The sequence below is a fragment of the Streptomyces lichenis genome (genome assembly GCF_023218175.1).
GTDB classification, from domain to species: domain Bacteria; phylum Actinomycetota; class Actinomycetes; order Streptomycetales; family Streptomycetaceae; genus Streptomyces; species Streptomyces lichenis.
This window is the reverse complement of record NZ_JALPTH010000002.1, coordinates 340,639-396,519: the sequence shown is the minus strand read 5'-3', so window position 1 is coordinate 396,519 and position 55,881 is coordinate 340,639. Positions and strand designations below refer to the sequence as shown.

Annotated in this window: 47 protein-coding genes, 9 tRNA genes, 1 other RNA gene and 2 pseudogenes (2 of these 59 cut by a window edge); 24 read left to right on the top strand and 35 right to left on the bottom strand. The window is 72.4% G+C overall.

Going from position 1 to position 55,881, the window contains the following annotated elements; genetic code table 11:
• Both M1O15_RS03545 and M1O15_RS03540 read right to left on the bottom strand, forming a co-directional pair.
• Window positions 1–426, bottom strand: the 5' portion of a protein-coding gene (locus M1O15_RS03545; RefSeq protein ID WP_248631662.1) for an ATP-binding protein. The gene continues 285 nt to the left of window position 1, outside the view; only the first 426 of its 711 coding nucleotides appear in the window; the start codon lies at window positions 424–426; its stop codon lies off the left edge, out of view.
• Window positions 419–838 carry a hypothetical protein gene (locus tag M1O15_RS03540; RefSeq protein WP_248631661.1) on the bottom strand — a complete coding sequence of 140 codons (420 nt, stop codon included), beginning with the start codon at window positions 836–838 and terminating at the stop codon, window positions 419–421. Before M1O15_RS03540 ends, M1O15_RS03545 begins: the two co-directional genes overlap by 8 nt.
• An 860-nt stretch (window positions 839–1,698) precedes the next feature.
• On the opposite strand from M1O15_RS03540, the gene M1O15_RS03535 reads away from it, so the two are divergent.
• Together M1O15_RS03535 and M1O15_RS03530 are read left to right on the top strand one after the other, a co-directional pair.
• Entirely contained in the window at window positions 1,699–2,007 is a 309-nt protein-coding gene (locus tag M1O15_RS03535; protein WP_248631660.1) for a hypothetical protein, read from the top strand.
• Window positions 2,004–2,543 carry a flavoprotein gene (locus M1O15_RS03530; protein WP_248631659.1) on the top strand — a complete coding sequence of 180 codons (540 nt, stop codon included), beginning with the start codon at window positions 2,004–2,006 and terminating at the stop codon, window positions 2,541–2,543. Before M1O15_RS03535 ends, M1O15_RS03530 begins: the two co-directional genes overlap by 4 nt.
• A gap of 143 nt (window positions 2,544–2,686) precedes the next feature.
• Here the strand turns inward: M1O15_RS03530 and M1O15_RS03525 are convergent, their stop codons facing one another.
• The 4 genes from M1O15_RS03525 to M1O15_RS03505 all read right to left on the bottom strand — a co-directional run bounded on the left by M1O15_RS03525 (window position 2,687) and on the right by M1O15_RS03505 (window position 6,505).
• Complete coding sequence (locus M1O15_RS03525) at window positions 2,687–2,947, bottom strand: hypothetical protein (RefSeq protein WP_248631658.1); 261 nt, start codon at window positions 2,945–2,947, stop codon at window positions 2,687–2,689.
• Between the two features lie 95 nt (window positions 2,948–3,042).
• Window positions 3,043–4,788, bottom strand: coding sequence for a SpoIIE family protein phosphatase (locus tag M1O15_RS03520; protein WP_248631657.1), 1,746 nt, complete (start codon window positions 4,786–4,788; stop codon window positions 3,043–3,045).
• Window positions 4,789–5,379: 591 nt separating this feature from the next.
• Window positions 5,380–5,781 (bottom strand): ATP-binding protein, encoded by a 402-nt coding sequence (locus tag M1O15_RS03510; protein ID WP_248631656.1) that lies wholly within the window; start codon window positions 5,779–5,781, stop codon window positions 5,380–5,382.
• A gap of 244 nt (window positions 5,782–6,025) precedes the next feature.
• A complete protein-coding gene (locus tag M1O15_RS03505) occupies window positions 6,026–6,505 on the bottom strand; it encodes an ATP-binding protein (RefSeq protein WP_248631655.1) in 480 nt (159 codons plus the stop codon).
• 177 nt (window positions 6,506–6,682) lie between these two features.
• On the opposite strand from M1O15_RS03505, the gene M1O15_RS03500 reads away from it, so the two are divergent.
• On the top strand, window positions 6,683–7,048 hold the full coding sequence (locus M1O15_RS03500) for an STAS domain-containing protein (RefSeq protein ID WP_248631654.1): 366 nt from the start codon (window positions 6,683–6,685) through the stop codon (window positions 7,046–7,048).
• A 59-nt stretch (window positions 7,049–7,107) separates the two neighbouring features.
• Here the strand turns inward: M1O15_RS03500 and M1O15_RS03495 are convergent, their stop codons facing one another.
• The 3 genes and pseudogenes from M1O15_RS03495 to mobC form a co-directional block, all read right to left on the bottom strand.
• The gene (locus tag M1O15_RS03495; protein WP_248631653.1) at window positions 7,108–8,409 is read right to left on the bottom strand and encodes a PP2C family protein-serine/threonine phosphatase; all 1,302 of its coding nucleotides are present in this window, start codon (window positions 8,407–8,409) and stop codon (window positions 7,108–7,110) included.
• Between the two features lie 150 nt (window positions 8,410–8,559).
• Window positions 8,560–10,270, bottom strand: a pseudogene (locus M1O15_RS03490) (relaxase/mobilization nuclease domain-containing protein).
• Window positions 10,267–10,778, bottom strand: a pseudogene (gene mobC / locus M1O15_RS03485) (plasmid mobilization relaxosome protein MobC). The pseudogenes M1O15_RS03490 and mobC overlap by 4 nt, the downstream one beginning before the upstream one ends.
• On the opposite strand from mobC, the gene M1O15_RS03480 reads away from it, so the two are divergent.
• The 3 genes from M1O15_RS03480 (at window position 10,686) to M1O15_RS03470 (ending at window position 11,932) form a co-directional block, all read left to right on the top strand.
• Complete coding sequence (locus M1O15_RS03480) at window positions 10,686–10,934, top strand: hypothetical protein (RefSeq protein ID WP_248631652.1); 249 nt, start codon at window positions 10,686–10,688, stop codon at window positions 10,932–10,934. The pseudogene mobC and the gene M1O15_RS03480 sit on opposite strands and share 93 nt — an antisense overlap.
• Window positions 10,935–11,138: 204 nt before the next feature.
• Window positions 11,139–11,498, top strand: a complete 360-nt coding sequence (locus M1O15_RS03475) for a hypothetical protein (protein ID WP_248631651.1) — start codon at window positions 11,139–11,141, stop codon at window positions 11,496–11,498.
• Between the two features lie 35 nt (window positions 11,499–11,533).
• On the top strand, window positions 11,534–11,932 hold the full coding sequence (locus M1O15_RS03470) for a hypothetical protein (RefSeq protein ID WP_248631650.1): 399 nt from the start codon (window positions 11,534–11,536) through the stop codon (window positions 11,930–11,932).
• 220 nt (window positions 11,933–12,152) lie between these two features.
• Here the strand turns inward: M1O15_RS03470 and M1O15_RS03465 are convergent.
• The 4 genes from M1O15_RS03465 to M1O15_RS03450 all read right to left on the bottom strand — a co-directional run bounded on the left by M1O15_RS03465 (window position 12,153) and on the right by M1O15_RS03450 (window position 16,123).
• Window positions 12,153–12,225: transfer RNA gene (locus M1O15_RS03465), tRNA-Lys, on the bottom strand.
• Between the two features lie 207 nt (window positions 12,226–12,432).
• On the bottom strand, window positions 12,433–14,682 hold the full coding sequence (locus M1O15_RS03460; protein ID WP_248631649.1) for a DEAD/DEAH box helicase: 2,250 nt from the start codon (window positions 14,680–14,682) through the stop codon (window positions 12,433–12,435).
• Between the two features lie 298 nt (window positions 14,683–14,980).
• Window positions 14,981–15,616 carry a hypothetical protein gene (locus M1O15_RS03455; protein WP_248631648.1) on the bottom strand — a complete coding sequence of 212 codons (636 nt, stop codon included), beginning with the start codon at window positions 15,614–15,616 and terminating at the stop codon, window positions 14,981–14,983.
• A gap of 156 nt (window positions 15,617–15,772) precedes the next feature.
• Window positions 15,773–16,123, bottom strand: a complete 351-nt coding sequence (locus M1O15_RS03450) for a metallopeptidase family protein (RefSeq protein WP_248631647.1) — start codon at window positions 16,121–16,123, stop codon at window positions 15,773–15,775.
• 59 nt (window positions 16,124–16,182) lie between these two features.
• On the opposite strand from M1O15_RS03450, the gene M1O15_RS03445 reads away from it, so the two are divergent.
• From M1O15_RS03445 to M1O15_RS03430, 4 genes are all read left to right on the top strand, one after another.
• Window positions 16,183–17,835 carry a metallophosphoesterase family protein gene (locus M1O15_RS03445; protein WP_248631646.1) on the top strand — a complete coding sequence of 551 codons (1,653 nt, stop codon included), beginning with the start codon at window positions 16,183–16,185 and terminating at the stop codon, window positions 17,833–17,835.
• 80 nt (window positions 17,836–17,915) lie between these two features.
• Window positions 17,916–17,988 (top strand) — tRNA-Glu (locus M1O15_RS03440).
• Window positions 17,989–18,028: 40 nt separating this feature from the next.
• Window positions 18,029–18,103: transfer RNA gene (locus M1O15_RS03435), tRNA-Asp, on the top strand.
• Window positions 18,104–18,127: 24 nt separating this feature from the next.
• Window positions 18,128–18,204: transfer RNA gene (locus tag M1O15_RS03430), tRNA-Phe, on the top strand.
• Between the two features lie 71 nt (window positions 18,205–18,275).
• Here the strand turns inward: M1O15_RS03430 and M1O15_RS03425 are convergent.
• From M1O15_RS03425 to M1O15_RS03410, 4 genes are all read right to left on the bottom strand, one after another.
• The gene (locus tag M1O15_RS03425; RefSeq protein WP_248631645.1) at window positions 18,276–19,118 is read right to left on the bottom strand and encodes an SDR family oxidoreductase; all 843 of its coding nucleotides are present in this window, start codon (window positions 19,116–19,118) and stop codon (window positions 18,276–18,278) included.
• Between the two features lie 105 nt (window positions 19,119–19,223).
• The gene (locus M1O15_RS03420; protein ID WP_248631644.1) at window positions 19,224–20,054 is read right to left on the bottom strand and encodes a cytochrome c biogenesis CcdA family protein; all 831 of its coding nucleotides are present in this window, start codon (window positions 20,052–20,054) and stop codon (window positions 19,224–19,226) included.
• Window positions 20,051–20,881, bottom strand: a complete 831-nt coding sequence (locus M1O15_RS03415; protein WP_248631643.1) for a DsbA family protein — start codon at window positions 20,879–20,881, stop codon at window positions 20,051–20,053. The genes M1O15_RS03420 and M1O15_RS03415 overlap by 4 nt, the downstream gene beginning before the upstream one ends.
• 84 nt (window positions 20,882–20,965) lie before the next feature.
• Window positions 20,966–21,397, bottom strand: a complete 432-nt coding sequence (locus tag M1O15_RS03410; protein WP_248631642.1) for a hypothetical protein — start codon at window positions 21,395–21,397, stop codon at window positions 20,966–20,968.
• A 119-nt stretch (window positions 21,398–21,516) separates the two neighbouring features.
• On the opposite strand from M1O15_RS03410, the gene hrpA reads away from it, so the two are divergent.
• The 3 genes from hrpA (at window position 21,517) to M1O15_RS03395 (ending at window position 26,376) form a co-directional block, all read left to right on the top strand.
• On the top strand, window positions 21,517–25,488 hold the full coding sequence (gene hrpA, locus M1O15_RS03405) for an ATP-dependent RNA helicase HrpA (protein ID WP_248631641.1): 3,972 nt from the start codon (window positions 21,517–21,519) through the stop codon (window positions 25,486–25,488).
• A 120-nt stretch (window positions 25,489–25,608) separates the two neighbouring features.
• Window positions 25,609–25,682 (top strand) — tRNA-Asp (locus tag M1O15_RS03400).
• Between the two features lie 139 nt (window positions 25,683–25,821).
• Window positions 25,822–26,376, top strand: coding sequence for a DUF6274 family protein (locus M1O15_RS03395; protein WP_248631640.1), 555 nt, complete (start codon window positions 25,822–25,824; stop codon window positions 26,374–26,376).
• 244 nt (window positions 26,377–26,620) lie between these two features.
• Here the strand turns inward: M1O15_RS03395 and bldC are convergent, their stop codons facing one another.
• Together bldC and M1O15_RS03385 are read right to left on the bottom strand one after the other, a co-directional pair.
• Window positions 26,621–26,827 (bottom strand): developmental transcriptional regulator BldC, encoded by a 207-nt coding sequence (gene bldC / locus M1O15_RS03390; protein ID WP_003949541.1) that lies wholly within the window; start codon window positions 26,825–26,827, stop codon window positions 26,621–26,623.
• Window positions 26,828–27,313: 486 nt separating this feature from the next.
• A complete protein-coding gene (locus M1O15_RS03385; RefSeq protein WP_248631639.1) occupies window positions 27,314–28,171 on the bottom strand; it encodes a DUF8083 family protein in 858 nt (285 codons plus the stop codon).
• Window positions 28,172–28,380: 209 nt separating this feature from the next.
• Here M1O15_RS03385 and M1O15_RS03380 point away from each other — a divergent pair, with 209 nt between their 5' ends.
• Window positions 28,381–29,496 carry a Leu/Phe/Val dehydrogenase gene (locus tag M1O15_RS03380; protein WP_248631638.1) on the top strand — a complete coding sequence of 372 codons (1,116 nt, stop codon included), beginning with the start codon at window positions 28,381–28,383 and terminating at the stop codon, window positions 29,494–29,496.
• 405 nt (window positions 29,497–29,901) lie between these two features.
• Entirely contained in the window at window positions 29,902–30,159 is a 258-nt protein-coding gene (locus M1O15_RS03375; protein ID WP_248631637.1) for a DUF3073 domain-containing protein, read from the top strand.
• Window positions 30,160–30,234: 75 nt separating this feature from the next.
• Here the strand turns inward: M1O15_RS03375 and purM are convergent, their stop codons facing one another.
• From purM to purS, 8 genes are all read right to left on the bottom strand, one after another.
• Window positions 30,235–31,317, bottom strand: coding sequence for a phosphoribosylformylglycinamidine cyclo-ligase (gene purM / locus M1O15_RS03370; protein WP_248631636.1), 1,083 nt, complete (start codon window positions 31,315–31,317; stop codon window positions 30,235–30,237).
• A gap of 68 nt (window positions 31,318–31,385) precedes the next feature.
• Window positions 31,386–32,912, bottom strand: coding sequence for an amidophosphoribosyltransferase (gene purF, locus M1O15_RS03365; RefSeq protein ID WP_248631635.1), 1,527 nt, complete (start codon window positions 32,910–32,912; stop codon window positions 31,386–31,388).
• Window positions 32,913–33,236: 324 nt separating this feature from the next.
• Window positions 33,237–34,088, bottom strand: a complete 852-nt coding sequence (locus M1O15_RS03360; protein ID WP_248631634.1) for an META domain-containing protein — start codon at window positions 34,086–34,088, stop codon at window positions 33,237–33,239.
• A 56-nt stretch (window positions 34,089–34,144) separates the two neighbouring features.
• A complete protein-coding gene (locus M1O15_RS03355; RefSeq protein ID WP_248631633.1) occupies window positions 34,145–34,954 on the bottom strand; it encodes a maleylpyruvate isomerase family mycothiol-dependent enzyme in 810 nt (269 codons plus the stop codon).
• Between the two features lie 98 nt (window positions 34,955–35,052).
• Window positions 35,053–35,934: a M23 family metallopeptidase gene (locus tag M1O15_RS03350; RefSeq protein WP_248631632.1), complete on the bottom strand. Its 882-nt coding sequence runs from the start codon at window positions 35,932–35,934 to the stop codon at window positions 35,053–35,055.
• A gap of 110 nt (window positions 35,935–36,044) precedes the next feature.
• Complete coding sequence (gene purL, locus M1O15_RS03345) at window positions 36,045–38,294, bottom strand: phosphoribosylformylglycinamidine synthase subunit PurL (protein WP_248631631.1); 2,250 nt, start codon at window positions 38,292–38,294, stop codon at window positions 36,045–36,047.
• Window positions 38,294–38,974 (bottom strand): phosphoribosylformylglycinamidine synthase subunit PurQ, encoded by a 681-nt coding sequence (gene purQ / locus M1O15_RS03340; RefSeq protein ID WP_248631630.1) that lies wholly within the window; start codon window positions 38,972–38,974, stop codon window positions 38,294–38,296. The genes purL and purQ overlap by 1 nt, the downstream gene beginning before the upstream one ends.
• Window positions 38,971–39,216, bottom strand: coding sequence for a phosphoribosylformylglycinamidine synthase subunit PurS (purS, locus tag M1O15_RS03335; protein WP_248631629.1), 246 nt, complete (start codon window positions 39,214–39,216; stop codon window positions 38,971–38,973). Before purS ends, purQ begins: the two co-directional genes overlap by 4 nt.
• Before the next feature lie 336 nt (window positions 39,217–39,552).
• On the opposite strand from purS, the gene M1O15_RS03330 reads away from it, so the two are divergent.
• From M1O15_RS03330 to M1O15_RS03295, 8 genes are all read left to right on the top strand, one after another.
• Window positions 39,553–39,909, top strand: coding sequence for a histone-like nucleoid-structuring protein Lsr2 (locus M1O15_RS03330; RefSeq protein WP_248631628.1), 357 nt, complete (start codon window positions 39,553–39,555; stop codon window positions 39,907–39,909).
• Between the two features lie 129 nt (window positions 39,910–40,038).
• Window positions 40,039–40,110 (top strand) — tRNA-Gly (locus M1O15_RS03325).
• 79 nt (window positions 40,111–40,189) lie between these two features.
• Window positions 40,190–40,262 (top strand) — tRNA-Gly (locus tag M1O15_RS03320).
• A gap of 140 nt (window positions 40,263–40,402) precedes the next feature.
• Window positions 40,403–41,386 (top strand): ABC transporter ATP-binding protein, encoded by a 984-nt coding sequence (locus tag M1O15_RS03315; RefSeq protein ID WP_248631627.1) that lies wholly within the window; start codon window positions 40,403–40,405, stop codon window positions 41,384–41,386.
• Between the two features lies 1 nt (window position 41,387).
• Window positions 41,388–42,188, top strand: coding sequence for an ABC transporter permease (locus M1O15_RS03310; protein WP_248631626.1), 801 nt, complete (start codon window positions 41,388–41,390; stop codon window positions 42,186–42,188).
• Window positions 42,189–42,248: 60 nt separating this feature from the next.
• A complete protein-coding gene (locus tag M1O15_RS03305; RefSeq protein WP_248631625.1) occupies window positions 42,249–43,547 on the top strand; it encodes a sensor histidine kinase in 1,299 nt (432 codons plus the stop codon).
• Window positions 43,544–44,155: a response regulator gene (locus M1O15_RS03300; protein WP_248631624.1), complete on the top strand. Its 612-nt coding sequence runs from the start codon at window positions 43,544–43,546 to the stop codon at window positions 44,153–44,155. The genes M1O15_RS03305 and M1O15_RS03300 overlap by 4 nt, the downstream gene beginning before the upstream one ends.
• 22 nt (window positions 44,156–44,177) lie before the next feature.
• Window positions 44,178–44,250: transfer RNA gene (locus tag M1O15_RS03295), tRNA-Gly, on the top strand.
• Window positions 44,251–44,404: 154 nt separating this feature from the next.
• Here the strand turns inward: M1O15_RS03295 and M1O15_RS03290 are convergent.
• The 6 genes from M1O15_RS03290 to ffs all read right to left on the bottom strand — a co-directional run bounded on the left by M1O15_RS03290 (window position 44,405) and on the right by ffs (window position 53,982).
• Window positions 44,405–45,304, bottom strand: a complete 900-nt coding sequence (locus tag M1O15_RS03290; protein ID WP_248631623.1) for a phosphoribosylaminoimidazolesuccinocarboxamide synthase — start codon at window positions 45,302–45,304, stop codon at window positions 44,405–44,407.
• 95 nt (window positions 45,305–45,399) lie between these two features.
• Entirely contained in the window at window positions 45,400–46,863 is a 1,464-nt protein-coding gene (locus M1O15_RS03285) for a N,N-dimethylformamidase beta subunit family domain-containing protein (RefSeq protein ID WP_248631622.1), read from the bottom strand.
• A gap of 274 nt (window positions 46,864–47,137) precedes the next feature.
• On the bottom strand, window positions 47,138–49,882 hold the full coding sequence (locus tag M1O15_RS03280; protein ID WP_248631705.1) for a hypothetical protein: 2,745 nt from the start codon (window positions 49,880–49,882) through the stop codon (window positions 47,138–47,140).
• A gap of 309 nt (window positions 49,883–50,191) precedes the next feature.
• Window positions 50,192–51,442: a phosphoribosylamine--glycine ligase gene (gene purD / locus M1O15_RS03275; RefSeq protein WP_248631621.1), complete on the bottom strand. Its 1,251-nt coding sequence runs from the start codon at window positions 51,440–51,442 to the stop codon at window positions 50,192–50,194.
• Between the two features lie 111 nt (window positions 51,443–51,553).
• Window positions 51,554–53,788, bottom strand: coding sequence for a DNA polymerase III subunit gamma and tau (locus tag M1O15_RS03270; RefSeq protein ID WP_248631620.1), 2,235 nt, complete (start codon window positions 53,786–53,788; stop codon window positions 51,554–51,556).
• A 97-nt stretch (window positions 53,789–53,885) separates the two neighbouring features.
• An RNA gene (gene ffs, locus M1O15_RS03265) (signal recognition particle sRNA small type) lies at window positions 53,886–53,982 on the bottom strand.
• Between the two features lie 130 nt (window positions 53,983–54,112).
• On the opposite strand from ffs, the gene M1O15_RS03260 reads away from it, so the two are divergent.
• A tRNA-Ser gene (locus M1O15_RS03260) sits at window positions 54,113–54,200 on the top strand.
• Window positions 54,201–54,303: 103 nt separating this feature from the next.
• On the opposite strand, the gene M1O15_RS03255 is transcribed toward M1O15_RS03260, so the two are convergent.
• Both M1O15_RS03255 and M1O15_RS03250 read right to left on the bottom strand, forming a co-directional pair.
• Entirely contained in the window at window positions 54,304–55,161 is an 858-nt protein-coding gene (locus tag M1O15_RS03255) for a hypothetical protein (RefSeq protein WP_248631619.1), read from the bottom strand.
• A gap of 576 nt (window positions 55,162–55,737) precedes the next feature.
• On the bottom strand, window positions 55,738–55,881 hold the end of the coding sequence (locus M1O15_RS03250) for a class I SAM-dependent methyltransferase (RefSeq protein ID WP_248631618.1). 543 nt of this gene lie beyond the right edge of the window; only the last 144 of its 687 coding nucleotides appear in the window; its start codon lies off the right edge, out of view; the stop codon is at window positions 55,738–55,740.

Sequence of the window (55,881 nt, the reverse complement as noted above, 5' to 3'; positions counted from 1 at the left end):
GGCGCCGAGCAGGGTGCCGAGGATGGTCGCCGTCTCGACGGGGGTGTGGCCAAGAGCGATGGTGAGACCCTGCACGCTCGGAGTGGGGAAGCCATCCAGCCCATGCAGACGCACGGCCGATTTCAGGTTCGCAACGCCGTCCACCACGCTGATGCGGATGCAGGTCGCCCCGGTAAGGGTCACGGTGACGCGGACCGTGCGGCCCTTGGCGTGATCGACGGCGTTCGCCACGAACTCGGTCACCACCACGGCCGCGTCGTCGGCCGGCTGGGGCAGGCACCAGCGGTCCAAGGCCGCACGGACCAGCTCCCGCGCGATGCCCGCCGTCTCCCGCTCACGGGGCAGGGTCTCCGAGTACCCCGGTTCGATCGACGCCGCGCGAGCCGGCAGCCGGGGCCGACGCCCGCCTTGCCGGCCGTCACCCATCGCCCTCGGCCTCCCCCCGGGCCGCCGCCTCGCGGCCGTAGGCGGCCAAGCCCGCGGGGGCGTCCACCCCGCACAGCACGCCGGGCTCGGTGAGGGGGACCGACCAGTACGGGTTCTGACCCCGGCCCGGCTTTGTGCGGACAGGGGCGAGAACACCGAGGAAGGCATCCGTCCCCAGGCATTCCGTGGCTCCGGGCAGGGCCCATTGCGTCACCATCCCGGCGAAGGTCAGCGCGTAGAACTGCCGGGCGCCCGGGTGGAAGAAGACCGGGCTGCCCTCCAGGGCGGTGTCGAGGAAGCGGCCGACCGCAGCCGGGTCCTCATCGCGGGCCAGGGCATGGATGTACCTGGCAGGGATGCGGACGGCGGTGAAGCTCCCGCCGCAGCGCAGCAGCGCCACCCCGTACGTCACCCACTCTCGCCGCGCTCGGCCGGCGTCCTGCGCGGCGGCCAGAAGCCAGTCCTCGACACCGCGTCGCGACCGAGCGCCCTGTGAGGCCGATGGTCCGCTTCGTACCCTGCTGACCGTCGCACCCGTTGCGGCGTTGACGAGCGGGTGCTCACTCCCGGCGCGGCAGGCGGGTGCGTCGCCGTTCCTTCCTCCGCCCGAGAGCTCATGAACGCGTGGAACCCCGATGGTTGGCCTCATGGGCGCCTTTCGTCACCGACTGCTGTCGCATGCATGAGGAACGTAAGGCGCGGTAGGTATCGGCCACCTTGTACCGGTGGAGCATCTTCAACGGCGGTTGCACTGCTGCTTCCAGGCGTGGGGGGCATGCCGCTACGCGGCTGTCGCCCGGGACTTGCCGGGAGTCCTGGCCGACGCACACCGCGCTGCCGAGACCGGCCCGGCCGGGGCCGTAGTCCTCTCGCGCACTTACCAGCTCACCGCTAGCCTGCTGTTCAAGTACGGGGCCCAAACCCGTACCCCGGCGGTGCTCGCCGCTGATCGTGCCCTTGCCGCCGCCGAACAGTCCGGGGACCCCGTCGTCATCGGCTCAGCGGCTCGGCGGGTCGCTCGCGGTCTGATGCACCAGCAGCGGCATACCGTTGCGACCGAGTACGCCCTCACCACCGTGGCTGCTCTCCGACCGGATCTGGAGTCCGGCGGCACTGCGGGACTGAGCACCGGCGACCGGCGGCGGCCGGTTCCGACAGTCGGTCACCACCGCCACCGAACAGCTCACCGCGGCCGGCGAGATCGCCACCCGGCAGGGCAGCCACGACATCGTACTGACCTTCTTCGGTGACGCCAACGTCGCCTTGCACGAAGTGGACGTCCTGCTGAGGTTGGACGACGCCTGGTCGGCCCTGGAGAGCGCCGAGAGCATCACCCCGGGCGCCGTCGCCGCACTCAGCCGGGAACGTCAGGCCCGGCACCTGGTCACGACGGCACGCGCGAAAGCCTTGACCCGACGACGGGACGGCGCGGTGCGGGATCTTCCCACCGCCGAAGAACTCGCTCCGGAGGAGGTGCGGCGACCATCAGTCGTCGGGTTGGTCGTTGATCTGATGGAACTGGTGCCGTCCCCCGGGCAGCAGTTGACTGGCCTGGCCAGCCGCTGTGGACTCCCCGCATGACCGCTCCCGTGCTCTACCTGATCGCCACCGCCGCCGGGCCTACCCAGTACATCGACACCGGCGTGCGCGCCGCACAGGCAGACGGTTGGGACACCTGCCTCATCCTGACCCCCACGGCGGCGACCTGGTGGAGGGACCGCCTCAGCATGCTGGAAGAGCTGACCGGGCACCCTGTGCGGCACCGGTACACCCTCCCCGGAGAGTCCGGCGGTCTGCCGAAGGCGGACGCGATGCTGATCGCCCCGCTGACGACGACCAGCGCGTGCAGGTGGGCGGCGGGGATCACCGACACGGTGGCGCTCGGAATCCCGCCGGAGGCCGTCCACCTGGGCGTGCCCGTCGCGGCGATGCCGTTCTGGTCGACCGCGCTCGGCGCCCAACCCGCCGTCCCCCAAGCCGTGGACACCCTGAGCCGCCAAGGCGTCCGCGTGGTCTTCGGACCGGACGAACCGCATGGCCCCAAGCAGGGAGACTCCGAGAACTTCCCCTGGGAGCAGGGACTGGCCGCGGTACGAGCAGCTATGGCCCGGAGGTGATATCGGCGCGGAGGTGTCGACGACTCACCGTCGCCCGTGATGGTGTGCGCGACGGCTCCTGATTCGCCCGGCGGCCTCGCCCTGGACGAGCTGCCGACCGGCACCCGCATCGACATCTCGGATACCACATGCGAGCACTGCGTTCAGAGGCGGGACAGGACGGTCAGGGCGAGGAAGGGGCTCTCGTCCGCGGCGAGCACCGCGACGGTGCCGCTCCCTCGCGCGGAGAACTTCAGCACTTCCTCGCCCTGGTCGTACCAGGCTTCGATGTGTCGTTCGTCGCCGAGGTGAAAGATCACCGAGTCCGGTCGCCCGGCCGCGACGGGTACATCGGCCGCAGGGTCGTGGACCAGGGACACGTCCCCGGCCGTCGGCTGTGTCGTCGAGCCGCCCTTCATCGCCATCTCCTCTCCCGGGAGGCCACCTCTTTCGAGGCGTCGCACGGATGCGACATCGGCGGTGAGCCACCCGGCTGGGTACCTTTCCCCGTGTTCCCCGCCTACGTCCCGTGAATCGAGCGCCCCGCTCCGAGCCCGTCTGCGGAGGCCGGTGGCGGCGCGGTGACGCGGAGGGCGAGCAGGGCGACGTCGTCTCCGGGTGCGGCTCCGGCGACGCGGTCGGCGATGTGGCGTAGGAGGTCGTCCAGTGGCATGTCGGCGCCGTCGTGGAGGAGGGTGCAGGCGTGGCGGATGCCGGCGCCGATGTCGTTGCCGGGGCGTTCGACGAGGCCGTCGGTGTAGAGCAGGAGGGTGGCGCCGAGGGGCAGGTGCAGACGCTGCTGGGTGCGTGGGCGGCTCAGGCCGGGGTGGAGCAAGAGGTTGTGGCCGTCGAGGTGGTGGCAGGTCTGGTCGGGGCGGGCCAGGAGTGGGGCAGGGTGACCTGCGTTGGTCCAGGTGAGGTTCCAGCCCTCTTCGGCGGGGGCGAGGTGGGCGTGGACGAGGGTGCCGGACAGCTCGGTGCCCAGGGAGGTGTTGGCGCTCTCCAGGGCGGTGACGGCGGTGACCGGGCCGCCATGGGGGTGGTCGTGGTCGGCTTGGCGGAGCATGCTGCGGGCCTGGCCCATCAAGGTGGCCGCGCGCATGTCGTGACCGGTGATGTCGCCGATGGTCACCGCCAGGGCCGCGCCGTCACCGCCCGGTCCGGCACCGCGGTCGAGCACGTAGGCGTCGTACCAGTCGCCGCCGACCATGTCCTGTTCCGCCGCGGGGCGGTACAGGGCGGCGATCTCCAAGCCGTCGACGGTGGGCAGATCGGTGAGCATGGCCTCTTGCAATTGCTTGGCCACGTTGATGCGTTCGTCCAGGAAGAGGGCGCGCTCCAGGGCTTGGGCGGCGTAGCCGCTGACGGCCGAGAGGACCGCGCGCTCCCCCAGACCCGGTGCGTGCGGGCTGTCCCAGGCGACGGCCAGCGCTCCGAGGGTCTGACGGGTGCCGTTCATCGGCAGGCACACCATCGAGGCGAAGCCCAGTTCGTCCCAGCGGGCGGCCGCCGCCGGGCCGTAGGAAGCCCGCATCTCCTCGGCGCCGTCCACCACCACCATGCGCCTCTCCCGCGCCGCTCGCGCCGTGGGCCAGGGGCCGTCGCCCGGCTCCACCTCCCGGGACTGCCCCGCACGGCGGAGCCCCCGGGCGCCGGTCAGGCTTGGGGAGAGTGCGGGTTCGAGGCTGAAGCCGACATAGGCGGGCTTGAGGTCACTGGTGATCAGCTCACCGACCCGGCGGCGGACCTCCTCCACCCCGGTGGTGGCCGCCAGCACCTCCGCGGCGCGCAGGACCAGCTCGGAGCGGGCCAGCAGGGCGGCGGTCTCGGCGCGGGCCTGCTCGGCCTGGCGGGAGACGATCCGCAGCCGCAGCTCCGCGCTGCACGCCGCGGCGAGGTCCGCCAGCGCCTCCACCTCCCGCTCGCTCCACCGGCGGGGCCGGGAGTCGATCGCGGACACCGAGCCCAGCACCACGCCGTCGGCGTCGGTCAGCGGCATGCCCGCGTAGCCGGCCACCTGCAGCTGGGCGACCACCGGCCCGCTGCGCGTGCGATCGTCGGCACGGGCGTCGCTGACCACCAGCGGTCCACCGGAGTTCACGACGTACTCGCACAGGGAGTGGGCGAGCCCGGCCTCACGGCTCACCGACAACGCGTCGTCCAGCCCCACCATGCCGGGGAAGACCTGCCGGTCGCTCTCGGCCAGCGCCACCAGAGCCACCGGCACATCCAGCACGTTCGCCGCCAGCCGCGCGAACCGGTCCATCCCCGCATCCGCGGCAGCCGACAAGCCTGTCTGCTCCAACGCTGCCAGCCGCGCTCGCGACAGAGCCACTGAACCACGGCCGGAGACAGCCTCAGCTTCCCGCATCGCAACTTGCCCTCGTTCCCGCCCCGATCCCGGCAAAACCTTTGTCAGGGTAGAGCAGCAACCGCGACGGCGGACGTCGATGTCCGCGTGAGATCGCGTAAGGCGTGCGCCACCGATCCCGGGCCGGGATCCGCAGGACTGCCGTGGTCCACTCACGACGTCCGGGCCCGGATCGAGGCTGCCGACGGGCTGCGTGTGCAGCGCGCGAGGTGGCCGACCCGGCCGACCGCGAAGATGCTCACCCCATACCCGCCCGGCGTCCGGGCCGCCTGCCCGGCGAGCGCCTGAACGCCGAGGTACTTCAGTACCTGCGCGGCGGGGTGAAGGCCGGCATGGTCGTCGTCCCCGATGCCGCCGACACCGTTGACCGGAGCCGCCGCTCAGCGCTCGGGCTCCTACCGGCCGACTGGGACCTGAGCGCTGGCCCGGCCCCCGTTTCCGAGCGGGGCGACCGATTCAGGCGCTACGGATTCAGCCGCCACCGATTCAGGCCGGGGCTGTTTCGTCCACAAGGCTCACAACGGCACGGGTGCGCTTTCCTGTCGGCTCGGTCACCACGTCGAACTCCCGGCACACCGCCGCCACGATCTCCAGACCATGCTGGCCCACCCGCTCGGCGTCCAGGTCCATCGGCACCGGCAGTACCGGTGAGCTGTCGCGCACCGACACCGTCACCGTCTCCTCGTCCGCCGCCAGATCGAGCCGGCAGAGTCCAGGCGCGTACTTGCACACATTGGTCACCAACTCACTGACCACCAGCAGCACCACCCACGCCGCCCGCTCCGGCACACCGTGCACCGTCCGCACCCGATCGAGGAAGTCGCCTGCGAAGTCCCGCGCCAGCGCGATGGAGGACGAGACACCCTCGTACACCGCCGAGGCCGTCATGGACCCGCCCGCCCTACGAGGCCCCTCACCCGTCTGCGAGCCCGCTTCCACCGCCACCGCCCTCGTACGCGCCCCCGCACCCACCGGTAGCTGTCAAGCCCATCATGCGCCACGGGCATTACGCATGTCTCCTGCACCATGGAAACAGAACCGGCCACAGGTGATGGCAGCACCGCACTCGTCGTGCACGTTCCTCCCTCAGGTGAAACGTCCTGGAGCCCTGATGGGAGTGTCAGGTGGGTGTTTAGCAGGGCCGGGGTGTGGCGGCGCGGTCCTGCGCCTCGTCCGTCAGTGCGATGCGGGCGATGAGGCTCTTGCCGTCCGCCTCCACCCGGGCCTCCAGGGACTGGACCACCGCCGCGACGATCTCCAAGCCATGCTGTCCCACCCGGTCGGCATCGCTGCCCTGGACCACGGGCAGTACCGGGTCTCCGTCGGACACCGCTATCTCCACCGTGCGGCCGACGACCCGGAGGTCCACCGCCACCGTGCCGGGCGCGTACTTGCAGGCGTTGGTCACCAGTTCGCTGACCACCAGTTGGGTCAGGTCCTCGGCCCGTTGCGAGACCTGCACGTCGTACTCCCACCGCGCCAGGTCCAGGAACTCGGCGGCGAGGTGGCGGGCCTCGGCGATGCACGCGCCGCCGCCGTCCAGCGTGAATCGATCTGCCAGGGGGTCCTTCTGCTCACGAGGGGACACCTCGCCCTCATCCACCGTCGCCATCCGTCGCAACCGCCATCCCTCCCCGCTTCACGGCTACGCGTGTACCCCTGTGCGTGCGGAAAACGCTCCGCCGGTTATCCGCCTCGAATCCCGAACAGGCCGTCATCGCGGCCCGTGGCGGCGGCTAAGCTCGGCAGGAAGTAGTGCGTCCGAGTCGCTCGCATGGCTGAAGGAGATATGGCGGACACCCAGCACGCTGCACAACCCGGCAGGTTGTCAGTCCGCACCACGACCGGCGACGACGGCATCAGGATCCTCACCGTGACCGGAGAGATCGACCACCACACCGCCGGCCCCCTCCAGCAGGCCTTGGCCCTCCCCGAGGGCTCGGCGCAGCGCACCGTGGTCGACCTGCAGCAGGTCAGCTTCATGGACTCCACCGGCATCAACATCTTCATCGCGGCCCATCGCGCCCATGCCGAAGCCGGCAGCTGGCTACGCTTGGCCGCCCTTACCGATGCCGTGCGGCGCACCATGCAGATCGTCGGGGTCGACGCTGTCATCGACTGCCGACCCGACCTCGACCAAGCCCTGACCGCCTGACTGGCTCCCGTCGATCCACCGAGACCCGCATCGCGCACCTGACGAGCGCGTGTTCGGTATCACGTCATGGGCCGCTGAGGCAGGCGCAGGGCCAGCAGGGCGACATCGTCGGTGTGGTCGGCGGCCAGCCCGGTGAGCAGTTCGTCGCACACCTCCTCCAGCGGCTGCCGGACGAGCGCCGCGGCGTGCTGGCGCAGACGGGTCAGGCCGTGGTCGATGCTCTCACCGCGGCGTTCGATCAGGCCATCGGTATAGAGCAGGACGGTGCTGCCGGGGACCAGGGTGGTGGCGGCGCTGGGTCGGGAAGACAGGTCGGTGATGCCGAGCATCATGCTGCAGCCCTCTTCGAGGAACTCGGTGTCGCCTTCCGGAGTGATCACCAGCGGCGGAGGGTGCCCGGCCTGGGCGTAGCGCAGCATCCACGATCCGTCCGCATCCGTTTCCAGGACGGCGTAGATGCAGGTGGCGGTGGAACTGGTGTAGAGGATCTGCTGGGCGAGGTCCAGGCGGCGCAGAATCTGGCCGGGCGGCTCTTCGCGGTCGCAGGCGATGCCGCGCAGCATGTTGCGCAGCTGGCTCATGCGCACCGCCGCGCGCAGGTCGTGGCCGGTGACGTCGCCGATGATCAGCGTGGTGTGGCCGTTGGGCAGAGTGAAGCTGTCGTACCAGTCGCCGCCGACCTCGGCCGTGGTGACGGACGGGGTATAGCGGGCGGTGAGCTGGACGTCCCCGAGGTCGGGGAGGGTGGGCAGCAAGGAGCGCTGGAGGCGTTCGGCGATGCGCTGGGTCTCGCCGTGCAGCCGGGCGTTGTCCAGCGACAGCGCGATGCGGTGCGCCAAGTCGTCCACCAGGGCGAGGTCGTCCGGCGTGTAGGCGGCCTCGTCGTCGGCGCGGGCCAGGGTCAGGACGCCGAGGACCTGGCGCCGGGCGCGCAGCGGAGCGATGATCGCGCTGGCGGTGTCCAGCCGGCCGAACAGCTCCAGATGCTGGGCGGGTACGCGGCCGTCGGCCCCCGCCCGGAGGTCGGCGGCGGTCAGCAGGAGGGGCCCGGCGCCCCGCAGTACCCGAGCCATCGGATCACCGGCCTCCGGCGGGACCGCGGGCAGCACACCGAGTGCCACACCGCCGGCCGCCGGCATCTCCGGCTCACGGTGGGTGGCACAGACCCTGCGTACCCCGCGAGGCGTCTCGACGAGGTCGACGGCGCACCAGTCCGCCAACGCCGGCACCATGATCCGGCAGACCCGGTGCATGGCCTTGTCCGCGTCCAGCGTGCTGGACAACGCGGTCGCCACCTCCGTCAGGAGTGTCAGCCGGTCCAAACCCTGCTGCAACACCTCATCCACATCGAACTTCTCCATCACCTGCGCGTTCCCCTCCTGACGCCGACCGTGCCTCCATCCCTCCTCACGGTCTCGTCGAGGGCCACGCCTTCCCCTTCAGCAGTCGCCCCCACGGCCGCGTGGCGAGGCGCCGAACCTGGGGCCCGGAGGTCGTCCGCGCGGTCGCGATCAGCGCCCCCGCGGCCGTGGCGTCCGAGCAGTGGCGTCGACCGCCGCTCGGCGGGGTGGGGTGTCGAGGGGCTGTCCCGCGATGGCGGCGCGGGTAGTGCTCCGGGCCTGCGCCACCTTGGCGAGAACGTCGGGTGCCGGGTCGGCGCTGAGTCGCCGCACCCGCCAGGCCAGGGTCCTGGCGCGGGACCGGGTGTCGTCCAGGGCTCGCTGGTCGGCCGCCTGCCGAAGTAGATACTGCGGGTCGTTGCCCGCTGCCTCGGCCTCGGTGAGTACAGCGGTGAGGGCCTCGAAGGCGGGGCCTTCGACGATCCGATCGGCGTGCTCGGGTATGGCCCGACGTACATGGCGGACGTACTGGTCCACGGCCGACTGAGGTGGTCGGCGCTGGGCGAGGTCGGCCAGGGGTGCGGGGCTGCCTGGTCGTAGGCGGTCTGGAGGTGGATCAGGGTCCGGTGGGCGGCTTCGACCTGCTGGTCGTGGTGGCAGAGCCGGTGCCAGCGGGCGGTGGCGGCGACGAGGATCGCGGTGTCCAGGAACCTCGCCAAGGCCGCGCCGTCCTGAGGGGTCGGCTCGCGGAGCATCGCCCGGACGGCTCCCCGCAGGGTGCGGGCGTGGTGCTGCTCAGCCCGGACGCGGGAACGGGTGGCGCGCTCGAACGCGGCGGCAGCGTTCCGCAGCTCGGGCTGGAGGGCCGATGGTGCGAGGAAGGGGAGGACGTCGAGGGCTTCGCCGACCGCGGCGAGGTGGGCTTGGGCGGCGCGGTCGTCGGTCTGGTCGAGGTGGTGGGGGATGCGCTCGGCAGCGGCGATCGTCTGGTTCCGGGGAGAGGGCCTGCGCTGGCCCGGTCCGGTGGTCTGCGGGCTGGTGGCTTCCAGGCGCTCCTTGATCTTGGGCAGGGAGAGGTCGGGCCCGAGTCGGGAGCCGGAGAACCAGACGGGGGTACCGCTCGCGGTCGTGGTGTCCTCGCTGGCGACCTTGTAGCCGCGCACGTCGCCGGAGGGGAAGTGCACCACCTCGACGAGCACGCCGTCGGTGCGGTGCAGCAGGTGGAGGAACTCCTCCATGCTGCTGGCGGCGGCCACGGCGGTGCGCACGACGGTACGCAGGCGTTCGCGGGCCGTCTTGTCACGGCCCTGGCGGTGGGCCTTCTCCTGTTCGGCCCGGGTGGGGCGCTTGGCGGCGTGCGGTCTCCGCGAACGACCTGGAACAGGCCGTACTCCTTCTCGATGGCGGCCGGCTCGCGGTCGGCGGTGAGGTAGTCGTTCCAGTGCCGTGCGGTACGCAGGTCGGGGCGGACCTTGGTGGCGGCGATGTGGATGTGGTCGGGGGCGTGGCGGACGGTGACCCAGCGGCAGCCGTCCGGGTCGCCGTCCGGTGCGATGCCGGTGACCGTGACGATTCGGCGTGCGATGTCCGCCCAGTCGTCGTCACCGAGGTGGCGGTCGGTTGCGGCGGCGCGGATCGAGCAGTGCCACACGTGCTTGTCGGGGGCGCGCCCGAGCCGCCGGGCCTGCTTGACGTGCAGGTCGAGGTCGGCCACAAGGAGCTTGCGGGTGGCGTCGACGTCGTCGGCGCGGCCGGGGTCGGGGGCGAAGTCGTCCCAGGAGGCGACCAGATGCGGGCCGGTGTGGTCCTTGGCCCTCTTCGTGTCGAACAGGTAGCGGATCAGTCCGGCGGTGTCCTTGCCACTGCTGATTTTCGCGATCACCCGGTCGCCTTCCCGGCGACGGCCTGGTTCGCGGCTGCCGCGATGCGGCGAACGGTGGCGCCGACGGTGTCCAGGGTCTGCTCGGCCTGGACCAGTACGGCGGTATCCCCAGGGTGTGGACAGCCGCCGGAGTTGAGCTTCCGGGCCACCTGGTTGACGTTGTTGCCGATCTTCGCCACCTCACTGCGGAGGGCGGTCAGCTCGTCGATGTAGTCGTCCAGGGAGGTGCGCTGGCCGGGCAGGGCGAGGTCGCCGTGGACGTGCGCCATGACGACGGCGCCGACGTAGTGGGCGCCGGCGATGTTCAGCGAGCGGGCCATGCGGAGGATGTCCGCCTTCTCCTGATCGTTGTACCGAGCGTCGACTCGCTGCTTGCGCTGGCCGCTGGAGACGGGCTTGCGACGTCGGGCGACCGGTGGAGTGCGGCGGCTTCGGCGGCACGCGGCAGCGGCACGGCGGCAGCGGTGGGTACGACGACCTCCTCCAAGCAGCGGGGTTCATCGGCCACCCGGACGCGCCCGATCTCGCCCTCGGCGAGGCGGTGGAGCACTACGGCGACCCGATCGCCTTCACCCTGTACATGGTGCTGCTGTGCGGCGGCCTGGTGGCAACGGTCGGCGATGCCGATCCGGACTGGCTCAAGCAGTTCGACCTGGTTTCCTGAGCGAGTGGCTAACGAGCAAAGGATCTCCCTATGCGCGATCAAAGTACAGAGCGGATCGTTCGGCTCACGCTAGACAGGGGAACTGATACTTTCTTCTTCACTCGGTCCGACGGCAAGGAAGCACGCTTCCCCTTCCGAAGGTCATCATTTGAAGAGACCAGCACCTTGGCAAGGTTGCATTTCTCCGGGGAATTCAATGTCGTCGTGGCGGAGACCGCGTACGGCGACTCGATATACTTCGAACAGCTGGTGAGTGAGAGGCGCATCGTCCTGCCGGCATCAGCCGGTCACTACGCAGAGACGGGGAAGCGGTTCAGCAACGAGAAGCGCTACAAGCTTGCTCTGACCATCCTCCAGCAGAGTCGCGGCTGGCAGATGCGCGACGCTCTTGAGGTCAGACGTCAAGAGATTCGCCGTGCGCTGCTCCGGGACGCTGGCACCGCAGACACGCAGAAGGTATCTGCGGTGTTCACCTCGCGCCTGATTCTCTCTACTCCGCAGCCCGGGGGTACGAGGGACACACACCTCCAGCAGGACTGCCCCCCGAGCACGCTCTGGCACTAGCAGCGATCACCAATGCATCGGTCTCCATTGACACGATGCTGGACGCAGAAAGGGTGGGCTCAGGGCCCGAGGGAAACTGGGTCGCTTACAACCAGCACTTCAGCGATTGGCTCGATGGAGAGTCTCGGGATACGCAGCAGAAGCGAAAGTCGATCGACGCCTTCCTCCTGTGCGACATAGGCGGGGAGATCGCGCAGGTCGCGCACGCCCTGCAAATGCCGCTCGAACGGTTCGGCACGTGGATGACGAAAAACGCCGCAAAGGACATTGGGTCGCTCCCGTCGCTCGGTCTGTTCCGCGAGGTGTTCCACACCCGGCACCTGAACAGGGGCACCACATGGCGTATCAACGACTGCACCGACATGGCGCGAGCACCTGTCGCACGGCCTGAGGCGCATGGCGAGCAGCACGCAGGTCTTCCGCCATCTTCATGAGGCGGTCGACGCAATTGAGGAGCGGTTGCACCGACAGTGACCACCCCGGCGGTACGGGGGTGTCTCAACCCGACCTGTCCAGCCCAGACACGTAAGGCTCCCATCGTCCGCTCACGCATCGCTCACGCACCCGCCCCCGAACGACGAAGCGCCCCGCCCGGTCGAAACCGGTCGGGGCGCTCCACCGCAGGTCAGGGGGTTTCCCCTGCCCTGCTGTCGGTAGGCCGTGTGGGACTCGAACCCACAACCAACGGATTAAAAGTCCGCTGCTCTGCCAATTGAGCTAACGGCCCTCGGGAGTGCCACCCCTGAGCATAGCCCCAAGGTGTCCGGCAGCCGATCGGGTATCGGGTGAACGGATCATGTGGCGGCCTGGTGGGGGGTGCGACGGGTGAGGAGCGGGTGCTGACGAGGCGACAGGGCCCGCCCCGGGGTGGGGGCGGGCCCTGTCGTCAGTGGCGCCGGGCCGGGGCGGGGCCGGTCCGGCGGCTCACCGGGTGTCAGCCGTTGCGCTTCCAGCGGGGCTTGTCGTCGCGGCGGCCGAAGGAGGAGCCGGAGGCCGAGCCGCCGCGGTGGTCGTCACGGCGGCCGTAGGGGCGCTCGTGGCCACCGGAGCGGAAGCCGCCGCCGGCCGGGCGGTCGCCCTGGCGGTCGCGGTTGAACGGACGGTCGCCGGCCGGGCGGCGGTCGCGGTTGAACGGGCGGTCGCCACGGTCGTCCCGGCGGTCCCGGTTGAAGGGGCGGTCACCGCGGTCGTTGCGGTCGTCGCGGCGGAAGCCCGGACGGTCGCCCTGGCGGTCGCGGTTGAACGGGCGGTCGCCGCGGTCGTCCCGGCGGAAGGAGGGACGGTCGTCCCGGTCCCGGCGGAAGCCCGGACGCTCGTCGCGGTCGCGGTTGAACGGACGGTCGTTCCGGTCGTCGCGGCGGAAGCCGGGGCGGTCGCCGCCACGGTCGTCACGACGGTCGCGGTTGAACGGGCGGTCGCCGCGGTCGTCCCGGCGGAAGGACGGGCGGTCGTCCCGGTCCCGGCGGAAGCCCGGACGCTCGTCACGGTCGCGGTTGAACGGACGGTCGTCGCGGTCGCGGCGCTCGAAGTTGCCGCGGTCGTCCCGGCGGGCGGGGCGGTTGTCGCGGGACTGCTGCTCGGGCAGGGAGACCGCGGCGGCCTCCTCGGCCTTGGCCTCGGCGCGCAGGTCGGCCTCGGCGGCCTCGGCCACCTCGGCGACGGCGGCCTCCGGGTCCTCGCCGCGCTCGCGGGCGGCACGGGCCACCAGGCGGTCGGCCTCCTCGCGGAGCTCGCCGGCCCGGCGCTGGAGGCGCTCCAGCTCACGGGTGAGGTCGGCGACCTCGCGCTCGGCCTGCTTGGCCGCGTTGCTCGCGGAGTCGGCCTGCACCTCGGTCAGCGACCGGGCGCCGGTGATCTCGGCCACCTCGGGGTCGAACGCCCCGGCGCCGCCCACGATGTGGCGCGAGGCGTCCACGCCCGCGTCCTCCATCAGGCGGAAGATCTGGCGGCGCTGGTGCGGCAGGGCCAGGGAGACCACGACACCGGAGCGGCCGGCGCGGGCGGTACGGCCCGAGCGGTGCAGGTAGTCCTTGTGGTCGCCGGCCGGGTCGACGTTCAGCACCAGGTCGATGCCGTCGACGTGGATACCGCGGGCGGCGACGTCGGTGGCGACCAGCGCGTTGACGTAGCCGTCCTTGAAGTCGGCCAGGGTCCGGGTCCGGGCGCCCTGGGTCATGCCGCCGTGCAGCGCGTCGGCCTTCACACCCGCGTCGCGCAGCTGCTCCGCGATGCGGTCGGCGCCCAGCTGGGTGCGGACGAAGATGATGGTGCGGCCCTTGCGGGCGGCGATGGCGGCGGTGACCGGGGCCTTGTCCTTCGGCTTCACGACCAGGACGTGGTGGGTCATGGTGGTGACCGCGCCGGCGGACGGGTCCACCTCGTGGGTCACCGGGTCGACCAGGTACCGCTTGACCAGGGTGTCGATCTCGTTCTCCAGCGTGGCGGAGAACAGCAGGCGCTGACCACCCGTCGGGACCTGGTCCAGCAGCTCGGTGACCTCGGGCAGGAAGCCCAGGTCGGCCATCTGGTCGGCCTCGTCGAGGACGGCGACCTGGACCGCCTCCAGCGAGCAGGCGCCGCGGTTGATGACGTCCCGCAGCCGGCCCGGGGTGGCGACCAGGATGTCGACGCCGCGCTCCAGGGCGTAGATCTGGTTGCCCATCGACGTACCGCCGCAGACGACCTTCATCTTCAGGCCGAGCACGTCGCCGTACGGCTGGAGGGCGTCCGCGACCTGCATGGCCAGCTCACGGGTGGGGGTGAGGATGACGCCGCGCGGCTTCTTCTTCTCGGTGTGGCCGCCGGCCAGGGTGGCGAGCAGCGGCAGGCCGAAGGAGAGGGTCTTGCCGGAGCCGGTGCGGCCGCGGCCCAGGATGTCCTTGCCGGCCAGGGCGTCCGGGATGGTCGCGGCCTGGATCGGGAAGGGGGTGGTCACGCCGTTCTGCGCGAGCTTGCGGACGACGCCCTCGGGCAGACCGAGGTCGGCGAAGGTGGTCTCCGGCTCGGCCGGGGCCTCATCGGCCTCGGCGGTGGCGACGGAGGCGTCCACGGCGTCGGTCTCGTCGGAGACGGCGGTCTCGGAGACGGGGGCCGCGGCCTCGGAGGCGACTACGGCCTCGACGGTCTGCGCGGCGGCCTGCTCGTTCTCGGGCACGACGACGTGGTCAGTTCGGGAAATGGACATGCGAAATGCGAAACCTTCCGGAGTCTCGGCACGCGCCCGTCAACTCCGTGTTTTCGCTGCTTCGCGATTAACGACCGCCTCGATGCGGTCAGCCACGGCAAGGGAGAGTACGCGCCACACGCGGCGCTCTCGGTGACGGCGCCGGGCAAAGGGGAACATGGGATCAAACGATCTACCACCATACGCACCCTCCCCCGCCCGACGCAAACCGGTGCACTGCGGCCGCGCCCCGGCCGGAGGCCATCACGCCAGCTCAGACGGGGTAGGCCGGTCGCCCACCGCGCCACTGTGGTCAAGCTCACGCCGGTGAGACCTGCGGGGACGCATCCGGTTCGTCGGCGAACAGCAGCGCCTCGGGGGCGTCCAGGGCGCGGGTCCGGCTGCCCTCGGCGTCCGGGGAGGGGGACGGCGTGTCGGTCGGGGTGGGCTCCGGCTCGGTCGTCGGGGTGGGGGTGGGCTCCGGCTCCGGGGGAGGCGTGGTCTCCGGGGCGGTCGGCTGCGGAGTGGGTACCCCGGGGCCGCCGGTGTCGCCGCCGCCCGTACCGCCGCCGCTGTCGCCGCCGCCACGGGTCGGCGAGGGCTTCGGCTGGGGGGCGGCGGGGCGCGCCCCGGGCCGGGCGTCGTCCTTCGCCGGGGCGCGCCCGGGCGGCCCGTCGGCGGCGCGGGCGGGCTCGCGGGAGGCCTCCCCGCCCGCCTCCTTCAGGTCCGGAGCGCCGTCCGGGCGGTGGCCGGTGCGCACCTGGTGCCCGCCGACCGGGGCGTCCGGTCCGCCGTCCGGCACGGCCTCCGCGGCCCCCGACGGCCCGGCCGAGCGGGCGGGCGCGGGGCGCGCGCTCTCGTCGGTCACGCTCATGCAGCCGCTGAGGGAGCCTGCGGAGGCCGCGACCGCCACAGCGGTGACGGCCCATCGGACGGTGGCGGACAGTTGGCGCACGAGGGCTCCTCCAGGCGGGGGCGGGGGGCGGGGACAGGGGTGTGCACCCTGCCCAACTCCCGAGCCCCGCCAAGGACACGCCCGGCGCGGGACCGGCGGACCGCCACCGGTCCCGTACGGCTCGCCTCGGCGTACGGGCGGAGCCCCGTACGCCGGTCAGCCGTAGCCGAGTTCGTGCAGGCGGGCGTCGTCGATACCGAAGTGGTGGGCGATCTCGTGCACCACCGTGACCTCCGTCTCGGCGACCACGTCCTCCCGGGAGTCGCACATGCGCAGCACGGGTCCCCGGTAGATGGTGATCCGGTCCGGCAGCACGCCGGCGTACCACTCGCCCCGGTCGGTCAGCGGGGTCCCCTCGTACAGGCCCAGCAGATCGGGGTCGTCCGGGGCCGGCTCGTCCTCCACGAACACGGCGACGTTGTCCATCAGGCGGGTGAGCTCCGGCGGGATGCGGTCCAGCGCCTCGGCGACCAGTTCCTCGAACTCCTCACGCGTCATCTCCAGCACGCCGCCATTGTCCCGGATGGCCCCGCATGGCGGTCGGAGCGCCTGGGCATACGCCGCCCATGGCCCGACCCCCGTCCCCGAGTGCCTCGTACCACCGCGCCCTGCGGCACTACCGGTCGCGGCGCACCGAACCCGTGTCCACGCTGGTCCACGCCCCTCACCCGTATGCACGAGCCCTCGGACTGGTGGCGGTGGTGCTGCTCGGCGCCTGGCTCGGGCTGCTGGTGGTGGGCAGTGTGCGGGCGCCGGTGGGGCCGATGGACACCAGCATGACGCTGCGCCCGTCGGCGTCCGGCGGGACGAGGATCAACGTCTCGCCGCTGGGCGCGCTGGAGCTGGACTCGCACACCGCGCCGCTGCGGCTGGACGTGGACGTGGACCAGCTCGACCCCGTCCGGGCGCAGGCCCTGGTCTCCCATCCGGAGCGGATCAGCGGCCTCCAGGACGAGATCACCCGGGATGTCACCAGCGGGACCCGGGAGCTGGCGGTGCGGTCGATCGTGGCGGTGGTCTCCGGCGCCACCGCGCTGGGCCTGGTGGTCTACCGGCGGCCGCGCCGGGCGCTGGCGGCGGGCGGGCTGGCACTGGTGCTGCTGGGCGCGGCCGGCGGTACGGCGTACGCGACATGGAACCCGAAGTCGGTACTGGAGCCGCGCTTCTCGGGGCTGCTCAGCTCGGCGCCGTCGGTGGTGGGCAACGCCCGCTCCATCGTGAGTGAGTTCGACGTCTACCAGAAGGAGCTGGCGACCCTGGTCACCAATGTGACCAAGCTGTACGACGCGGCCTCCACGCTGCCGACGTACCAGCCGGACCCGGGGACCATGCGGGTGCTCCAGGTCTCCGATATCCATCTCAACCCGGCGGCCTGGGAGATCATCCGCTCGCTGGTGGAGCAGTACAAGATCGACGTGATCATCGACTCCGGCGACACCATGGACCACGGTACGGCGGCGGAGAACGGCTTCCTGGACCCGGCGGCCGACCTGGGCGCCCCGTACGTCTGGGTGCGCGGCAACCACGACTCGGCGGCCACCCAGCGGTATCTGGAGCAGCTGAAGGGCGACGTCCACGTGCTGGACGGGGGCCGGGCGGTGTCGGTCGGCGGGCTGCGGATCGCCGGCATCGGGGACCCGCAGTTCACCCCGGACCGCTCGGTGGTGGCGGCCGGCGACGACGAGGAGCGGGTGGCGGGCGCCCGGCTGGCCGGGGCGCTGCGGGCCCAGCGCGAGGCGGGCACCCCGGTGGACATCGCGGTCGCCCACAACCCGGTGGCCGCGCGGGAGACCGACGGGCAGGTGCCGCTGGTGCTGGCCGGGCATGTGCACCGGCGCCACACCGAGGTGCTGCCGGGCGGCACCCGGCTGAAGATCGAGGGCTCGGCGGGCGGCGGCGGGCTGCGCGCGGTGCAGAACGAGAAGCCGGAGCAGGTGCGCGCCTCGGTGCTCTACCTGGACCGGGACAGCCACCACCTCCAGGCCTGGGACGAGATCACCCTGGGCGGGCTGGGCCTGACCACCGCCGAGGTCAGCCGCCATCTGCCGGAGGACAACCAGCCGGGCGGCACCCAACCGCCGCCGAGCCCGCCCGCCATCCCCGCGGGCCCCTCCGCCGCGGCCCCGGACACCGTCCCCCCGGGCGCCCCGATCCGGCCGACCCCGTCCCCCTTGTCCTCCGTCTCCTCCGCTCCTCCGGCCTCCTCGCCGTCTCCCTGAACCGTTTTGCCGACCGGCCGCCCCATCGCCTATGCTTCTCACGTCCCCGACGCGCTGCGAAGCGCCCAGGCGGGCCCTTAGCCCTCATCGTCTAGTGGCCCAGGACGCCGCCCTTTCAAGGCGGTAGCACGGGTTCGAATCCCGTTGGGGGCACGCATCACCATGTGCGAGACTTGTTTTCGCGCACATGCTTGGTCCTGTGGAGCAGTTTGGAGTGCTCGCCACCCTGTCAAGGTGGAGGCCGCGGGTTCAAATCCCGTCAGGACCGCTGATGTTTCACGTGAAACATCGTGGCTGGGTAGCTCAGTTGGTACGAGCGATCGCCTGAAAAGCGATAGGTCGCCGGTTCGATCCCGGCCCCAGCCACCACAGCCCTATCAGGGCAGACAGCCCCACCGAGGAGACTCGGTGGGGCTGTTCTCGTATGGCCCCACCGACGGTCAAGCGGGCGGCTGGTCGGAGCGGGCGACGCTCAGCGCAGTGGCGCGGTGGGCGTCGTGCTCGGCCAACCGGGCCACCAGGGAGGCGCGGACGTCGTGGTAGGTGTCCTCGCCCAGGGGCAGCCGCAGCGGCACCTCCCCGCTGTCGACCAAGTCGAGCACCGCGCGGACGATCTTGTCGGGGTCGTTGGGGAGCGGGAAGTCCCCGGCGGCGAGGGCGCGCCGTACCTCCCCGGCCGGGCTCACCGCGTACTCCGGCATCTCCGGTGCGGTGACCAGCGCCCCGGCGAAGCCGGTCGGTGTCGCACCCGGCTGCACGATGGTCAGCCCGATCCCGAACGGCGCGATCTCCCGCGCCGCCGTCTCGCAGAAGCCCTCCACGCCCCACTTGGCGGCGTGGTAGTAGCCGAAGCTGGGATAGGTGGTCTGCCCGCCGGCGGTCGAGATCTGCACGATCCGCCCGTGTCCCTGGGCGCGCAGCTGGGGCAGCACGGCTCGGACCACATGGATGGAACCGAGCAGATTGGTCTCCACGATCTCGCGGATCTGCTCGTCCGTCGCCTCCTCCACCGAGGCGGAGATGCCGCGTCCCGCGTTGTTGACCACTACGTCCACGGTGCCGAGCTCCCGGAAGGCCCGGTCCACGACCTCGCGGACCCGCCCGGCGTCGGTGACGTCCATCCGGGCCACCCAGAGCCGGTCGCCGAAGCGCTCGACGAGATCGTCCAGGGCCTCGGGGCGGCGCAGTGTGGCGGCGACCCGGTCACCGCGTTCGAGCGCCTGCTCGGTCAGCAGCCGCCCGAACCCCGATGACGTACCGGTGATGAACCATGTCCTGCTCATGGGGCCCCTCGGTCGAAGCAGCCTGTGCCGGCCCCGCCGACCCGAAGGCCGGCGTTCGGGCACCGTCCCGGCCAGTGTGGACCGCCGGACGCCGCTCCGCCTCGGCTACGTCCGGGTACGGTCGCGCCCGCGCCAGCCGCGGACGCCGAGGGTGATGGCGGCGACCGCGACCACGGCGAGGAGCAGGGCCCAGTCGGGGACGGCGCCGCCGAGGGCGGAGGCCCACTCCTCCACCGCGTAGGAGTCGTCCACCGAGAGCAGGCCCGGCAGGGCGGTCGCGCCGTCGAAGGCCAGGAAGAGGGTGCCGAGCAGGATGAAGAAGAGGCCGGACAGGGCGGAGGTGGAGTGCAGCCGGAGCCGTCCGAGCCGCACCTCCCGGCCGCGCAGCCAGCGGCGTCCGCCCAGGTCGTAGCGCTGCCAGAGCAGAGCGAGCACGAAGAGCGGAACGGCCATCCCGGCGGCGTAGACGGCGAGCAGCAGACCGCCGTAGACCGGGCTGCCGCCCAGCGCGGCCACCGTCAGGACGCTGCCGAGGATCGGACCCGCGCAGAAGCCGGCCAGGCCGTAGACCATGCCCAGGGCGTAGACGGAGAGCGCGGTGGTGGGGCGGATGCGGCCGCTCGCCTCGGCCAGCCGGCGGGAGGCGAAGCCCAGGCCGAGGAGTTGTACGGCGCCGAGCGCGATGATCAGCCAGCCGCCGACGGTGACCAGCAGCTCCCGGTGGCCGTAGAAGAGGCGCCCGGCAGCCGACCCGGCCGCGCCCAGCGGGACCAGGGTGGTGGCCAGGCCCGCGTAGAAGACGGCGGTACGGGCGAGCAGCCGGGTGCGGGTGTCGATGGAGTACGCGAAGAACGCCGGGAGCAGCAGCGCGCTGCACGGGCTGAGCAGGGCGAGCAGACCGCCGAGGAAGGCGGCCAGATAGCCGATGTCGGTCATCGGCCGGCCGCCGGGTCCGAGGACGCCGGACCGGAGGTCGCCGCCGATCCGGACTTCTTGGCGGCCGCCGCCTCGATCGCCTCGGTGAAGGCCTCCAGCGGCTGGGCGCCCGCGAGGGGGCGGCCGTTGACCAGGAAGGACGGGGTGGAGGAGGCGCCCAGCTCGTAGCCCTGCCGCTGGTCCGCCGCCACCGCGTCACGGGCCGCCTTGCCGTCCAGGTCCCGGGCGAAGCGCTCCAGGTCCCGGACGCCGGACTCCCGGGCCAGATCGGTGACCCGCTCCGGGGAGAAGCCCTTCTCCTTGGCGCCCTTGGCGTACGCGGCCCGGTGGAACTCGTGGAAGCGGCCCTGCCGGCCGGCCGCCCAGGAGGCGCGCGCGGCCCGCTCGGAGTCCTCGCCGAAGATCGGGAAGTTGCGCCACTCGATACGCAGCACCCCCTCGTCCACATAGCGGCGGATCAGCTCCGGCTCGGTGTCCCGGGCGAACTTGCCGCAGTAGCCGCACTGGTAGTCGGCGTACTCGATCATCACGACCGGCGCGTCCGCGCGCCCCACGGCGAGCGGATCACGGGCCTCGCGCCGGGCGTACGCCTCCAGTTCGGGATAGATCCCGGACTCGGCCCCGGTGTCGGGCTCGGACGCGGATGCGGACCCGGTGGGCGCGGGGGCGGAGGGGGCCGGGGCGGCGGTGGCCTCGCGGTCGGCGGGCTTGGTGGCGGTGTACGAGGCGAAGCCGAGCAGCAGGGCCGCGGCGGCGACCCCGGCCCCGATCAGATACGGCCGCCGGGAGGAGGGGGCGGAAGAGGGAGAGGAAGGAGAGGAGGGCATGGCGGGCTCCTGGCGTACGGGCGAGCGCCTCGCACGACGGACGAAAGGGATGTTGCGGGCACGGGAGGGTGTGGACGTGCCCGGCTATACCCGGAGGACCGCCAGCTCCACCGGGGTCGGGCCGACCAGCTCCGGCGGCCCCCGTTCGGCGCGGACCCGGGCGGCGGTCTGCGCCTGGGCGGCCCAGCCGGGGGCCACCGCGCGGGCGGTCGCCGAGAGGTGCGGGAGGTCGGCCAGCGGGGAGCCCGAGCGCGGCGGCACCGCGGGCAGCCGGGCCGCCCGGTCGTCGCCGGAGTCATGGCACCCGGGGGTGCCGGCGGGCTCGGCCGCCAGGGCCTCGGCCGGCAGGACCTCGGCCGCCGGGACGGAGGGGGCGGCCTCGTGCGAGGACGAGGACGCGGTCGCCTCGGCGGGGTGCCCCGCCCCCGCCGCGTACGGGCCGCAGAGCAGCAGCGCTCCGAGGAGCAGCGCGAGCGCGGCCGCGAGGCGGCGGCACCGGGCGGCGGCCGAGGCCATACGGTGCACCACCTTGCGTGAGGAGAGGGAAGGGGGTCGCGCGAAGGCGCGGTCCGGAGAAAGGGTACGGGGAAACCGGCTCGCCACCGCGCGGGCCCGGGTGAGATCCTGGGTCAGGTATGTCTACTTCCCTCGCCGACCTCCAGACCCTGCTGGCCGAGGTGTCGCTGCGCGACGCGCACCGGCTCGGCCGCCGTCTGGAAGGCGCCCGCCGCATCCGCAAGCCCGAGGCACGGCAGGCCGTGCTGGACGAGATCGCCGCCGAGGCCGGCAGGTCCGCCGCGCGCACGGCCGAGCGGGCCGCCCGGGTGCCGGAGGTGTCGTACCCGCAGGCGCTGCCGGTCAGCCAGAAGAAGGACGACATCCTGGCGGCGATACGCGACCACCAGGTGGTGATCGTCGCCGGTGAGACCGGTTCCGGCAAGACGACCCAGATCCCCAAGATCTGCCTGGAGCTGGGGCGCGGGGTGCGGGGCATGATCGGCCACACCCAGCCGCGCCGGATCGCCGCCCGCACGGTGGCCGAGCGGGTGGCGGACGAGCTGAACACCCCACTGGGCTCGGCGGTCGGCTGGAAGGTGCGGTTCACCGACCAGGTCGACCCGGGCGCCACCTTCGTCAAGCTGATGACGGACGGCATCCTGCTCGCCGAGATCCAGACCGACCGCGAGCTGCGCGCCTACGACACGATCATCATCGACGAGGCGCACGAGCGGTCGCTGAACATCGACTTCCTGCTCGGGTATCTGGCGCAGCTGCTGCCGAAGCGGCCGGATCTGAAGGTGGTCATCACCTCGGCGACCATCGACCCGGAGCGGTTCTCCCGGCACTTCGGGGACGCTCCGATCGTGGAGGTGTCCGGCCGGACGTATCCGGTGGAGGTGCGCTACCGGCCGCTCCTGGAGGAGGACTCCGAGGAGTCGGACCGGGACCAGATCACCGCGATCTGCGAGGCGGTGGACGAGCTGGCCGCCGAGGGCCCGGGGGACGTGCTGGTCTTCCTCTCCGGTGAGCGGGAGATCCGGGACACCGCCGACGCGCTCGGCAAGCGCAAGCTGCGGAACACCGAGGTGCTGCCGCTGTACGCGCGGCTGTCGCACGCCGAGCAGCACCGGGTGTTCCAGGCGCACTCCGGGCGCCGGATCGTGCTGGCGACCAACGTCGCCGAGACCTCGCTGACAGTGCCGGGCATCAAGTACGTGATCGACCCGGGCACCGCCCGGATCTCCCGCTACAGCCACCGCACCAAGGTGCAGCGGCTGCCGATCGAGAAGGTCAGCCAGGCCAGCGCCAACCAGCGCAAGGGCCGCTGCGGCCGTACCTCGGACGGCATCTGCATCCGGCTGTACGACGAGGACGACTTCCTCACCCGGCCGGAGTTCACCGACGCCGAGATCCTCCGTACCAACCTCGCCTCGGTCATCCTCCAGATGACGGCCGCCGGGCTCGGGGACATCGAGAAGTTCCCGTTCATCGACCCGCCGGACCACCGCAACATCCGCGACGGCGTGCAGCTGCTCCAGGAGCTGGGCGCGATCGACCCGGCCGAGAAGGATCCGAAGAAGAGACTCACGCCCTCGGGGCGGAAGCTGGCCCAGCTGCCGGTGGACCCCCGGCTGGCCCGGATGGTGCTGGAGGCCGACAAGAACGGCTGCGTCCGCGAGGTGATGGTGATCGCCGCCGCGCTCTCCATCCAGGACCCGCGCGAGCGCCCGGTGGAGAAGCAGGCGCAGGCCGACCAGCAGCACGCCCGCTTCAAGGACGAGGCGTCCGACTTCTCGGCCTTCCTCAACCTCTGGCGCTATCTGCGGGAGCAGCAGAAGGACCTGTCCTCCTCCGCCTTCCGCCGGATGTGCAAGGCGGAGTACCTCAACTACCTCCGCATCCGCGAGTGGCAGGACATCTATTCGCAGCTGCGCACGGTCGCCAAGCAGCTGGGCATCCAGCTGAACGAGGCGGACGCCCCCGAGGACCGCGTCCACATCTCGCTGCTCGCCGGGCTGCTCTCGCACGTCGGCGTCAAGGACGTGAAGGAGGGCGGAAGCACCGGCAAGGAGGGACAGAAGACCTCACGGGGCGGGGAGTACCTGGGGGCGCGGAGCGCCAAGTTCGCGGTCTTCCCGGGCTCGGCGCTGTTCCGCAAGCAGCCCCGGATGCTGATGTCCGCCGAGCTGGTGGAGACCTCCCGGCTCTGGGCCCGGGTCAACGCGAAGATCGAGCCCGAGTGGATCGAGCCGCTGGCCCAGCACCTGGTCAAGCGCACCTACAGCGAGCCGCACTGGGAGAAGGACCAGGCGGCCGTCATGGCGTACGAGAAGGTCACCCTCTACGGGGTGCCGATCGTCGCCCAGCGCAAGGTCAACTACGGCCGGATCGACCCCGAGGCCAGCCGGGAGCTGTTCATCCGCAACGCCCTGGTGGAGGGCGACTGGCGTACCCACCACAAGTTCTTCGCCGACAACCGCAGGCTGCTCACCGAGGTCGAGGAGCTGGAGCACCGGGCGCGGCGCCGGGACATCCTGGTCGACGACGAGACCCTGTTCGACTTCTACGACCAGCGGATCCCCGAACACGTCGTCTCCGGCGCGCACTTCGACTCCTGGTGGAAGCACAAGCGGCGCGAGGCGCCCGAACTGCTCGACTTCGAGCGCGAGATGCTGGTCAACGAGAAGGCGGGCGCGGTCACCAAGGCCGACTACCCCGACTCCTGGCGGCAGGGCGCGCTGAAGTTCAAGGTCACCTACCAGTTCGAGCCGGGCGCGGACGCCGACGGCGTCACCGTGCACATCCCGCTCCAGGTGCTCAACCAGGTCACCGACGAGGGCTTCGACTGGCAGATCCCCGGGCTGCGCGAGGAGGTCGTCACCGAGCTGATCCGCTCGCTGCCCAAGCCGATCCGCCGCCACTACGTCCCGGCCCCCAACTACGCCAAGGCGTTCCTGGACCGGGCCGTCCCGGTGCAGGAGCCGCTGGACGGGGCGCTGGCCCGGGAGTTGCAGCGGATGGTGGGCGTCCCGGTGCACGCCGAGGACTTCGACTGGGGCCGGGTCCCCGGGCATCTGAAGATCACCTTCCGGATCACCGACGAGCGGCGCCGCAAGCTGGCCGAGGACAAGGACCTGGAGGCGCTCAAGCTCCAGCTGCGCCCCAAGGCCCGCCAGGCCCTCTCCCAGGCCGCCAAGGCCGCCACCGCGGGCCCCGAGGGCACCGGGCCGTCCCTGGAGCGCACTGGGCTCACCGACTGGACCATCGGCGCCCTGACCAAGGTCTTCGAGACCCGGCGGGCCGGCCAGCCGGTCAAGGCGTACCCGGCGCTGGTGGACGACGGCGCCACCGTCTCCGTACGCCTCTTCGACACCGAGGCCGAGCAGCAGCGGGCCATGTGGCGCGGCACCCGCAAGCTGATCATGCTCAACATCCCGGTGAACCCGGCCAAGTTCGCCGCCGACAAGCTGGGCAACCAGCAGAAGCTGGCGCTGTCCGCCAACCCGCACGGCTCGGTGCAGGCCCTCTTCGAGGACTGCGCCACCGCCGCCGCGGACCGGCTGATCGCCGAGCACGGCGGCCCGGCGTGGGACGAGGAGTCCTTCCGCAAGCTGTACGACGCGGTCCGCGCCGACCTGGTGGACCTCACCGTCCGCACGGTGGACCAGGTGCGGCAGGTGCTGGCCGCCTGGCAGGCCTGCGAGCGGCGGCTGAAGGCCACCACCTCCCCCGCGCTGCTGCGCAACGTCCAGGACGTACGGCAGCAGCTGGACGCCCTCGTTCCGGCCGGCTTCGTCACCGCCACCGGGCTGCGGCGGCTGCCGGACCTGATGCGCTACCTGGTGGCGGTGGACCGCCGGCTCCAGCAGATGCCGACCTCCGTCCAGCGGGACACCACCCGGATGGAGAAGGTGCACGAGATGCAGGACGAGTACGCCTGGCTGCTGGAGCAGCTGCCGAAGGGCCGGCCGGTGCCGCAGGAGGTACGGGACGTCCGCTGGATGATCGAGGAGCTGCGGGTCAGCTACTTCGCCCACGCCCTGGGCACCGCGCACCCGGTCTCCGACAAGCGGATCATCAAGGCGATCGACGCCCTGGCCCCCTGACGGGGCCGGGGCGGGGCCCGCCGGCGTCCGGTCACGGGGGCGGCTTCGGCGCGGGTTCGACGCACCCCCTGAGCTGGGGTACAGTTACGTCGCAGCCGCCCGCCGAGGCGGCGAAACCAAGGTCCTGTGGAGCAGTTGGTTAGCTCGCCACCCTGTCAAGGTGGAGGTCGCGGGTTCAAGTCCCGTCAGGATCGCCGTAGATGAGAGGCCCGTATCCCCCTAGGGGACGCGGGCCTTCTCGCTTGCCCGGGTGCGCGCGGTCTTGACGGAGTCAACTGCCGTCGGTACGCAGACAGCGGGGGACGCGGGGGTCCCGTACCGGAGGTGACGCGCATGGCGGCGGCATCCACAGCGAGGCATGAGACCAGGGCGCTGCTGCGCGCCCATCTCGCGGCGGCGTCCGTGTACCGGCATCTGACCCGTCAGTGTGCCGTCTGCCACCGCCTTCTGGCGCTCGCCCTGGAGGCGGGGGACGAGTGGAGCGAGGAGCCGCCGCCCGTCGAGGCCGTCCGGAGCGGGGAGAGCGCCGTCCGAAACGGGGAGAGCGGCGCGGGCCCCGGCAGGAGCGCCGCGAGCCCCGACCGTGGCACCGAGAGCCCCGGTCGCAGCGTCGAGAGCCCGGGGCGCACGCGGGAGGCCCCGACCGGCCGGCAGACAGGCCGGGAGGCGGGTCGGGAGACCGCCCACGAGACAGGCCGCGAGGCAGGCGGGCCGGCGGGCCGGGAGACAGCCCGGGAGCCGGACAAGCAGGCAGGCCGCGAGGCAGGCGGGCCGGCGGGCCGGGAGCCGGACAAGCAGGCGGGCCGGGGGGCGAACCGGCGGTCGGCACCTGAGGGGGCCTCTCCCGGGGGCCGGGGTGGGGCCGAGCAGGCGTCTCCACCCCTGTGACGCACGTCACTTAAGTGGTTTTGCCCATGGCTTTACTTAACCCCTCCCTACAACACACCCATTTAATATGTGCAATTGCACGGTACAGAGGCGCCGGAAGCGGACACAAAAAGATCGCACCGGACCAGGCGGAGTCCGGTGCGATCTGAAGGCGACGGGCCCGTTGGGGCGGGCCGAGGCCGGTGAAGCCAGGGTGGGCCGTGGCGGGTTGGGGGACCCGGTCAGACCCGGTTCATCGGGGTGTTCAGGCCTCGCTGCGCTGCTGCGGAATGCCCGCCAGCAGGGCGCGCACCTCCGCCTCGCGGTAGCGGCGGTGCCCGCCCAGGGTGCGGATGGACGTGAGCTTGCCCGCCTTTGCCCAGCGGGTGACCGTCTTCGGGTCCACGCGGAACATCGTGGCTACCTCAGCGGGGGTCAGCAGCGGCTCGGCATCAGGGGTGCGAGCGGTCATGAGCGGCCTCCTCGGGAGAACCGAACCATCTCGGTTCATTCCTCTAAATTCTGCACCTTGACCCGCGTTGCCCGAAATGGCAGACGCGGGCCGAGTCGGTTATAGGACGAACGGCTTGTCCTCGGCACTACAACTACACCATCTGTCCAGCCACGTTCGGCCAAACCGACGGAATTGCCCTCTCAGGTGTTCATCAGCCACGGAAGCCGATGGACCATGCCATAACGGACAGTCACGTCACAGTGACGACCAGTCACAGAGCGATCAGGAGCCACACAGACCCCCCATAGCGTGCAATGCTGAAGCCTTCCGCCCATAGCGGGCGGAAGGAGCCCTCCCCGGACTCCTTGTCCTATTTTGGCATGAGGTCGGGCGATGGGCGCAAGAGCGCGTTACGTGCTGTCCATCACGCTTGACACCCGCTTGACGCAAAAGCCCGGATCGGGACCAAGGTCCCGGCGATGTCAAGCCCCCGGGAACGGGGAATCAGTTGGCGTGCTGGAGGTTGCGCACCGCGCGCCAGCGCTCCGCCAGCCGCTCGTAGACCGCCCCCGCGGCCTCGGTGTCCCCGGCCCGCAGCGCGACGATGCCCTGGGCCACATCCGCCGCCGAACGGTCCTCGGCGAGTTGCTCCGGGGTGAGGGCGTGCACCAGGCCGCCGTAGTCCAGCTCGACCAGTGAGCGCGGGTGGAACTCCTCCAGCCACCGCCCGACGTCCACCAGCCCGTCGATGAGCGGGCCCTCGTCCTCCGCGTCCCGCAGCGCCTTCAGCGTCCGGGCCACCCGCCGGCGGGCCTCCACCATCGGGGTGCGGTAGCGCAGCCGCGGCCCACCGCCCTCCCCTCCCTCGTCCTGCCCACCCGGGACGTACTCCCGCTCCTTGTCCGAGAAGAGCGCGAACCAGCGCACCGGCACCTGCCAGACCGCGCTCCGGATCCACGGCCGCGCGTCCGGGTTGATCTTCCGCCAGCGCTCGTAGTCGTCGGCCGCCTGGGCGCGCACCACCGGCGGCAGCGCCGCGTCCAGCAGGGCGGGCGGCAGCAGCGCCGGCAGCTCCGCCAGCGACAGCCAGCCGCGCAGCCGGGTGCGCCACGGACAAACGCAGACCACCCCGTCCACCTCGGCCGTGAAGGCATCCGGGCTCTCGTGCACCGGCACCGCCACCGGCGGCACCGGCAGCAGGTCCGCCAGCGACCTGCGCAGCTCGTCCTGGGCGGTGGGGGCCGTCCCCCGGCGGGCGTACGCCTCCCAGTGCGCCCGCTCGGGCTCCGGGAAGGCCGCCAGCGGCTCGTAGACCCGCAGATAGGCGGCGTACGGGACGGGGACGGAGGAGGGCGCCGGCATGCGCCGAATCCTTCCACGCCGGGGGTCCCGGGCGCCCCGGGGTCCTGCCGGGGTACTCCGACGGAGGCCGATCTCCGGCACGGGGGCCGAGCTACGCCCAGGTAGCACTTACCCTCGTGCCCAACAGGTCCTCCCCACCCGTTGGAGGGCCAGGTCCTCCCCACCCGCAGGAGGACCGCTCCACCGCCTCGAACTTGGGAGTCACCACCGTGACCGCTGTGACCGGCGATCCTGTCGACGTACTGCAGACCCTGTTCCGCTCGGAGCAGGGAGGCCACGAACAGGTCGTCCTCTGCCAGGACCGCGCCTCCGGCCTCAAGGCCGTCATCGCCCTCCACTCCACCGCCCTGGGCCCCGCCCTCGGCGGCACCCGCTTCTACCCGTACGCCTCCGAGGCCGAGGCCGTCGCCGACGCGCTGAACCTGGCCCGCGGCATGTCGTACAAGAACGCCCTCGCCGGCCTGGAGCACGGCGGCGGCAAGGCCGTGATCATCGGCGACCCGGAGCTGATCAAGACCGAGGAGCTGCTGCTCGCCTACGGGCGGTTCGTGGCCTCCCTGGGCGGCCGGTACGTCACCGCCTGCGACGTCGGCACCTATGTGGCCGACATGGACGTGGTGGCCCGGGAGAACCGCTGGACCACCGGCCGCTCCCCCGAGAACGGGGGCGCCGGCGACTCCTCGGTCCTCACCGCGTACGGCGTCTTCCAGGGCATGCGCGCCTCCGCCCAGCACCTGTGGGGCGACCCGACCCTCCAGGGCCGCAAGGTCGGTGTGGCGGGGGTCGGCAAGGTCGGCCACCACCTGGTGGAGCATCTGCTCGGCGACGGCGCCGAGGTCATCGTCACCGATGTCCGCGAGGAGTCGGTGCGCCGGATCACCGACAAGTTCCCGCAGGTCACCGTGGCTCTGGACACCGAGGCGCTGATCCGCGTCCCGGGCCTGGACATCTACGCGCCGTGCGCGCTGGGCGGCGCCCTGAACGACGAGACGGTGCCGGTGCTGACCGCCAGGGTGGTGTGCGGCGCGGCCAACAACCAGCTCGCCCACCCGGGTGTGGAGAAGGACATCGCGGACCGCGGGATCCTCTACGCGCCGGACTACGTGGTGAACGCCGGCGGGGTCATCCAGGTGGCGGACGAGCTGAACGGCTTCGACTTCGACCGCTGCAAGGCGAAGGCGTCGAAGATCTTCGACACCACGCTGGCGATCTTCGCACGTGCGAAGGAAGACGGTATCCCGCCGGCCGCCGCGGCCGACCGGATCGCCGAGCAGCGGATGGCCGACGCCCGCGGTGCCCGGAAGGCCGCCCCGGCGGCGCTCTGAGTCCGGCGCGGTCCGGTGAGGGATGGTCACCCGCCACGGTGGGTGACCGTTCCGGACGCGGGTGCGAACGCAATGTTTCGGCCACCTGAACGGACGGCGGGCTTGCCTGGTCCGTGTCATGGCCCCGGCCCGCCGGCCGGGGTCGGGTGGACAAAAGAGACCAGCCTCACGCCTGCGGCGGGTCGCACCGCGGGAAGAGGTTAAAATCGCAGCTGACCAGCGGGGACGGGGCGCCTCGCCGGTCGTGCTCCGGGGCGCGTGATGCGGGCGGCGTACCGTATGCGCGCGGAAGCAGGTACCGTTGAAGCCCTACGGGTCGGTCTCTCTGCGGAGAGTCCGCCTCGATTCATGAACGCGTGTCAAGACTCTGGGGCCGTCGAGCCCCGTCACCGAGGGGGTCGAGCCATGGGGCGCGGCCGGGCCAAGGCCAAGCAGACGAAGGTCGCCCGCCAGCTGAAGTACAACAGCGGCGGGACGGACCTCTCCCGCCTGGCCAACGAGCTGGGCGCACAACCTTCGAGTCAGCCGCCGAACGGCGAACCGTTCGAGGATGACGACGAGGAAGACGACCCGTACGCCCGCTACGCGGAGTTGTACAACGACGATGACGAGGACGAGGACGACCAGTCCGGCTCGTCGTCGCAACAGCGTCGCGGCGCTTGACGCCTGCGTCTTTCGAAACCGGTCCGGGGCCCCGCCCCGGACCGGTTTCTGCGCTGTGCACGGTCTTCTCCGCGGTCAGCTCGCGTAGTCGCCGGTCAGCTCGGCGCCCTCGGTGCGGTCGCCGCGCTCGGTGATCTCACCGGCGACCCAGGCGTCCAGGCCCCGGTCGGCGAGGGTGGTCAGGGCGGCGTCGACGGAGTCGGCGGGGACCACGGCCATCATGCCGACGCCCATGTTGAGGGTCTTCTCCAGCTCCAGCCGCTCCACCTGACCGGCGGTGCCGACCAGGTCGAAGACGGCGCCGGGGGCCCAGGTCGAGCGGTCGACGACCGCGTGCAGCCCGTCCGGGACCACCCGGGCGAGGTTGGCGGCCAGGCCGCCGCCGGTGATGTGGCTGAAGGCGTGCACCTCGGTGGTGCGGGTGAGCGCCAGGCAGTCCAGCGAGTAGATCCGGGTGGGCTCCAGCAGCTCCTCGCCCAGCGTCCGTCCCAGCTCCTCGACCCGGGTCTCCAGGTTCATCCCGGCCCGGTCGAACAGCACGTGCCGGACCAGCGAGTACCCGTTGGAGTGAAGGCCGGAGGAGGCCATCGCGATGACCGCGTCCCCCGTACGGATGCGCTCGGGGCCGAGCAGCCGGTCGGCCTCGACCACACCGGTGCCGGCGCCGGCCACGTCGAAGTCGTCCTCGCCGAGCAGGCCCGGGTGCTCGGCGGTCTCGCCGCCGACCAGGGCGCAGCCGGCCAGCACACAGCCCTCGGCGATGCCCTTGACGATGGCGGCCACCCGCTCGGGGTGGACCTTGCCGACGCAGATGTAGTCGGTCATGAACAGCGGCTCGGCACCGCAGACCACGATGTCGTCCATGACCATGGCGACCAGGTCGTGGCCGATGGTGTCGTAGACGCCGAGGCGGCGGGCGATGTCCACCTTGGTGCCCACACCGTCGGTGGCGGAGGCCAGCAGCGGCCGCTCGTACCGCTTGAGGGCGGAGGCGTCGAAGAGGCCGGCGAAGCCGCCGATGCCGCCGAGGACCTCGGGGCGCCGGGTCTTCTTCACCCACTCCTTCATCAGCTCGACGGCACGGTCGCCGGCTTCGATGTCGACGCCCGCGCTCGCGTAGGAGGCGCCGCCTGCGGCACTGGTGGCCTGGGAGGACATGGCTGCGGAACTTTCGTGTGGGAGGTGTCCCCGGGCCCGGTGCGGTCGCTCGGGCCCGGGCACGGGGATCAGGGGCGGCGCAGGGCGTCGGTCGCCGCGGTGGCGGCCGGGCCCGCGGCCAGCTCGGTCTCCAGCAGCTGCTTGCCGAGCAGCTCGGGGTCGGGCAGCTCCATCGGGTACTCGCCGTCGAAGCAGGCGCGGCAGAGCTTCGGCTTGTCGATGGTGGTGGCCTCGATCATGCCGTCGATGGAGATGTACGACAGGGAGTCGGCGCCCAGCGAGGTGCCGATCTCGTCCACGGTCATGCCGTTGGCGATCAGTTCGGCGCGGGTGGCGAAGTCGATGCCGAAGAAGCAGGGCCACTTCACCGGCGGGGAGGAGATCCGGATGTGGACCTCGGCGGCGCCGGCCTCGCGGAGCATCCGCACCAGGGCGCGCTGGGTGTTGCCGCGGACGATGGAGTCGTCCACCACGACCAGCCGCTTGCCCTTGATGACTTCCTTGAGCGGGTTGAGCTTGAGGCGGATGCCGAGCTGGCGGATGGTCTGCGAGGGCTGGATGAAGGTCCGGCCGACGTAGGCGTTCTTGACCAGTCCGGCGCCGAACGGGATGCCGCTGGCCTCCGCGTAGCCGATGGCGGCGGGGGTGCCGGACTCCGGGGTCGCTATCACCAGGTCGGCCTCGGCCGGGGCCTCCTTGGCGAGGCGGCGGCCCATCTCGACGCGCGAGAGGTAGACGTTCCGCCCGGCGATGTCGGTGTCGGGGCGGGCCAGGTACACGTACTCGAAGACACAGCCCTTGGGCTTCGCTTCCGCGAATCGGGAGGTGCGGATGCCGTTCTCGTCGATGGCGATCATCTCGCCGGGCTCGACCTCGCGGACATACGCGGCGCCGCAGATGTCGAGGGCGGCGGACTCCGAGGCGACCACCCAGCCGCGCTCCAGCCGGCCCAGCACCAGCGGGCGGATGCCCTGCGGGTCGCGGGCGGCGTAGAGGGTGTGCTCGTCCATGAAGACGAGGGAGAAGGCGCCCCGGACCTCGGGGAGGACCTTCGCGGCGGCCTGCTCGACGGTGAGCGGCTTGCCGTCCTCGTCGACCTGCCCGGCCAGCAGGGCCGTGACCAGGTCGGTGTCGTTGGTGGCCGCCACCTGGGTGGCACGGCCGTCCTGCTTGGGGAGGTCGGCGACCATCTCGGCGAGCTGGGCCGTGTTGACCAGGTTGCCGTTGTGGCCGAGCGCGATGGAGCCGTGGGCGGTGGCCCGGAACGTCGGCTGCGCGTTCTCCCACACGGAGGCACCGGTGGTCGAGTAGCGGGCGTGGCCCACCGCGATATGGCCCTGGAGGGAGCCGAGAGAGGTTTCGTCGAAGACCTGGGAGACCAGTCCCATGTCCTTGAAGACGAGGATCTGGGAGCCGTTGCCGACCGCGATTCCCGCGGATTCCTGGCCTCGGTGTTGGAGGGCGTAGAGCCCGAAGTACGTCAGCTTTGCGACCTCTTCACCTGGGGCCCAGACTCCGAAGACGCCGCAGGCGTCCTGGGGACCCTTCTCGCCGGGAAGCAGATCGTGATTGAGTCGACCGTCACCACGTGGCACGCCACCGAGTGTAGGCGAGATCGACCACTGGTCCGAATTGGGGACGGGGTTCGGGACCGGTCCGCGGCACCTCCGCCACCGCTCCCACCCCGCTGAGCAGGCGCGTTACGGCGCGGGGGCGGCCCACCGGGTGTGACGGACCTCGCAGCGGGGACGGCGGCCGCGGGTCACGGCGGGGGCCGGTACGGGGCGGGTGGACCCGGCGCCCAGGCCTCGTCGCAGGGGGCGGGTGGACCCGGCGCCCGAGGCCCGTAGCGAGTCCCCGGGGGCACCGGTCGGGGCCGCCCGCCCGCACCGGCCGGCGGCCCCGTGTCCCGGTGCGCGCTACTTCGCGGCGGCGGCCGCCTGGGCCGTGAAGCCGGTGCCGTCGGCGGCGGTGACGGTCAGGGTGCGGTTCTCGACCCCGTAGGTGGCCTTGCCGCCCTCCAGGGTCTTGGTCAGCGCGCGCTCCAGCTCCATCTCCGGGCCGGCGCACAGCTTGCGGGTGCTGGTGACCCGGTCGAAGGCCAGCGTGGCGCCGGACTTCTTCACCGTGGTGGAGAAGCTGTTGCAGCCCAGGTTGCCGCGGAGCGAGCCGTCCTTGCCGAAGACCATGGTGGCCTTGGCCTCGGTGCCCTTGGGCAGGGAGGCGGTGGTCTCGCCCTTGACCAGGGACTCCACCGTCCAGTCGGTGCCCTCCAGCGGGGTCGCCGGCTGCTCGGCGAGCCGGATGGTCTTGCCGTCCGCGCCGGTGAGGGTGAGGGCGCCGCCCTTCTCGCTCTTCGCGGTGAGCTTGCCGGTGAACGCGTCGGAGAGCGCCGCCTCGAAGTCCGAGGCCGGGCCCGGGCAGGCCTTCTCCGTGCTGGTGCGCTCGGAGACGGTGACCGTGTCGCCCTTCACCTCGGCCTTGGCGCTGAAGCCGTTGCAGCCGAGGGAGCCGGAGGCCCGGCCCTTCTCGATGGTGAGATGGGCGCCCTCGGCGGGCGGGCCGCTCTTCTTGCCGTCCACCGTCACGCTCTGCACCGCCCAGTGGACGCCGGCCACCTTGGGCGCGGGGGCGGGCTGCACCGAGCCGCTGCCCGTACCGCCGCCCTCGGTTCCGCAGGCGGCCGCGGTGAGGGCCAGCAGCGGGACGAGCGCCGCGGCGGCGCCTGCCGTGACGTGCTTCTTCTTCGCTTGCGCAGTCGTGTTCCGCATGCCGTTGTGACGGACGCCATCGCGTTCCGGTTCCACCGGGCGGGGATCCGCGTGGGTCAGCCGAGCAGGGGGAGGCGGGCGGAGAGGTCGGCGCGCTCGCCGCTGGCGTGCACCCGGGCCTCGGCGAGGGCGGCGCCCCACTCCGTACGGCCGGTGGCGAGCCGTACCCAGGTCAGCGGATCGGTCTCGACCACGTTGGGCGGGGTGCCGCGGGTGTGCCGGGGGCCCTCGACGCACTGCACCACCGCGAAGGGCGGGATCCGCACCTCGACCGAGCCGCCGGGGGCGGAGGTGGCCAGGGTGTCGGCCAGCAGCCGGACGCAGGCGGCGAGCGCCTGGCGGTCGTACGGGATCTCCAGCCCGGTCGCGGTGTTCAGGTCGTCGGTGTGCACGGTGAGTTCGACGGTCCGGGTGACCAGGAAGTCGTCGAGCCGCACCCCGCCGAACCGGGTGGTGATCAGCCGCTCGCCGGGGGTGTCCGCCAGGGCCGCGGCCAGCTCCCGCCGGGTCTCCTCGTAGAGCGCGGCCAAGGCCTCGGGCCCGTCCGCGGCGGCCTCGGCGATCTCGCGGGTGTCATGGTCCACATCGGCCGCGAACCGGCGGGTGGCCAGCGGCCACTGGTGCAGGGCCAGGTCCCGGGTGGCGGGGGCGGGCGCGGCCACGCCCCGGGTCACCGAGCGCACCGCCATGGTGATGTGCGCCGCCAGCTCCAGCACCGTCCATGCCCCCAGCCGGGTGGGCAGCGCCAGCTGCTCCGGAGTGAGGCCGAGCACCGCGGCCCGTACGTGGTCGAACTGGGCGAGCACGGCGGCGCGGATCCGGGCCGGGTCGTAACTGCGGGTGCGCTTGCGGGCGGTGGGCGGCATGGAGCGAGGGTAGCGGGGGCGGAGGTTCACACGGTGCGGTTCCCGCACTGAGGCGGCTCACCCGGGGTGGTCGGTCTGCTCTCCGGCGCCGGGGCGGCTCAACCGGGACGGTCGGCCTGCTCTCCGGCGCCGGGGCGGCCGTGCTGCTCCGGCGCGGGGGCGGTGAAGCGCGCGCCGTTCTTGGGGACGCCGAGGCCGTGCCAGGTGAAGGGGACGCCGTGCGCGGTACGGGCGTCCGGGCCGTCCATCAGCTGGATGTGCAGATGCGGCTCGGTGGAGTTGCCGGAGTTCCCGCAGCGCCCGATCTGCTGCCCGGCCGCGACCCGCTCGCCGGGCCGGACGGCGACGCTGCCCCGGCGCAGATGCGCGTAGGCCGCGTACGTACCGCCGCCGAGGTCCAGCACGACATGGTTACCGAAGACGGCGGGGAAGCCGCCCAGGGTCCGGCCCAGGGACTCGATCAGCAGCAGGTACAGCAGCCCCGGCAGCGAGCCGCGGCTGAGATGGTCACGGGCACCGTCCCGCGCGGCGACCACGGTGGCGTCGGCCACCGCGAGGATCGGCGCGCCGAAGGCCGGAAAGGCCTCGTTGCGGCGGGCGGGGGGCCAGAACCAGGCGAACGCGGGGCGGGGCCGCCCGTCCGGGCCCTCGGCCACGATGTCGATGGCGAAGGTCTGGGCGTAGCGGTGCGTGTGGTGGCTGGGCACCCGGTCCGCGGGGCTGTTCATCGCCGTCCAGGTGCCGGTGACCGCCGGCAGGGTCTCCACGGCGGGCGGTGCCTGGTCGACCAGGACGCGGCGGTCGCGGCGGAGCCGTACCACCGCCAGCAGCCCGGCCAGGGCGACGGGCAGCCAGCCCAGCGCGTACGGGTAGGGCAGCCGGTCGACCAGGAGCGAGGCCGCCACCTGGGCGAGGAACAGCGCCCAGAGCAGCCGGATGGCCCAGGTCAGCCCGGAGGTGCGGTGGCCTGGTGCGGACATGGCGCTTCCCCCTGTGGTCGACCGGCGCCACGGGCGCGCCGCGTAGGGCGAGGCCCCCGGCCGGACGGTGTCCCGTACCGGCCGGGGGCCTCGGTGGTGCGCACGCGCGGTCAGGCGAGCAGACCGGCGATGGTCCCCTCGTGTGCGGTGCGCAGCTCGGTCAGGGTGACGGCGAACTGACCCTGCACGTCGAGCTCTTGGCCGTCCACTACGCCGATGCGGGTGGCGGGCAGGCCGCGGGCGCCGCACATGTCGGTGAAGCGGAGTTCTTCGCTGCGGGGGATGGAGACCACGGCGCGGCCGGCCGACTCGCTGAACAGGAAGGTGAAGGCGTCCAGGCCGTCCGGGACGATGAGTCGGGCGCCCTTGCCGCCGCGCAGGCAGGACTCGGTGATGGCCTGGATCAGGCCGCCGTCGGAGAGGTCGTGCGCGGCGTCGATCATGCCGTCGCGGGAGGCGGAGATCAGGATCTCGCCGAGGAGCTTTTCGCGGTCCAGGTCCACCGTGGGCGGCAGTCCGCCCAGGTGGCCGTGGATGACCTCGGACCAGGCCGAGCCGCCGAACTCCTCGCGGGTGTCGCCCAGGAGGTAGAGGAGCTGGCCCTCCTGGGCGAAGGCGATGGGGGTGCGGCGGTTGACGTCGTCGATCACCCCGAGGACGGCGACCACCGGGGTGGGGTGGATCGCGGTATCACCGGTCTGGTTGTAGAGCGAGACATTGCCGCCGGTCACCGGGGTGCCCAGGGCCAGGCAGCCGTCCGCCAGTCCGCGGGTGGCCTCGGCGAACTGCCACATCACCGCCGGGTCCTCGGGCGAGCCGAAGTTGAGGCAGTCGGAGATGGCCAGCGGCTTGGCGCCGGAGGCGGCCACGTTCCGGTAGGCCTCGGCGAGCGCCAACTGCGCGCCGGTGTACGGGTCGAGCTTGGCGTACCGCCCGTTGCCGTCTGTGGCGATGGCGACGCCGAGGTTGGTCTCCTCGTCGATGCGGATCATGCCGGAGTCCTCCGGCTGCGCCAGCACCGTGTTGCCCTGCACGAAGCGGTCGTACTGGTCGGTGATCCACGCCTTGGACGCCTGATTGGGCGACGATACGAGCCTCAGGACCTGGTCCTTGAGCTCGGCGCCGTCCGCCGGGCGGGGCAGCGCGCCCGCGTCGTCCGCCTGGAGCGCGTCCTGCCAAGAGGGGCGGGCGTAGGGGCGGTGGTAGGTGGGGCCCTCGTGGGCGACGGTGCCCGGGGGCACGTCCACGATCTGCTCGCCGTGCCAGAAGATCTCCAGCCGCTCGCCGTCGGTCACCTCACCGATGACGGTGGCGATCACATCCCACTTCTCGCAGATCGCCATGAAGCGCTCCACGTGCTGCGGCTCCACGATCGCGCACATCCGCTCCTGCGACTCGCTCATGAGGATCTCCTCCGGCGAGAGCGTGGCATCACGCAGCGGCACGGTGTCCAGCTCCACCCGCATACCACCGGTACCGGCCGAGGCCAGCTCGCTGGTGGCGCAGGACAACCCGGCGCCGCCGAGGTCCTGGATACCGGCCACCAGCTTCTCGGCGAAGATCTCCAGGGTGCACTCGATGAGCAGCTTCTCCTGGAACGGGTCGCCGACCTGGACCGCCGGGCGCTTCGTCGGCTTCGTGTCATCGAAGGTCTCGGAGGCCAGGACCGAGACGCCGCCGATGCCGTCGCCGCCGGTGCGGGCGCCGTAGAGGATGACCTTGTTGCCCGGGCCGGAGGCCTTGGCCAGGTGGATGTCCTCGTGCTTCATCACACCGATGCAGCCGGCGTTGACCAGCGGGTTGCCCTGGTAGCAGGAGTCGAAGACGACCTCGCCGCCGATGTTCGGCAGGCCCAGGCAGTTGCCGTAGCCGCCGATGCCGGCCACCACGCCGGGCAGCACCCGCTTGGTGTCGGGGTGGTCGGCGGCGCCGAAGCGCAGCGGGTCCACCACCGCGACCGGCCGGGCGCCCATGGCCAGGATGTCGCGGACGATGCCGCCGACACCGGTGGCCGCACCCTGGTAGGGCTCGATGTAGGAGGGGTGGTTGTGCGACTCGACCTTGAAGGTCACCGCGTACCCCTGGCCGACGTCCACCACGCCGGCGTTCTCGCCGATGCCGACGAGCATGGCGTCGTTGGCCGGGACCTTCTCGCCGAACTGCTTCAGATGGACCTTGCTGCTCTTGTAGGAGCAGTGCTCGGACCACATCACCGAGTACATGGCGAGCTCGGCACCGGTGGGCCGGCGGCCGAGGATCTCCCGGATCCGCGCGTACTCGTCCTGCTTCAGGCCCAGTTCGGACCAGGGCTGCTCGGTGTCCGGGGTCTCACCGGCGTGCTTGACGGTGTCCAGGGTCATCAGGCGCTGACCAACTTCTTGAGGATCGAGGTGAAGAAACCGAGGCCGTCGGTGCCGCCGGTACCGATCAGCGGCTCCACCGCGTGCTCGGGGTGCGGCATCAGACCGACGACATTGCCCGCGGCGTTGGTGATGCCGGCGATGTCCCGCAGCGAGCCGTTGGGGTTGCCGTCCAGGTAGCGAAACGCCACCCGGCCCTCGGCCTCCAGCTCGTCCAGCGTCCGCTCGTCGGCGACGTACCGGCCGTCCATGTTCTTCAGCGGGATGGAGATCTCCTGGCCCTGCGCGAAGTCGGCGGTCCAGGCGGTCGCGGCGTTCTCCACCCGCAGCCGCTGCTCGCGGCAGACGAAATGCAGATGGTCGTTCTGGAGCATCGCCCCGGGCAGCAGATGGGCCTCGGTGAGGATCTGGAAGCCGTTGCAGATGCCGAGGACCGGAAGGCCCGCCTTCGCCTGCTCGATGACGGTCTCCATCACCGGCGAGAAGCGCGAGATGGCACCGGCGCGGAGGTAGTCGCCGTAGGAGAAGCCACCCGCCAGCACCACCGCGTCGACCTGGTGCAGGTCCTTGTCGCGGTGCCACAGCGGTACCGGCTCGGCGCCCGCGAGCCGGGCGGCCCGCAGCGCGTCCCGGTCGTCCAGGGTGCCGGGGAACGTGACGACGCCGATACGCGAGGTCACGACTCCACCTTCACGACGAAGTCCTCGATGACGGTGTTGGCAAGGAAGGTCTCGGCCATCTCGTGGATGCGGGCGAGGGCGGCCTCGTCGACCGGCCCCTCCACATCCAGTTCGAAGCGCTTCCCCTGGCGGACGTCGGCGATCCCGTCGAAACCGAGACGGGGCAGTGCACGCTGCACCGCCTGTCCCTGCGGGTCGAGGATCTCCGGCTTGAGCATGACGTCGACTACGACGCGTGCCACTGGCACTCCCGGTGGTGTGTTGCGTGGGCGGTTCCCTCAGCGTACCTGTCTCCAATTTCTACGCGGGTAGAGGATTGGAGGTCCCTCCAAACGCGGCACCTCCGGCAAGATCGCCGCCGCCGCGGCCGGCCCGGTGATCGCCCCGGCGGGAAAATCCGGGAAAAGAAAGCGCCCGGCCATTGCCGCCGGACACGCGGACGCAATTGGCTGGGCTTCACCGGGGGACGCCTTCCGCTGTACAAAGGAATGCAGAGGAAAGTGGCATCACCCCTCGATCACCGTGAATCCGGTAAGACCGCACTTCGGCGCGGTACCGGCAGGAAAGGACCGATATCCGTGGCACAGCGCGTAGTGGTCACGCTCTTCGACGACATCGACGGCGGAGAGGCGGCGGAAACGGTCGTGTTCGGGCTCGACGGGAAGTCGTACGAGATCGACCTCAATCCTGCCAATGCGAAGAAACTGCGCAAGGCCCTGGCGCCCTACATGGCAGCCGGTCGGGCGAGGCCGGGTGGCAGAGCCGGACGCCGCTCCGGCACCGGCCCGGCCCCCCGCCCCACCCAGGCCTCGCACACCACCCTCGACCCCGACCCGGCGGCGGTACGGGCCTGGGCCCAGTCCAACAAGCTGGAGGTGCCGGCCCGGGGCCGCATCCCCAAGCGGATCTACGAGGCCTTCCACGCGGCGGGGTGACATCCACCCGGGCTGAGGCCCGCTCAGCGGGCGGCCCGGCGGCCGAGTTGCGCGACCCCCCGGGTGATCGGCTAGAGTCTGGATCACGCCGAGGGGCGAGGCCGAAAAAGCCTCCACCTCACGGAGCGTGCGGGTGTAGTTCAGTAGTAGAACACCCCCCTTCCAGGGGGGAGGCGCAGTGTGCAATTCCTGTCACCCGCTCCGTACCGCGTACCGATCAGCTCAATCGATCAGGTACAGTGGTGCCCGCACCGCCCAGTGAGAGCTGAGCGGGAGCAACGCGGACGTGGCTCAGTTGGTAGAGCATCACCTTGCCAAGGTGAGGGTCGCGAGTTCGAATCTCGTCGTCCGCTCAGTGAGCAAACCCCCGGTCATCGCGACCGGGGGTTTCGCGTTGTCCGGCCTCTGAAGCGCTGCCGCGCATGACATCTGTCATGGCGAGAGGTGATGGCGCGCACTGCCGGGGGCCCCTCGCGGGCGGAAGCCTGGATCCATGACCAACGACGAGTACGAGTACGAGTACGCGATCCGGGCCGACGGCCTGCGGCGCCGGTACGCGGGCGCCCGGGGCGGCTTCGAGGCGGTGCGGGGGATCGACCTCGCGGTGGAGCACGGCGAGATCTTCGCGCTGCTCGGCACCAACGGCGCCGGCAAGACCTCCACCGTGGAACTGCTGGAAGGCCTGGCCGAACCCAGCGGCGGCACCGTGCGGGTGCTCGGCCGCGACCCGTACCGGCAGCGCGCCGAGGTGCGCCCCCGGATCGGCGTGATGCTCCAGGAAGGCGGCTTCCCCTCGGATCTGACGGTCGCCGAGACGGTACGGATGTGGGCCGGCTGCACCACCGGGGCGCGGCCGGTCGGCGAGGCCCTGGAGCTGACCGGTCTCGGCGGCCGGGCCGCGGTACGGGTCAAGCAGCTGTCCGGCGGCGAGCGGCGCCGGCTCGACCTGGCCCTGGCGCTGCTCGGCCGGCCCGAGGTGCTCTTCCTGGACGAGCCGACCACCGGACTGGACGCCGAGGGGCGGCGGGAGACCTGGCGGCTGGTGCGGCGGCTGCGGGAGGGCGGCACCACCGTGCTGCTGACCACGCACTACCTGGAGGAGGCGGAGTCGCTCGCCGACCGGCTGGCCATCATGCACGGCGGCCGGATCGTGGCGGCCGGCACACCCGCCGAGGTGACCGCCGCCCGGCCGGCCCGTATCCGCTTCACGCTGCCCGAGGGCGTACCCGCCGGACGGCTGCCGCTCTCCCTGCGGGCGGCGAGCGAGGACGGCCGGCGGGTGGAGATCCGTACCCCCGACCTTCAGCAGGCCCTGGGCGAACTCCTCTTCTGGGCGCGGGAGTCGGCCGTACGGCTGGAGGGGCTGGACGCCCGCTCGGCCTCCCTGGAGGAGGCGTTCCTCGACATCGCGCGGGACGCGACGGACCCGAGGGATCAGACGACGGACACGTTCGGCACCGAGAAGGCGGGGGTGTGACATGGCGGCGACCGACATGACGGCGGAGACCGGGACCCCGTCCACCAGGGCGCGGCGGCTGGGCGCGCTGGCCCGCTCCGAGCTGACCCTGCTGGTGCGCAACCGGTACGCGCTGTTCACCGCCGTACTGATGCCGCCGCTGATGGTCCTGGTCCTGCGCAGCACCCTCGCCCAGGCGGACCTCGGCCCGACGGGCATGAACGCCCTGGAGGGGGCGCTGACCGGCGGCCTGGCGCTGATGCTGGTGCTCGTCGTCTACCTCAACCTCACCTCCGCCTATGTCGCCCGGCGCGAGGAGCTGGTGCTCAAGCGGCTGCGCACCGGCGAGGTGACCGACGGGGAGATCCTGACCGGCACCGCGCTGTCGGCGGCCGCGCCGGCGCTGGCGCAGAGCGTGCTGATGGTGCTCGCGGGCACGCTCTTCCTGGATGTGAAGGCGCCGCAGCGGCCGGAACTGCTGCTGGCCGGGCTGCTCCTGGGCACCGTGATGCTGGCCGGGCTGGCCGCGCTGACGGCGGCGGTCACCCGCACCACCGAGAGCGCGCAGATCACCACCCTGCCGCTGTTCATGGTCTCGGTGATGGGCTCGGGACTGTTCGTGCCGCTGGAGACGTTCCCGGACGGGGTCGCCGAGGTGTGCGAGCTGCTGCCGCTGACCGGGGTGACGACCGTGATCCGCACCGGCTGGCTGGGCACCGGCGGCGGCTCGGAGCTGCTGGAGGCCGCCGTGGTCGCCGCGGTGTGGGCCATCCTGTCCGGGTACGCCGCGCGGCGCTGGTTCCGCTGGGAGCCGCGGCGCTGAGCGGAACACGGGACCGGGGCCGACGGGCCGACGACGGGACGGGTACGGAAGGAGGCCGGTGTGCGGCTGACAGGCTGGTGGCAGGGGCGGAGCAACCCGCAGAAGGTCGAGCTCTACACCCGCTGGTCCTTCCATATGTTCGCGGTCGTCGAGATCCTGGGCGTCGGGCTCGGCATTCTCAGTCGCGCGCTGGGGCCGCTCGGCGGCTGGCTGTTCCTGGCGGTCGTCGGCCACTCCGCGCTGGGCGCCGTGGTGCTCTCCCGCGGGCTGGACTGGCAGCTGTCCCGGCGGGCGCGCCCGGACCGCCTGCTGGCGGTGTACGGGACGGCCTCGGCCGCCCTGGGGGTGGCCGCGCTGGCGCTGCACGGCTTCGGAAGCCTGGACCTGGGGGCGGCCGCCACGGCCTCGATGGGGGCGGCCTTCTTCTGCGTCAGCGGTCTGGTGCTGGCGCTGCGGCGGGTGCGGGCCATGCTGGCGCTGGCGCTCGCCGCCGGTGCGGTGCTCCTGCTGACCGCGCTGGCCTGCCGAATTCCGCTCATGGACGCGGCCCGGATCGCGGCTGGCGGTGCCGTCGTCAGCGTGTTCATGGCGTTCACGACCGGGTTCTCGGCCTGGCTGCTGCGGGCGGTGTGGGAGCTGGACGAGGCCCGCGAGCTCCAGGCCCGGCTGGCGGTCGCCGAGGAGCGGCTGCGGTTCGGCCGGGACCTGCACGATGTGATGGGGCGCAATCTGTCGGTGCTGGCGCTCAAGAGCGAGCTGGCGGTGCAGCTGGGCCGGCGCGGGCAGACCGAGGCGGCCCTCGCGCAGATGACCGAGGTGCAGCAGCTGGCCCAGGAGTCGCAGCGGGAGGTGCGGGACGTGGTGCGCGGCTACCGGGAGGCCGATCTCCGTACCGAGCTGGAGGGCGCGCGGGGGGTGCTGGCGGCGGCCGGGATCGCCTGCTCGGTCCGGGACCCGGCCGCGGCGGAGCTGCCGCCCGCGGTGCAGTCGGCGCTCGCCTGGGTGGTCCGCGAGGCGGCGACCAACGTGCTGCGGCACGGCGACGCCACCCACTGCGCGGTGGAGCTGCGCACGGAGGAGGGACGGGCGGTGCTGACGGTGGAGGACGACGGCGGGGGCGGGACGGCCGGGGGCGCGCCGGGGGTCTCCGACAGCGGTACGGGGCCGGGGGGCGGCTCCGGGCTGGCCGGGCTGCGCGAGCGGCTGGCCGCGCTGGACGGGGTGCTGGAGGCGGGCCCGGTGGACGGCGGGCGCTTCCGGGTCACCGCCCGGGTGCCGCTGGCCTCACCGGGGGACTCCCCCGGTGAGGTGCGTACGGAGGCGGCCGGCACGGGCGCCGCCGCGGGAGGTGCGGCGTGAGCCCCGTACGCGTACTGCTGGCCGATGACGAGCATCTGATCCGCGGCGCGCTGGCCGCGCTGCTCGGTCTGGAGGACGACCTCGCGGTGGTCGCCCAGGCCGCGTCCGGTCCGGAGGCGCTGGCCATGGCGCGGGCGCACCGGCCGGACGTCGCGGTGCTGGACCTCCAGATGCCGGGCGCCGACGGTGTGAAGGTGGCCACATGGCTGCGCGCCGAACTGCCCGAGTGCCGGACGATGATCGTGACCAGCCATGGGCGGCCCGGGCATCTGAAGCGGGCGCTCGCGGCGGGGGTGCGGGGTTTTGTGCCGAAGACGGTCAGCGCCCAGCGGCTGGCCGAGGTCATCCGTACCGTGCACGGCGGAAACCGCTATGTGGACCCGGAGTTGGCGGCCGACGCGATCTCGGCCGGGGACTCCCCGCTGACCGCGCGGGAGGCCGAGGTGCTGGAGCTGGCGGCCGACGGGGCGCCGGTCTCGGAGATCGCCGAGCGGGCCTCGCTGTCGCCCGGGACGGTGCGCAACTACCTCTCCTCGGCGGTGACCAAGATCGGTGCGGAGAACCGTCATTCGGCGGTGCGTCTCGCCCGCGAGCGAGGTTGGGTATAGTGGCTTTCGCGCTACGGCGCATGCGGACGTAGCTCAGTTGGTAGAGCGCAACCTTGCCAAGGTTGAGGTCGCGAGTTCGAGCCTCGTCGTCCGCTCAGTGAAGCGAAGCCCCCGGTCGATCGACCGGGGGCTTCGTCGTATGCGGTTTCCAGGACCCCGGGTCCCCGGGTTCTCAAGGGATCCCGGGTCCCCGGGTTTTCAAGGGACCCCGGGGCCCCGGCCGCGGTGGCCGGGGGACCCGGGAACGGCTCACGCCCAGGGGGTGCCGGTCAGCAGCTCGTACGCCTCCACGTACTTGGCGCGGGTCCTCTCCACCACCTCGGCGGGCAGCGCGGGCGGCGGCTGCTCGCCGCGGCGGTCCCAGCCGGAGGCCGGGGAGGTCAGCCAGTCGCGTACGTACTGCTTGTCGTACGAGGGCTGCGGGCGGCCCGGCTCCCAACTCGCGGCCGGCCAGAAGCGCGAGGAGTCCGGGGTCAGCACCTCGTCCGCGATCAGCAGCCGCTCGCCGTCGTAGCCGAACTCGAACTTGGTGTCGGCCAGGATGATCCCCCGCTCGCGGGCGATGTCCCGGGCCCGGCTGTAGACCGCGAGGGTGAGCTGGCGCAGCTCGGCGGCGGTCTCCGCGCCGACCTGGCGGGCCACCTCCTCGTACGAGACGTTCTCGTCGTGCTCGCCGACGGCCGCCTTGGTGGCCGGGGTGAAGATCGGCGCGGGCAGCTCGGAGCCGTCGCTCAGCCCCTCGGGCAGCGCCAGCCCGCAGACGGTCTGCGTCTCCTGGTACTCGGCGAGGCCGGAACCGGTGAGGTAGCCGCGGGCCACGCACTCCACCGGGACCATGTCCAGCGAACGGCAGACCAGGGTGCGCCCGGCCCACTCGGCGGGGGCGCCGTCCGGGAGCTCGGTGGAGACCACATGGTTGGGCGCCAGGTCGGCGAGCTGTTCGAACCACCACAGCGACAGCTGGGTGAGCACCCGGCCCTTGTCCGGGATCTCGCTGGGCAGCACCCAGTCGTAGGCGGAGATCCGGTCGCTGGCCACCATGACGAGGCCGCCGTCCTCGTCCCGGTACAGGTCGCGCACCTTGCCGGTGTGCAGATGAACCAGGCCGGGGACCTGGATCGGCTCGGGCTTTTCGACGAATCCGGACACGGTGCCTCCGCGTAGTTCTGTACGACGGAACCGATTGTCCCGCACCCCGCCCCCCGCCGTCGGCCGGGCCGCCGTCCGTCGACGATCCGCCCGGTTCAGTCGCGCTTGCAGATACGGTCCAGCAGATTGGCGGTGGCACGCTGGACCCGCTCGTCCACATGGCCGGGGCGGTCCAGGGCCGGGGACCAGGCGAAGGTGCCGGAGGCGAAGACCAGCGCCCCGGACGGCGCGCGGTACAGGGAGGTCTCCTGGTGGCGCTGGGCGCCCTCGCCGTCCCGGTAGGGCGAGTGGGCGAGCAGGATGCGCCGCTGGTGGTCGGGGAGCGCGGTGCGCGGGAAGTAGCGGTCGGCCTCACCGGCGACCAGCCCGGGCAGCTCGTCCTCCTCGCCCGCTCCGGTGGCCTCCCAGAGCCAGTGGTCGGCGTTCCGGACGACCAGGGGGTGCGGCTCGGGCACCCGGCCCGCGTACTGGATGCCCAGCAGCTGCTGCTCGGGGCGGTCCATCTCGCGCCAGAGCGCCGGCCGGCCGGGGCCCTTGCGTTTGCGGCAGGTGAGCAGGCGGTCCGGCACCCCGGAGGCGGACGGGGACAGCTCGACCTGCCAGTACATGGTGTTGGCGGAGAGGAAGACCAGCGAGGTGCCGTGGTCGCGGGCGGCCTCGGTGGTGCGGCGCATGGGCACGGACCAGTATTCGTCGTGGCCGGGGAAGACCAGGCCCCGGTACCGGGTGGGGTCCACCCGGCCGGCGTGCAGATCGCGGGCGTCGGCGTACGCCAGGTCGTACCCGTACCGCTCGGCCCAGCGGATGAAGTCATAGGCATGGCCCACGTGCAGCGGCAGTCCGGCGCCCGCGTAGGGGCGGTCGAAGGAGACCGTGGTGGCGGCGTCCTCCTCGCCGAGCAGCCGCCCCTCCTCGTCCCAGGCGTGGTAGAGGCTGGCACCGGTCCGGCCGTCCTCCGGGTAGAGGTTGTACGCCTGCCAGGTGACGTCCGGCAGGAGCAGCAGCAGATCGGCGGGCCGCTCGTCGCGCACCGTGAAGGGGATGTGGGAGCGGTGGCCGTCGGCGGTGGTGAGCACGGCGACGTATGCCCCGACCGACCAGTACGAGGGGACCTGCATCCGCCAGGACAGCCACCAGTGGTGGCAGGAGACGGTGCGGTCGGCGGCGAGCGGGGCCGGCTGGACGATGCCGGCCAGCCGGGGGCTGGTGGTGACCTTGGCGGCCCCGGCTCCGGCGTAGTGCCCGATGCGGTAGACGCCCACGGAGAACTCCTGGGGCGGGTCCACGGTGATGTGGAAGTCGACGGCCTCCCCGGGGGCGACCGCCCCGGTGGAGGTGAACCCCTTGATCTGGCGGCGCACATCGTCGGCCGATCTGGTCCCGCCGCCCCTGCCCCGGGCGCCGAGGTCCGGATCGGCGTACCAGGGCACCACCTGGCCGGAGTCGTCGAGATACGGCTCGCTGGCCCTCAGCCAGGGCAGCGGCCCCTGCCCGAACGGGTCCGTGACGGCGTGGGCGAGGGCTCCCGACTCCCAGCGTCTGATGTGTTCCGCCCCCATGGCGCCCCTCCCTCGCTGTCCCCCGTGCCTGTCACTGCCGATCCCCAGCACATCACATAACGCACGCACCCCGTCACCCTTTGTCGCGGATTGACGGAACCGGAATCCTCCCTTCACATCCGGCGCCGGGTGGGGCCGGGTGATAGGCACCGAAGCGCGGGCACCCGGGCTCCGGGGTGCGGTCCTCCACCCAGCTCCGACCCGCCGGGATCCCGCGCGCCCCGGGGTCGGGCACGAGCGCCGACACCTCCACCCCACCCCTGCCCTCCCCCGCTCAGCCGAGCCGTACCGGCTTTTCGGCCTGTACGCCGACGGTGGCCAGCCATGCCCGGAGCGGCCCCGGGTCGGCGTCCTCCACCAGGCTCAGCACCCTGGCCGCGAGATCCGGATGGCGCCGCCCGGCGATGAGCAGAGAGGGCCCGTCCAGCCAGTCCAGCCCCGGCGCGGCCCCGGCCGTGTCCACAGCCGCGCAGCAGACCATCGCGGTGACATGGTCCGCGAGCAACTCCCGCCCGGTGCGCGGTGGTTGCAGGGGGAGGAGCGGGAGATCGCCGTGGAGGTCGGAGGCGGGGTCGTGGCCGGGGGCGAGGTCGGAGTCGGCCCCGGACGTCGGATACGCGTGGGATGGCGCGGGGCCGGTCTCGGTGGGTGGGTGGTCGGCGTCAGCCGAGTACGCCTCGGTCGACGCAGGGGTCGCGGAGCCGGCCCTGGAGGGCCGGTTGGCCGTGGCCGGCGGGTGGCCGGTGGGGGCGTCGGTCCGGTCGGCGGAGACGTCGGTCCTGTTGGCGGGGGCGGTGTCGTGGAGGCGCCCGGCGGAGACGTCGGTCTGGTCGGCGGGGGTCGTGTCGTGGAGGCGCCCGGGGCTGTGCCGCTCGGCGGTGGGTGCGGCGGTCGCCGGTGGCTCGGAGAGCCGGGTGGCGGCGGACGCGTGCCGTACAGGGTGCTGTGCGGCCGCGGACGCCGACCGTCCGGAGTGGTGTGCGGCGACGGACGCCGAGGCCGGTCCCGGAGCGACGGGCCCCTCCGAGCGGGCCGTCGGGTCCGACCCCGAGCGGGAGCCGTCGGCGGCCGTGCCGTCCGGCCCCCCCGTGGCGGCGTGCTCGCCCGCGAGCGCCTCCGGGGCGGAGTACGCGCCGTTTGCGGCCGCCGCCGACCCGCCCAGGGGGCCACCGGGGGCCGAAGCGGGGGCGATGGGTCCACTCACGGCTTGCCCCTGGGCGGCGGGCCCGCCCGCGGCCGCCGTCGTCGGGGCGGCGTGCTCCTCCGCGGGCACCCCGGGGGCGGCGTACGGCCCACCCGCAGCCGCAGCCGCCGCCGACCCGGCTACCGGATCACCCGGGGTCGCGGCCGGGGCGGAGGAAGGACCATCGGCGGCCGCCGCCGGCCTGGCGGGCTCACCCGCAGCCGCCGCCGACCCGCCCAGGGGACCATCGGCGGCCGCCACCGGGGTGCCGGGTCCACTAGCGACCTGCCCCGGGGTGCCGGGCCCACTCACGGCCTGCCCCAGGGTGCCGGGCTCACCCGCAGCCGTCGCTGACCCGGCGTACGGCCCACCCGCAGCCGCCGCCGACCCGGCCGACGGGCCACCGGGGGCCGCCGCCTGGGCAGCGGGTCCACTCACGGCCGTCGCCGAGGCGGAGTACGAGCCCCCCTCGGCCGCCACCGACGCGACGGGTCCACCCGCCTCCGTCGCCGACTCGGCCGCCAGGCCAGCCCGCACCTCCACCCGCTCGCGGGCCACCTCGGCGGTGATCGCGGCCGCCAGGGCCTCGCCGCCCCGGCCGGTGCCGGCCGACAGGTGGTCCATGACCCGGGCCAGCGTCCCGTCGGTGCCGCGCTCCACGCCCAGCCGGTCGAGGACGCGGTGCAGCCGGGCCGCCTCGGTGCGCCACTTCCGGTCCACCACCTCGTCCGGATAGTCCTGCCAGTCGACCGGCGCCCAGCCGGGCCCGGGCCGGGCGGGGCCGCCGTGGAAGAGACGGGCGGCCAGCAGCGAGGTGGCCTCGTCCACCAGACCGGGCTCCTCCAGCAGGTCGCAGGCGGGGCGCTCGCCCAGCCGGGAGGCGTACCCCTCGGCCAGCCGGTCGCGCCGGGACAGCTCGGTGAGCGCCGAGACGACCCCCGCGTCCAGCCGGGACGGCCAGCGGCCCATCCGCCAGGCGGGCAGCGCCACCCTGGTCAGCAGCCGGTCCCACCCCGCGTACGCGAGGCCGACCTGCTCCTGGGCGGCGATCCGCAGCCCGTAGTCCACCTCACGGGCCCGCTCCGAACCGGCGGCCGCGACCCCCCGCTCCATCTCGGCGGCATGCGCCCGGCAGGAGCGGAGCAGGATCCTGGCCACCGCGCCGGTGAACCGCGCGCCCCACCGGCGTACCCCACCGCCACCGGACCCCGGGCGGTCCGCCGCGGCGACCGCCGCGTCCAGCCCCCGGATGAACCGGCGGGCGTCGGCTATGTCGGGGTGGGCCGAGGGGCCGGTGCCGGCGACCACCGGGGCCAGCACCGCCCGTAGCTCGGCCACCCTCATCCACCACAGGAACGGCGAGCCGATCACCAGCACCGGCGCCGCCTCCGAGCGGCGGCCGCGCGCGGACGCTCCGGACCGCGCCCGGGCGTGCGCCGGGTGGGAACGGTCCTCCAGCCAGCTGTCGCAGTCCGGGGTCAGCGCTATCGCCGAGGGCGCCGGGACGCCCAGACGCCCGGCGAGGTCCTCGACCAGCCGGTACAGATCCGGGGCGGACTCCGCGGGGATGTCGACCGTCGGGGTGAGCGCCGGCCTGGCCCGGGCCACCGCCGAGACCACCACCGCGCCGACCGCCAGCACGGCCACCGCCAGCACCGAGACCGCCCAGCGCGCGGCGTCCCAGCCGGCGCCGGTCAGCCGGCCCGTCACCCCGCCGGCCAGCAGGACCACGGCGACGGCCGCCGGCAGCAGGGCCACGCCCAACGCGCGCCCGCGCACCCGCAGCACGGCCAGCGCCCGAGCACGGGCGGCCTGCGCGCCCCGCTCCTCACCCATCCCCTTCGCGGCATCGGACACGGCTGTGCGTCACCCCCTCCTGCCCTGCGGCGGACTGCCTCGCGGCGGTACTGGTCACTCCCCCACTGTGGCACCCGCCACTGACATCGCAATGCCGGTGGGCCAAGTGCCGGAACGCGCCGGAACGCCTGCGCGGCACCCTAGTTGGGGCACCGGCAGGCGTCATCCGTATGGCTTCGCCATCACTCGATGGAATGGCTTTGGGCAAAGGTGTGGACAGAAAGACGCGCCGCGGGGTCCGGTCCTCGGACCGATTCCCGCGGCGCGTTCCGGCCGGCAGGCCGCCGCTCAGCTCCCGGCGGCGGTGCGGGCGATGTCGGTGCGGTGCTGCGAGCCGTCCAGCCGGACCCGTCCGACCGCCGCGTAGGCGCGGTCCCGCGCCTCGGCCAGGTCCTCACCGGTGGCGGTGACCGAGAGCACCCGGCCCCCGGCGCTGACCACCGCGTCGCCGTCCCGCCGGGTACCCGCGTGCAGGACGTAGGCGTGCGGGGCGTCCAGCTCCGCCACCTCCTCCAGACCGGTGATCGCATCGCCGGTGCGCGGGGTGCCGGGGTAGTTGTGGGAGGCGATGACCACGGTCACGGCGGCGGAGTCGTGCCAGGTCAGCGGCGGCTCGCTGTCCAGGGTGCCCTCGGCGGCGTGCAGCAGCACCCGGGCCAGCGGGGTGCGCAGCCGGGCCAGCACGACCTGGGTCTCCGGATCGCCGAAGCGGGCGTTGAACTCGATGACCCGCACCCCGCGCGAGGTGATCGCCAGGCCCGCGTAGAGCAGCCCGGAGAAGGGAGTGCCGCGGCGGCGCAGCTCGTCCACGGTGGGCTGGAGGACAGTCTCCAGCACCTCGTCCACCAGCTTGGGATCGGCCCAGGGCAGCGGCGAGTACGCGCCCATGCCGCCGGTGTTGGGGCCCTGGTCGCCGTCCAGGGCGCGCTTGAAGTCCTGGGCCGGGGTGAGCGGCAGCACGGTGGTGCCGTCGGTGATGGCGAAGAGGGAGACCTCGGGCCCGTCCAGGAACTCCTCGATGACCACCCGCTCGCAGGAGCGGGCGTGCGCCCGGGCCTGCTCGACGTCGTCGGTCACCACGACGCCCTTGCCGGCGGCGAGGCCGTCGTCCTTGACCACGTACGGGGCGCCGAAGGCGTCCAGCGCGGTGTCGATCTCCTCCGGGGTGGTGCAGACGTACGAGCGGGCCGTGGGCACCCCGGCCCCGGCCATCACGTCCTTGGCGAAGGCCTTGGAGCCCTCCAGCCGGGCGGCCTCCTTCGACGGGCCGAAGCAGGGGATGCCGGCCGCCCGCACGGCGTCGGCGACCCCCGCGACCAGCGGGGCCTCCGGACCGATGACGACCAGGTCGGCGGCGAGTTCGCCGGCCAGCCCGGCCACGGCGGCGCCGTCCAGGGCGTCCACCGGGTGGAGCTCGGCGACCTCCGCGATTCCGGCGTTGCCGGGCGCGCAGTGCAGAGCGGTGACGTCGGGATCGAGGGAGAGGGAGCGGCACAGGGCGTGTTCGCGGGCGCCGCCGCCGATGACAAGGACCTTCACGCCAGCCAGGGTAGCCCGCGGACGGAGTACGCCCTTGTGCGGGCCACCGAGCGGACGCCCGCCCCGCCTTCGTACGTTCCTCCGTACCGCCGTCGTGCCGGTCGACGCGGCCTACTCGTTGGTGTACTCCTCCACCACCGTGGCGCCCAGCTCCCGCACGATCAGGTCGTGGCCGGAGAGGGCGGAGTCGACCAGGTCGGGGTCGTCCTCCTCCGGGACGTCGTCCTCCGGCCGCACCGGCGGCCGGGGCGGCGGCGCGGGCCGCTCCGCGCCGGTGCCGACGGACGACCGGTCCGCCGACTGCCCGGAACCGGACCGTCCGGCCGGGTCCGCGCTCCCCTGCGGCGGCTGCGACACGGGCCCGGGGCCCCCGTCCCCCTGACCGCCGGGCGGCGGCCCCTGGACGGTGCCGGGAGCCGGTCCCGTGGGCGCCGCCGGAGCCCCGCCGTACCCACCGGGCCGGGCCCCCGAGCCGCCCCCGTACCCGCCTCCTCCTCCGCCTCCGTAGCCACCGGCCGGTCCGCCGGAGCCGGGCGGGGGCGGCGGGGCGGAGCCACCGGAGGGATCGACGATCGCCTCGATCTTCCAGTGCACGTTGAACCGCTCGGCGAGCGCCTGGCGCAGTACGTCCTCGCTGCCGCTGCTGGCGAAGTTGTCGCGGGCGCCCGCGTTGAGGAAGCCGAGCTGGAGGGTGGTGCCGTCGAACCCGGCGACCTGGGCGTTCTGGCTGAGCAGGATCCAGGTGAACCGGCGGCGGCCCTTGACCGCCTCCAGGACGTCCGGCCACATGTTCCGCACCTGGGCCGCGCCCTGCGCCATCCCCGGGGAGGCCCCACCCGACGGCGACCCGCCCGACGCGGCCGGCTGCGGGGCCGGAGGCGCCGCCGGGGCGGCCGGCCGGCTCCCCGGCGCGGACGCGGACGGCCAGGCACCGGCAGGACGCCCACCGCCGCCGCCCGCCGTATCGCCCTGGCCTCCACCGGCGGACGGCCAGGCCCCCGGCTTGGCCGGCGCGGGCGCCGGGGTCGCGGCCGGCGCCCCGGCATCGGCGGCGGGCGTCTCCTGCGGCGGCTGGGCCTGGGGCGCGGGCGCCGATGCCGGCACCGGCTGCCCATGAGCCTCCGGCCCCGGTACGTATCCCACCGCCGGGCCCGGGCCGGGCTGCTGGAAGACGGCGGCCGGCGGGGGCCCGCTCCGCTCCAGCCGGTCCAGCCGGGCCAGCAGCGACCGCTCGTCGGCGAACGCGGCCGGCAGCAGCACCCGGGCGCAGATCAGCTCCAGCTGGAGGCGCGGTGAGGTGGCGCCGCGCATCTCGGTCAGCCCGGTGTTGACCAGGTCGGCGGCGCGGCTCAGCTCGGCGGCCCCGAACACCGAGGCCTGTGCCTGCATCCGTTCCACCACATCGGCGGGGGCGTCGATGAGCCCCTTCTCCCCGGCGTCCGGCACCGCGGCGAGGATCACCAGGTCGCGCAGCCGCTCCAGCAGGTCGGTGACGAAGCGGCGCGGGTCGTTCCCGCCCTCGATGACCCGGTCCACCACCTCGAAGGCCGCGGCCCCGTCCCCGGAGGCGAAGGCGTCCACCACCGAGTCCAGCAGCGAGCGGTCGGTGTACCCCAGCAGACCGGTGGCCATGGCGTAGGTCACACCGTCCTCGGCGGCGCCGGCCAGCAGCTGGTCCATCACCGACATCGAGTCACGCACCGAACCGGCACCGGCCCGCACCACCAGCGGAAGCACCCCGTCCGCGACCGGGATCTCCTCCTTGCCGCAGACCTCGCCCAGATAGTCCCGCAGGGTGCCGGGCGGCACCAGGCGGAACGGATAGTGGTGGGTCCGGGACCGGATCGTCCCGATGACCTTCTCCGGCTCGGTCGTGGCGAAAATGAACTTCAGATGCTCCGGCGGCTCCTCGACCACCTTCAGCAGGGCGTTGAACCCCGCCGAGGTGACCATGTGCGCCTCGTCGATGATGTAGATCTTGTACCGGCTGCTCGCGGGCCCGAAGAACGCCTTCTCCCGCAGGTCACGGGCGTCGTCCACGCCTCCGTGCGACGCGGCGTCGATCTCGATCACATCGATCGACCCCGGCCCGTTCCGCGCCAGGTCCTGGCAGGACTGGCACTCACCGCACGGCGTGGGCGTGGGCCCCTGCTCGCAGTTCAGGCAGCGCGCGAGGATCCGCGCACTGGTCGTCTTCCCGCACCCCCGCGGTCCGCTGAACAGGTACGCGTGGTTGACCCGGTTGTTGCGCAGGGCCTGCTGCAGGGGGTCGGTGACATGCTCCTGCCCGATGACCTCGGCGAAGGTCTCGGGGCGGTAGCGGCGGTACAAGGCGAGGGACGACACGCTTACGACGATATCGGGCCCCACCGACAACCGACCGGCCCCGCACCTCCCCCGACCGCCCCGCCACCGGTCCACGCCCCGGAAACCCGCCCGGAACGCAAAGGGCCCCCCACGCACCCGCCAGAGCCGACCTACCCTTGCTGCCTTCCGGCCCTGGGGGAGTTCAGTCAGATAGCGCCACGTGAGGGGCTGCGCCCAGACTACCCGATGCCCGACCCCGCCCACACCCGCCTCCCACACCCACTCCACCCGGCGGACCCCCTCCCCGTGACCAGCGGGGAACGAGTTCGCGAGCACCCCTCTCGGTCATGTAATGTTCCCGGCGGAGGATTCGCCTAGAGGCCTAGGGCGCACGCTTGGAAAGCGTGTTGGGGGCAACCCCTCACGAGTTCGAATCTCGTATCCTCCGCCAGTGCCTCACCGGGCACGAAGTCGATGGGCCCCGCTGTTCGCAGCGGGGCCCATCGACATAGAGCCAGAACCCTCACCTGTCTGGTCGGATGAAGGGCGGCTGGTCAGGCAAAGGGCGGCACCGCTCCCTCACCGAGCCAGGTGCTGCTGAGATTGATCGTGGGCTGGACGACCTCCGGGTAGCGGTCCGCCAGGTACTCCTGCTGCACGCGCTCGCCGGTCCTGCGGTCGACCACGCTCTTCACGCCGGCCGCCTTCATCTTCTTCAGGGTGCCGATCGACTCACCGGAGACCAGCGCGTTGAACGCCTTGATGGCCTGGGCGGACTGCTGCACGCTGTCACGGCTGACTACCCCCCTGTTCACATTGATCATGGTGTGCGTGTACACCGCTCGCGGGTCCTTGCCTACGAACTCCTGGCTCGCGTCGCCGATGCCGTCGAAGAACAGGTCGGCCACGTGTGGAGGCCACCCCTCCGTGATGATCCTGTAGGCGACGACCAACCCGGTTGCGCTGGCGTGAGCTTGCTTGCCCTTGCTGATCAGGCCGACGATCCGTTCCTCGGTCACGGGCCATTGGGGGATCAGGCTCTGCAACCGCTCGGCGGTCAGCCGCCCACCGGTCCACCGGGTCCAATGGAGTCCCTGGGCTCGGTTGTCCAATACCTTGAGGGCCGCCGCGTAGACGTTGGCCCTGCTCTGGCGCATCTGGGTGATCTGCGCGACGAAGTCGCCCGGAGTCCGGATTCGGCCGCCGTCGATGGCAGCGAACGTGTCGGGACTCAGGTTATAGGTGACCTGGGCGGTGACTGTCATTTCCGTATCGATGATCGCGGCGGCCCGGTGCTGGCCGTCGATGAGACAGCCGTGCCAGTCCAGCGCGAATCCCTGGTGAGTGGTTCGAAACTGCCCACTGCGGAGAATCGCCTTGAACTTCTCGATATTCGCACGCTTCAGTGGCACCCGATTGCATGTCCGCTTCTCCATCCACGCCGCACACACGGTCGGAGTGACCTCGACCAATTCAGTACGAATAGGCGGATGGTCACCGATTTCTACACTCACGCGTCATGGACCCTCTCGCTACTGATGCCGCTCTCGCCAGATCGGCGACACGACTCACTCTGTCGGAGCAACAGTAGAGCGAACGAGGAGCCATTCCCCGCACGGTTCAGTTATTGGAGAGTTACTGCCCCATCTCGACAACTCCAAGGCGTTCTTTGCGAGTTCGGTGCCCATTTCGGTCCCCAAGCTGTGCGATGGTGTCCACTTGAGGTAACGCCTCGCCAGCATGCGAATGTGATTCCCCGATCGGTACGGGCATTTCCTCGTGCGCCCTCGAAAGCGGGGAGGGAGCTCTGAGCTGCAGCGGAACGGGTGGGTGCCACAGCGCCCCGCGCCCTGGCGGCTTATTTCACGGCGCCGTCGCCGTCGGCTAGGTCATTCCGGTAGAGGCAGGCCGTGACGATAGGCGGCACGACGGCCGCGCTTCAGGACATGAACCGCTCCCACCCGGAGGTAGCGCTCCTACTGCTCGGATCAGTTTCTTCTCGCCATCACCAGCAGAGTGGGAGGGCGTCCCGGATCCTGCAGGCTCTGGTGACGGACGAGACGCAGGCCATGGCGACTGAGCGCGGCTGACCAATCGGCTACGCCGAGTTCCCAGCGCCAGAGAGGATGACG

Bases quoted from the DNA above. Each gene is read 5' to 3' on its own strand.
- M1O15_RS03505 (WP_248631655.1), bottom strand. From the start codon at position 6,505: ATGGCGACGGTGGATGAGGGCGAGGTGTCCCCTCGTGAGCAGAAGGAC.
- purL (WP_248631631.1), bottom strand. From the start codon at position 38,294: ATGACCCTGGACACCGTCAAGCACGCCGGTGAGACCCCGGACACCGAG.
- M1O15_RS03510 (WP_248631656.1), bottom strand. From the start codon at position 5,781: ATGACGGCCTCGGCGGTGTACGAGGGTGTCTCGTCCTCCATCGCGCTG.
- M1O15_RS03310 (WP_248631626.1), top strand. From the start codon at position 41,388: ATGGCGGCGACCGACATGACGGCGGAGACCGGGACCCCGTCCACCAGG.
- M1O15_RS03410 (WP_248631642.1), bottom strand. From the start codon at position 21,397: ATGGCCTCGGCCGCCGCCCGGTGCCGCCGCCTCGCGGCCGCGCTCGCG.
- hrpA (WP_248631641.1), top strand. From the start codon at position 21,517: ATGTCTACTTCCCTCGCCGACCTCCAGACCCTGCTGGCCGAGGTGTCG.
- M1O15_RS03280 (WP_248631705.1), bottom strand. From the start codon at position 49,882: ATGGGTGAGGAGCGGGGCGCGCAGGCCGCCCGTGCTCGGGCGCTGGCC.
- M1O15_RS03470 (WP_248631650.1), top strand. From the start codon at position 11,534: ATGCTGGACGCAGAAAGGGTGGGCTCAGGGCCCGAGGGAAACTGGGTC.
- bldC (WP_003949541.1), bottom strand. From the start codon at position 26,827: ATGACCGCTCGCACCCCTGATGCCGAGCCGCTGCTGACCCCCGCTGAG.
- M1O15_RS03285 (WP_248631622.1), bottom strand. From the start codon at position 46,863: ATGGGGGCGGAACACATCAGACGCTGGGAGTCGGGAGCCCTCGCCCAC.
- M1O15_RS03420 (WP_248631644.1), bottom strand. From the start codon at position 20,054: ATGACCGACATCGGCTATCTGGCCGCCTTCCTCGGCGGTCTGCTCGCC.
- M1O15_RS03360 (WP_248631634.1), bottom strand. From the start codon at position 34,088: ATGCGGAACACGACTGCGCAAGCGAAGAAGAAGCACGTCACGGCAGGC.
- M1O15_RS03445 (WP_248631646.1), top strand. From the start codon at position 16,183: ATGGCCCGACCCCCGTCCCCGAGTGCCTCGTACCACCGCGCCCTGCGG.
- purM (WP_248631636.1), bottom strand. From the start codon at position 31,317: ATGTCCTCCCAGGCCACCAGTGCCGCAGGCGGCGCCTCCTACGCGAGC.
- M1O15_RS03500 (WP_248631654.1), top strand. From the start codon at position 6,683: ATGGCGGACACCCAGCACGCTGCACAACCCGGCAGGTTGTCAGTCCGC.
- M1O15_RS03530 (WP_248631659.1), top strand. From the start codon at position 2,004: ATGACCGCTCCCGTGCTCTACCTGATCGCCACCGCCGCCGGGCCTACC.
- M1O15_RS03520 (WP_248631657.1), bottom strand. From the start codon at position 4,788: ATGGACCGGTTCGCGCGGCTGGCGGCGAACGTGCTGGATGTGCCGGTG.
- M1O15_RS03460 (WP_248631649.1), bottom strand. From the start codon at position 14,682: ATGTCCATTTCCCGAACTGACCACGTCGTCGTGCCCGAGAACGAGCAG.
- M1O15_RS03350 (WP_248631632.1), bottom strand. From the start codon at position 35,934: ATGTCCGCACCAGGCCACCGCACCTCCGGGCTGACCTGGGCCATCCGG.
- M1O15_RS03355 (WP_248631633.1), bottom strand. From the start codon at position 34,954: ATGCCGCCCACCGCCCGCAAGCGCACCCGCAGTTACGACCCGGCCCGG.
- M1O15_RS03395 (WP_248631640.1), top strand. From the start codon at position 25,822: ATGGCGGCGGCATCCACAGCGAGGCATGAGACCAGGGCGCTGCTGCGC.
- M1O15_RS03495 (WP_248631653.1), bottom strand. From the start codon at position 8,409: ATGGAGAAGTTCGATGTGGATGAGGTGTTGCAGCAGGGTTTGGACCGG.
- M1O15_RS03315 (WP_248631627.1), top strand. From the start codon at position 40,403: ATGACCAACGACGAGTACGAGTACGAGTACGCGATCCGGGCCGACGGC.
- M1O15_RS03385 (WP_248631639.1), bottom strand. From the start codon at position 28,171: ATGCCGGCGCCCTCCTCCGTCCCCGTCCCGTACGCCGCCTATCTGCGG.
- M1O15_RS03375 (WP_248631637.1), top strand. From the start codon at position 29,902: ATGGGGCGCGGCCGGGCCAAGGCCAAGCAGACGAAGGTCGCCCGCCAG.
- M1O15_RS03425 (WP_248631645.1), bottom strand. From the start codon at position 19,118: ATGAGCAGGACATGGTTCATCACCGGTACGTCATCGGGGTTCGGGCGG.
- M1O15_RS03415 (WP_248631643.1), bottom strand. From the start codon at position 20,881: ATGCCCTCCTCTCCTTCCTCTCCCTCTTCCGCCCCCTCCTCCCGGCGG.
- M1O15_RS03525 (WP_248631658.1), bottom strand. From the start codon at position 2,947: ATGGCGATGAAGGGCGGCTCGACGACACAGCCGACGGCCGGGGACGTG.